Origin of the sequence: Micromonospora sp. SL4-19 (genome assembly GCF_047921475.1) — a bacterium.
Classification (GTDB): domain Bacteria; phylum Actinomycetota; class Actinomycetes; order Mycobacteriales; family Micromonosporaceae; genus Micromonospora.
The window spans coordinates 1-55,964 of the sequence record NZ_JBLROB010000012.1; the positions used below are offsets into that span (position 1 = coordinate 1).

At 72.9% G+C, this 55,964-nt stretch carries 49 protein-coding genes and 3 pseudogenes (1 of these 52 running past the window's edge); 34 read left to right on the forward strand and 18 right to left on the reverse strand.

Going from position 1 to position 55,964, the window contains the following annotated elements:
- The 5 genes and pseudogenes from ACNAVT_RS16875 to ACNAVT_RS16895 form a co-directional block, all read left to right on the forward strand.
- A pseudogene (locus ACNAVT_RS16875) lies at positions 1-289 on the forward strand (plasmid replication initiator protein); the annotation flags it as partial.
- A gap of 33 nt (positions 290-322) precedes the next feature.
- Positions 323-511 carry a helix-turn-helix domain-containing protein gene (locus ACNAVT_RS16880; protein WP_416297335.1) on the forward strand — a complete coding sequence of 63 codons (189 nt, stop codon included), beginning with the start codon at positions 323-325 and terminating at the stop codon, positions 509-511.
- Between the two features lies 1 nt (position 512).
- Positions 513-1,751 (forward strand): tyrosine-type recombinase/integrase, encoded by a 1,239-nt coding sequence (locus tag ACNAVT_RS16885; RefSeq protein ID WP_416297337.1) that lies wholly within the window; start codon positions 513-515, stop codon positions 1,749-1,751.
- Positions 1,752-1,841: 90 nt separating this feature from the next.
- A complete protein-coding gene (locus ACNAVT_RS16890; RefSeq protein WP_416297338.1) occupies positions 1,842-2,984 on the forward strand; it encodes a CapA family protein in 1,143 nt (380 codons plus the stop codon).
- A gap of 258 nt (positions 2,985-3,242) precedes the next feature.
- Positions 3,243-5,249: a SpoIIE family protein phosphatase gene (locus tag ACNAVT_RS16895; protein WP_416297548.1), complete on the forward strand. Its 2,007-nt coding sequence runs from the start codon at positions 3,243-3,245 to the stop codon at positions 5,247-5,249.
- Here the strand turns inward: ACNAVT_RS16895 and ACNAVT_RS16900 are convergent.
- From ACNAVT_RS16900 to ACNAVT_RS16910, 3 genes and pseudogenes are all read right to left on the reverse strand, one after another.
- Positions 5,229-6,116: pseudogene (locus ACNAVT_RS16900) on the reverse strand (acyltransferase family protein); the annotation flags it as partial. The gene ACNAVT_RS16895 and the pseudogene ACNAVT_RS16900 overlap by 21 nt on opposite strands.
- A 117-nt stretch (positions 6,117-6,233) precedes the next feature.
- Positions 6,234-6,836: a dihydrofolate reductase family protein gene (locus ACNAVT_RS16905; protein ID WP_416297340.1), complete on the reverse strand. Its 603-nt coding sequence runs from the start codon at positions 6,834-6,836 to the stop codon at positions 6,234-6,236.
- Positions 6,837-6,962: 126 nt separating this feature from the next.
- Positions 6,963-9,353 (reverse strand): M28 family peptidase, encoded by a 2,391-nt coding sequence (locus ACNAVT_RS16910; RefSeq protein ID WP_416297342.1) that lies wholly within the window; start codon positions 9,351-9,353, stop codon positions 6,963-6,965.
- A gap of 233 nt (positions 9,354-9,586) precedes the next feature.
- Between ACNAVT_RS16910 and ACNAVT_RS16915 the strand changes: the two genes are divergently transcribed.
- The 6 genes from ACNAVT_RS16915 to ACNAVT_RS16940 all read left to right on the forward strand — a co-directional run bounded on the left by ACNAVT_RS16915 (position 9,587) and on the right by ACNAVT_RS16940 (position 16,749).
- On the forward strand, positions 9,587-10,792 hold the full coding sequence (locus tag ACNAVT_RS16915; RefSeq protein ID WP_416297344.1) for a PP2C family protein-serine/threonine phosphatase: 1,206 nt from the start codon (positions 9,587-9,589) through the stop codon (positions 10,790-10,792).
- Complete coding sequence (locus tag ACNAVT_RS16920) at positions 10,789-12,501, forward strand: sensor histidine kinase (RefSeq protein WP_416297346.1); 1,713 nt, start codon at positions 10,789-10,791, stop codon at positions 12,499-12,501. Before ACNAVT_RS16915 ends, ACNAVT_RS16920 begins: the two co-directional genes overlap by 4 nt.
- A complete protein-coding gene (locus ACNAVT_RS16925; protein WP_416297347.1) occupies positions 12,498-12,950 on the forward strand; it encodes a response regulator in 453 nt (150 codons plus the stop codon). The genes ACNAVT_RS16920 and ACNAVT_RS16925 overlap by 4 nt, the downstream gene beginning before the upstream one ends.
- The gene (locus tag ACNAVT_RS16930) at positions 12,943-13,752 is read left to right on the forward strand and encodes an inositol monophosphatase family protein (RefSeq protein WP_416297349.1); all 810 of its coding nucleotides are present in this window, start codon (positions 12,943-12,945) and stop codon (positions 13,750-13,752) included. Before ACNAVT_RS16925 ends, ACNAVT_RS16930 begins: the two co-directional genes overlap by 8 nt.
- Positions 13,753-13,971: 219 nt before the next feature.
- Entirely contained in the window at positions 13,972-15,006 is a 1,035-nt protein-coding gene (locus ACNAVT_RS16935) for a coiled-coil domain-containing protein (RefSeq protein WP_416297351.1), read from the forward strand.
- Between the two features lie 117 nt (positions 15,007-15,123).
- Positions 15,124-16,749 (forward strand): protein kinase domain-containing protein, encoded by a 1,626-nt coding sequence (locus ACNAVT_RS16940; RefSeq protein WP_416297352.1) that lies wholly within the window; start codon positions 15,124-15,126, stop codon positions 16,747-16,749.
- 3 nt (positions 16,750-16,752) lie between these two features.
- Here the strand turns inward: ACNAVT_RS16940 and ACNAVT_RS16945 are convergent, their stop codons facing one another.
- Positions 16,753-17,421, reverse strand: coding sequence for a potassium channel family protein (locus ACNAVT_RS16945; protein WP_416297353.1), 669 nt, complete (start codon positions 17,419-17,421; stop codon positions 16,753-16,755).
- Positions 17,411-18,745: a TrkH family potassium uptake protein gene (locus ACNAVT_RS16950; protein ID WP_416297354.1), complete on the reverse strand. Its 1,335-nt coding sequence runs from the start codon at positions 18,743-18,745 to the stop codon at positions 17,411-17,413. The genes ACNAVT_RS16945 and ACNAVT_RS16950 overlap by 11 nt, the downstream gene beginning before the upstream one ends.
- A 106-nt stretch (positions 18,746-18,851) precedes the next feature.
- On the opposite strand from ACNAVT_RS16950, the gene ACNAVT_RS16955 reads away from it, so the two are divergent.
- From ACNAVT_RS16955 to ACNAVT_RS16985, 7 genes are all read left to right on the forward strand, one after another.
- Positions 18,852-19,973 (forward strand): glycerophosphodiester phosphodiesterase, encoded by a 1,122-nt coding sequence (locus ACNAVT_RS16955; RefSeq protein WP_416297355.1) that lies wholly within the window; start codon positions 18,852-18,854, stop codon positions 19,971-19,973.
- A gap of 469 nt (positions 19,974-20,442) precedes the next feature.
- Positions 20,443-21,645, forward strand: a complete 1,203-nt coding sequence (locus ACNAVT_RS16960; protein ID WP_416297357.1) for a substrate-binding domain-containing protein — start codon at positions 20,443-20,445, stop codon at positions 21,643-21,645.
- A gap of 3 nt (positions 21,646-21,648) precedes the next feature.
- Positions 21,649-22,392: an ABC transporter ATP-binding protein gene (locus ACNAVT_RS16965; protein ID WP_416297358.1), complete on the forward strand. Its 744-nt coding sequence runs from the start codon at positions 21,649-21,651 to the stop codon at positions 22,390-22,392.
- Complete coding sequence (locus ACNAVT_RS16970; RefSeq protein WP_416297360.1) at positions 22,389-23,117, forward strand: ABC transporter ATP-binding protein; 729 nt, start codon at positions 22,389-22,391, stop codon at positions 23,115-23,117. Before ACNAVT_RS16965 ends, ACNAVT_RS16970 begins: the two co-directional genes overlap by 4 nt.
- The gene (locus ACNAVT_RS16975; protein ID WP_416297362.1) at positions 23,114-24,004 is read left to right on the forward strand and encodes a branched-chain amino acid ABC transporter permease; all 891 of its coding nucleotides are present in this window, start codon (positions 23,114-23,116) and stop codon (positions 24,002-24,004) included. The genes ACNAVT_RS16970 and ACNAVT_RS16975 overlap by 4 nt, the downstream gene beginning before the upstream one ends.
- Positions 24,001-25,116, forward strand: coding sequence for a branched-chain amino acid ABC transporter permease (locus ACNAVT_RS16980; RefSeq protein WP_416297364.1), 1,116 nt, complete (start codon positions 24,001-24,003; stop codon positions 25,114-25,116). The genes ACNAVT_RS16975 and ACNAVT_RS16980 overlap by 4 nt, the downstream gene beginning before the upstream one ends.
- Positions 25,117-25,207: 91 nt before the next feature.
- Complete coding sequence (locus ACNAVT_RS16985) at positions 25,208-25,954, forward strand: SDR family NAD(P)-dependent oxidoreductase (RefSeq protein ID WP_416297366.1); 747 nt, start codon at positions 25,208-25,210, stop codon at positions 25,952-25,954.
- Positions 25,955-26,058: 104 nt separating this feature from the next.
- Here the strand turns inward: ACNAVT_RS16985 and ACNAVT_RS16990 are convergent, their stop codons facing one another.
- Positions 26,059-26,868 carry a hypothetical protein gene (locus ACNAVT_RS16990; protein WP_416297368.1) on the reverse strand — a complete coding sequence of 270 codons (810 nt, stop codon included), beginning with the start codon at positions 26,866-26,868 and terminating at the stop codon, positions 26,059-26,061.
- A gap of 141 nt (positions 26,869-27,009) precedes the next feature.
- On the opposite strand from ACNAVT_RS16990, the gene ACNAVT_RS16995 reads away from it, so the two are divergent.
- The 4 genes from ACNAVT_RS16995 to ACNAVT_RS17010 all read left to right on the forward strand — a co-directional run bounded on the left by ACNAVT_RS16995 (position 27,010) and on the right by ACNAVT_RS17010 (position 32,420).
- Entirely contained in the window at positions 27,010-28,794 is a 1,785-nt protein-coding gene (locus ACNAVT_RS16995) for a BTAD domain-containing putative transcriptional regulator (RefSeq protein ID WP_416297369.1), read from the forward strand.
- 114 nt (positions 28,795-28,908) lie between these two features.
- On the forward strand, positions 28,909-31,029 hold the full coding sequence (locus ACNAVT_RS17000) for a DEAD/DEAH box helicase (RefSeq protein ID WP_416297371.1): 2,121 nt from the start codon (positions 28,909-28,911) through the stop codon (positions 31,027-31,029).
- 109 nt (positions 31,030-31,138) lie between these two features.
- Positions 31,139-31,369 (forward strand): heavy-metal-associated domain-containing protein, encoded by a 231-nt coding sequence (locus ACNAVT_RS17005; protein WP_416297373.1) that lies wholly within the window; start codon positions 31,139-31,141, stop codon positions 31,367-31,369.
- A complete protein-coding gene (locus ACNAVT_RS17010; RefSeq protein ID WP_416297376.1) occupies positions 31,362-32,420 on the forward strand; it encodes a hypothetical protein in 1,059 nt (352 codons plus the stop codon). Before ACNAVT_RS17005 ends, ACNAVT_RS17010 begins: the two co-directional genes overlap by 8 nt.
- Here ACNAVT_RS17010 and ACNAVT_RS17015 read toward each other — a convergent pair.
- The 3 genes from ACNAVT_RS17015 to ACNAVT_RS17025 form a co-directional block, all read right to left on the reverse strand.
- Entirely contained in the window at positions 32,401-32,841 is a 441-nt protein-coding gene (locus ACNAVT_RS17015; RefSeq protein WP_416297378.1) for a helix-turn-helix domain-containing protein, read from the reverse strand. The two genes, ACNAVT_RS17010 and ACNAVT_RS17015, sit on opposite strands and share 20 nt — an antisense overlap.
- 120 nt (positions 32,842-32,961) lie before the next feature.
- Entirely contained in the window at positions 32,962-34,113 is a 1,152-nt protein-coding gene (locus ACNAVT_RS17020) for a class I SAM-dependent methyltransferase (RefSeq protein WP_416297380.1), read from the reverse strand.
- Between the two features lie 188 nt (positions 34,114-34,301).
- Complete coding sequence (locus ACNAVT_RS17025; RefSeq protein WP_416297381.1) at positions 34,302-35,960, reverse strand: DEAD/DEAH box helicase; 1,659 nt, start codon at positions 35,958-35,960, stop codon at positions 34,302-34,304.
- Between the two features lie 319 nt (positions 35,961-36,279).
- Here ACNAVT_RS17025 and ACNAVT_RS17030 point away from each other — a divergent pair, with 319 nt between their 5' ends.
- Positions 36,280-36,471, forward strand: coding sequence for a ferritin-like fold-containing protein (locus ACNAVT_RS17030; RefSeq protein WP_416297383.1), 192 nt, complete (start codon positions 36,280-36,282; stop codon positions 36,469-36,471).
- Positions 36,472-36,564: 93 nt separating this feature from the next.
- Here ACNAVT_RS17030 and ACNAVT_RS17035 read toward each other — a convergent pair whose 3' ends face one another.
- A complete protein-coding gene (locus ACNAVT_RS17035; RefSeq protein WP_265008317.1) occupies positions 36,565-36,792 on the reverse strand; it encodes a DUF3107 domain-containing protein in 228 nt (75 codons plus the stop codon).
- A 65-nt stretch (positions 36,793-36,857) separates the two neighbouring features.
- On the reverse strand, positions 36,858-37,496 hold the full coding sequence (locus ACNAVT_RS17040) for a TetR/AcrR family transcriptional regulator (RefSeq protein ID WP_416297385.1): 639 nt from the start codon (positions 37,494-37,496) through the stop codon (positions 36,858-36,860).
- A gap of 149 nt (positions 37,497-37,645) precedes the next feature.
- Here ACNAVT_RS17040 and ACNAVT_RS17045 point away from each other — a divergent pair, with 149 nt between their 5' ends.
- From ACNAVT_RS17045 to ACNAVT_RS17070, 6 genes and pseudogenes are all read left to right on the forward strand, one after another.
- Entirely contained in the window at positions 37,646-40,411 is a 2,766-nt protein-coding gene (locus ACNAVT_RS17045; RefSeq protein WP_416297387.1) for a hypothetical protein, read from the forward strand.
- Positions 40,412-40,456: 45 nt separating this feature from the next.
- Positions 40,457-41,482: an alpha/beta fold hydrolase gene (locus ACNAVT_RS17050; RefSeq protein ID WP_416297389.1), complete on the forward strand. Its 1,026-nt coding sequence runs from the start codon at positions 40,457-40,459 to the stop codon at positions 41,480-41,482.
- 5 nt (positions 41,483-41,487) lie between these two features.
- Entirely contained in the window at positions 41,488-42,399 is a 912-nt protein-coding gene (locus tag ACNAVT_RS17055; RefSeq protein WP_416297391.1) for a DUF3152 domain-containing protein, read from the forward strand.
- A gap of 86 nt (positions 42,400-42,485) precedes the next feature.
- The gene (locus ACNAVT_RS17060; RefSeq protein ID WP_416297393.1) at positions 42,486-43,376 is read left to right on the forward strand and encodes a DUF3152 domain-containing protein; all 891 of its coding nucleotides are present in this window, start codon (positions 42,486-42,488) and stop codon (positions 43,374-43,376) included.
- A 41-nt stretch (positions 43,377-43,417) separates the two neighbouring features.
- On the forward strand, positions 43,418-44,665 hold the full coding sequence (gene moeZ, locus ACNAVT_RS17065; RefSeq protein ID WP_416297395.1) for an adenylyltransferase/sulfurtransferase MoeZ: 1,248 nt from the start codon (positions 43,418-43,420) through the stop codon (positions 44,663-44,665).
- A gap of 48 nt (positions 44,666-44,713) precedes the next feature.
- Positions 44,714-45,607 (forward strand): annotated as a pseudogene (locus ACNAVT_RS17070) (hypothetical protein); the annotation flags it as partial.
- Positions 45,608-45,883: 276 nt separating this feature from the next.
- Here the strand turns inward: ACNAVT_RS17070 and ACNAVT_RS17075 are convergent.
- Positions 45,884-47,125 carry a glutamate-5-semialdehyde dehydrogenase gene (locus tag ACNAVT_RS17075; protein ID WP_416297397.1) on the reverse strand — a complete coding sequence of 414 codons (1,242 nt, stop codon included), beginning with the start codon at positions 47,123-47,125 and terminating at the stop codon, positions 45,884-45,886.
- A gap of 60 nt (positions 47,126-47,185) precedes the next feature.
- Entirely contained in the window at positions 47,186-48,343 is a 1,158-nt protein-coding gene (gene proB / locus ACNAVT_RS17080) for a glutamate 5-kinase (protein WP_416297399.1), read from the reverse strand.
- 13 nt (positions 48,344-48,356) lie between these two features.
- Between proB and ACNAVT_RS17085 the strand changes: the two genes are divergently transcribed.
- Positions 48,357-48,668 carry an MGMT family protein gene (locus ACNAVT_RS17085; protein ID WP_416297401.1) on the forward strand — a complete coding sequence of 104 codons (312 nt, stop codon included), beginning with the start codon at positions 48,357-48,359 and terminating at the stop codon, positions 48,666-48,668.
- Positions 48,669-48,778: 110 nt separating this feature from the next.
- On the opposite strand, the gene ACNAVT_RS17090 is transcribed toward ACNAVT_RS17085, so the two are convergent.
- A complete protein-coding gene (locus tag ACNAVT_RS17090) occupies positions 48,779-49,984 on the reverse strand; it encodes a hypothetical protein (protein ID WP_416297403.1) in 1,206 nt (401 codons plus the stop codon).
- A complete protein-coding gene (locus ACNAVT_RS17095; protein ID WP_416297405.1) occupies positions 49,977-50,546 on the reverse strand; it encodes a SigE family RNA polymerase sigma factor in 570 nt (189 codons plus the stop codon). The genes ACNAVT_RS17090 and ACNAVT_RS17095 overlap by 8 nt, the downstream gene beginning before the upstream one ends.
- Positions 50,547-50,684: 138 nt before the next feature.
- Between ACNAVT_RS17095 and ACNAVT_RS17100 the strand changes: the two genes are divergently transcribed.
- Positions 50,685-51,260 carry an NADH-quinone oxidoreductase subunit B gene (locus ACNAVT_RS17100; protein WP_416297408.1) on the forward strand — a complete coding sequence of 192 codons (576 nt, stop codon included), beginning with the start codon at positions 50,685-50,687 and terminating at the stop codon, positions 51,258-51,260.
- Positions 51,261-51,281: 21 nt separating this feature from the next.
- On the opposite strand, the gene ACNAVT_RS17105 is transcribed toward ACNAVT_RS17100, so the two are convergent.
- Positions 51,282-52,328 (reverse strand): glucose 1-dehydrogenase, encoded by a 1,047-nt coding sequence (locus ACNAVT_RS17105; RefSeq protein WP_416297409.1) that lies wholly within the window; start codon positions 52,326-52,328, stop codon positions 51,282-51,284.
- Positions 52,329-52,441: 113 nt separating this feature from the next.
- Here ACNAVT_RS17105 and ACNAVT_RS17110 point away from each other — a divergent pair, with 113 nt between their 5' ends.
- Together ACNAVT_RS17110 and nuoH are read left to right on the forward strand one after the other, a co-directional pair.
- Positions 52,442-53,233 carry an NADH-quinone oxidoreductase subunit C gene (locus ACNAVT_RS17110; protein WP_416297411.1) on the forward strand — a complete coding sequence of 264 codons (792 nt, stop codon included), beginning with the start codon at positions 52,442-52,444 and terminating at the stop codon, positions 53,231-53,233.
- On the forward strand, positions 53,233-54,195 hold the full coding sequence (nuoH, locus tag ACNAVT_RS17115) for an NADH-quinone oxidoreductase subunit NuoH (RefSeq protein WP_416297413.1): 963 nt from the start codon (positions 53,233-53,235) through the stop codon (positions 54,193-54,195). The genes ACNAVT_RS17110 and nuoH overlap by 1 nt, the downstream gene beginning before the upstream one ends.
- Positions 54,196-54,208: 13 nt before the next feature.
- Here nuoH and ACNAVT_RS17120 read toward each other — a convergent pair whose 3' ends face one another.
- Positions 54,209-55,276, reverse strand: a complete 1,068-nt coding sequence (locus ACNAVT_RS17120) for a glutathione S-transferase family protein (protein WP_416297415.1) — start codon at positions 55,274-55,276, stop codon at positions 54,209-54,211.
- A 93-nt stretch (positions 55,277-55,369) separates the two neighbouring features.
- On the opposite strand from ACNAVT_RS17120, the gene ACNAVT_RS17125 reads away from it, so the two are divergent.
- Entirely contained in the window at positions 55,370-55,801 is a 432-nt protein-coding gene (locus ACNAVT_RS17125) for an ester cyclase (RefSeq protein ID WP_416297416.1), read from the forward strand.
- On the opposite strand, the gene ACNAVT_RS17130 is transcribed toward ACNAVT_RS17125, so the two are convergent.
- Positions 55,782-55,964, reverse strand: partial view of a hypothetical protein gene (locus tag ACNAVT_RS17130; protein WP_416297418.1) — the 3' portion only. It continues 81 nt past the right edge of the window; only the last 183 of its 264 coding nucleotides appear in the window; the start codon falls outside the window, past its right edge; it ends in the stop codon at positions 55,782-55,784. The genes ACNAVT_RS17125 and ACNAVT_RS17130 overlap by 20 nt on opposite strands.

Below are 55,964 nucleotides of genomic sequence, written 5' to 3' on the forward strand. Positions count from 1 at the left end.
GGTCACCTTCCAACTCCTGCGCGACACCCGCATCGCGTACCGGCGGCACGAGGACCAGGCCCACGAACACCCCGCCGCCGGCGGACCACCCACCGACCGGGTCAACGACGACACGACCCTGATCGTCGGCACCCTCACCTTCGCCGGAGTCGGCTGGCACACCACCGGAGACGCCCTCCTCGCCAACACCGCCGCCGCCATGGCCAAAGAGCGACGAACCACCGGCCGCGAGGAACTCGCCCACGAAACCGGATCCACCCCCGCTGGCAGAACGCCGGCAGCCGCATAACAACTCAGACGATCAGTGAGGAGTACAAGATCAATGGCTAGGCGCGCAATCGAACCGCTATGGACCGTTGAGGAGGTATCGACCTACCTTGGCGTGCCCGTCGCCACGCTGTATCAATGGCGCCACCGTCGCGTCGGCCCGCGCGCATCTCGCGTGGGTCGGCATCTGCGCTACGACCCGGCCGACGTACGGACCTGGCTCCTCGAGAGGCAGGCGGCCTGAAATGCCCGTCGATGATCTGTGGTATCTGGGCAAGCGGGGTTCGGACGGCAAGCGGCTACCCTCCAAGCGGCACGGCCGGGGGAAGCGCTGGCGGGTCCGATACGTCGACGACACCGGCCAGCCCAAGCAGAAGCTGTTCGAGCGCAGGGCCGACGCGGACCGGTTCGACGTGAACACGCGGGCCGATGTCTCCAGGGGCCAGTACGTCGACCCGGCCGCCGGCAAGGTCACCGTGACGGCCTATGGCGAGCAGTGGCGCAAGCACCAGTTGCACCGCGATGCGACTGCGGCGCGCATCGAGATGACGCTGCGCGTGCACGTTGAGCCGATCCTTGGCCGGATGCAGCTCGCGCAAGTACGCCCGTCGCACATTCAGGCGTGGGTGAAGGACCGGGCAAAGGTGCTCGCGCCGTCCTCGCTGCGAGTCGTGTACCACGTGCTGCTCGGCATGTTCGACGCGGCGACACGTGACCGGGTAATCGGGCGTAGCCCGTGCATCGGCATTCGGCTCCCCGAGATCGAGCGGGCAGAGAGGTTCATTCCCACGCCCGACCAGGTACATGCACTCGCCGACGCATTCAACGTCAAGCCTGAACCGGGCAAGCCGAGCCGGGAGCGGTACCGAGCGCTGGTGTACCTGGCTGCCGGAGCCGGCTTGCGCCAGGGCGAAGCTTGGGGCCTGGAGCTGGAGCACGTCGACTTCCTGCGCCGAGAGATCCGCATTGTTCAGCAGGTGGTCACCCCGCCGGGCAAGTCGCCACGGCTCGCGCCACCGAAGACTGCGACCAGTCGGCGAACTGTGGAGATGGGCCAGGTGGTCGCCGATGCGCTCGCCCGGCACATCCAAATCTTCCCGCCGGTCGACGTGGAGATTCTCGATGAGACGAACCCCCGCAAGCCGATGATTCGCAAGGCGAAGTTGCTGTTCACGAGCGGCCGGGGCAACCCGATCCAGCGAACCGGGTGGGCGTACCCATGGAAGAAAGCCGTGGAAGCGGTCGACGGGGTTCCGGAGGGGTTCGGCTACCACGGGCTGCGCCACTACTTCGCGACGCTGTTGATCCACGGCGGGGCGAGCGTGAAGACGGTTCAGATGGCGCTGGGGCATGCGACGCCGATCATCACCCTGAACACGTACGCGGGGGAGTGGCCAGAGGCGATCGACCGGACGCGGAACCTGGTCGATGCGGCCCTATGCCAGCAATCGGGCGCTCGGCTGGTGACCTTAGGCCTGCCGTGACCCGACGGATTGTCATCCGAGAGGTTGCAGAGCTTCCGATTTCTCGCCCAGGCCTCGGGCAAGAACGCGAAGATGGTTCATATGAGGAGAATGTCGTCTGGCCTGCTTCTGTCGGTCGTGCTCGTGGCCGGCTGTAGCAGCCCACTCGTCCGTGGGGACACCAAGCGGCCCGGGCGAGCTTCGACCGCTAGCCAGTCGCCTGCGCCGAAATCCCAGCTCACCGTCGTCGCCGCCGGTGACCTCTTGGTGCATCCCGAGTTGACGGCGCAGGCCGCGACCGACGCCCGCGCCGCCGGACGCGACGGCCACGATTTCACCCAGGTCCTGGCCGCGGTGCGGCCGGTGGTCAGCCGGGCCGACCTGGCGATCTGCCACATGGAGACCCCGCTGGCGGAGCCGTCCGGCCCGTTCACCGGTTACCCGGTCTTCAGCGTGCCCCCGGAACTGGCCGATGCCGCGGCATGGGCTGGGTTCGACACATGCTCGACAGCCTCCAACCATTCCCTCGACACAGGTGTACCGGGCATCCGCCGCACCCTCGACAAGTTGGACCAGGTCGGATTACGCCATGCCGGGACCGCGCGGAGCCCACAGGAGGCAGCGCGGCCCAACATTCTCGACGTGGCCGGGGTGAAGGTGGCCCAGTTGTCGTACACCTTCGGTTTCAATGGCATCCCTCGGCCTACCGGCCAGGACTGGGTCGCGAACCTCGCCGACCGCAACGCCGTCCTGGCCGAGGCGCGGCGGGCCCGCGACCTGGGTGCGGAGATTGTCATCCTGTCGATGCACTGGGGCACGGAGTACCAGAACAAGCCGAACGACGAGCAGCTCCAGCTCGCCCGGGATCTCCTCGCCTCACCCGACATCGACCTCATCGTGGGCCACCACGTACACGTGGTACAGCCGTTCGAGAAGATCGGCACGAAGTGGGTGGCGTACGGGCTCGGCAACCTGACCACGTACGGCTCTGAGGAGAGCACCCAGCAGGCGGTGGTGCCAGAGTTCACCTTCACCCGGAAGGCGTCCGGCCGATGGGAGGTGAGCGGCGTCGAGGTGCACGCAACCTGGATGCAGTACCAGCCGGCGGCCCGGGTGGTCGACCTGGCCAGCGCTGTAGCCGACGTCGGAGCGCCGGAGGAGCGCCGGGCCGACCTGGCCCGCGTCCAGCAGCAGATCACCCAGTACGTCGACATGCGGGGAGCTCTGTCCGCCGGGCTAAGAATGCGGCGCTGACCCTCGCCTGGTGACCCGGTCATGAGCCGAGCTGTGCCCGATCTGTTCCCGGAATCTTGAGTCGGCGTTGCGTTGCAGGTCAACGTCGTGGTCTGCTCTGGTTCGTCCACTTCCGCTGGAAGTAAGAGCCCCGGCCGCCCGACCTCCCGGACAGCCGCGTGTGATGGCTCTGAGGCTTGGGTAGGACGGTGAGCCTCCGGTAGGTTGGCCGCCGCCGATCCCGATCGGGCGGCCTATTTCAGGTGGGCTGGTAGCAGAGTGTTGGAAGATGGGGCCCGGCTGACCTCGGTACGCGCGACTGCCCTGGCTGCAGTACCCGACGAGGCGCTGGATCGCTTTGCACGCATGGTCGCCAAGATCATTCGCGTTCCGGTGGCGCTGGTGTCGCTGGTCGACGATGCCCGCCAGTACTTCCCCGGCGCGACCGGGCTGGGCCAGCCGTGGGCCGCCACCCGGCAGACCCCGCTGACCCACTCCTTCTGCCAGCCGGACGTGATGTCGGCCAAGCCTCTCGTGATGTCGGCCAAGCCTCTCGTGATCACCGACGCTCGCGGCGATGATCGCGTGTGCAACAACCCGGCTGTTGAGGATTTAGGGGTCGTAGCGTATGCCGGGATGCCGCTGCTCGACGAGCAGGGCAACATCCTCGGCTCCCTGTGCGCGATCGACACCGCGCCCCGGATCTGGACCGACGCCGAGCTTGATCTGCTGGCTGATCTGGCCGCCGCCTGTTCGGCGAAGCTGCGGCTGCGCATCACTGCCACCCGAGCCGAGCGTGAGGCGAAGGCAAGGGTTGCCGCCCAGACCGTGGCCGAGCAGCTGTCCGCCCGGTTGGCCCTCGCCTTCGACCGTAGCCAGGCCCTGCTCGCCGGAAGCACCGCACTGGCCAACACGCAGACCCTTGACGGCGTCGTCGCGGCCATCGGCAACCTCCTCGGCGGCACTCTCGGCGGCCCCCTCGACCCGTCCTACGTCGGGCTGCTCATTCGCGACAACGAGGACTCCATCAATCTGATCGGTCCCTCCCAGTTGCCGCCGCGGATTGCCGAGCGGCTACCCGTTTCGCTCAGGGACCCGCTGCCGGCGGTCGACGCCGTCCGTACCGGCACGCCCGTCTTCCTCGAGGACAGACCGTCGATTTTCGCCCGCTACCCGCACCTGGCCGAAGAGATCGAAGCGGTGGGCTGGCACGCCATCGCCGCCGCTCCGCTGCCAGGCCCCGGTCAGGCCACGGGTGCCCTGTTCTTCGCCTGGCCGGAGCCCCATCCCCTTGAGGTCGACGAACAGGCTGTCATCACCTCACTTGCCGGCTACGTCGCCCACGCGCTACAACGGGCCAGCCACCTTCAGGACCGCGTCGTCGCAGCTGAAACCTTGCAACGGGCCATGCTCAGCCAACTTCCCCCGTTGGACCATCTGGAGCTGGCCGCTCGCTACCAGCCGGCACACCACCGCGACCAGGTCGGCGGTGACTGGTACGACGCGGTAAAGATCGACAAGGACAGTCTCGCCGTCGTCATCGGGGACGTCGCCGGACACGACATCAACGCCGCGGCGCGGATGGGGCAGCTGCGTTCCATCCTGCGCGGCTACCTCGTCGACCGGCACGAACCACCGTCGGCCCTGCTGCGGCGACTCGACAACGCCAACCACCTTCTCGGCAACCACTCGATCGCCTCAGTGTGTCTGGCATACGTCGAAGCCACGCCGGACGGCTCCCACCTGCTGCGGTGGTCCAACGCCGGCCACCCGCCGCCCGTACTCGTCGGCCCCGACGGCAGCGTACGGGCACTGTCCGGCCGCGATCTCCTGCTCGGCGCGAGCCGCCTCATCGGCCGCACCAACCACCAGCAGCCGCTGCCCCCTGGCTCGACGCTGCTCCTCTACACCGATGGGCTGATGGAACGCCGTTCCGAGACGTTGGAAGAAGGCATCGCGCGACTGGATTCATGCCTCGCCGCCCACGCACACCTTCCCCTCGACGAACTGGTCGACGCGGTCATCGCAGCCGTCCCCGATCCAGCTCATGAAGACGACATCGCCGTCCTCGCGCTCCGCATACCCAGGCACCCGCCATCCCCGTCCGAGGCGGACAGGCTCGCAACTTCACCGCCCTTCCCTGAGCAGCCAGCCGACCGGAGGGCTTACCAGCGGGCGCAACGCCCACACCACGGGCCGGCTGGCGGTGATCCAGACCAGCGCGACGGACGCGGCGATGAGCACCAGCAAGGCTGGGATGTTGTCGACCTGGTTGACGAGGGGTGACCAGGCGAAGGCCATGACGACGAACACGTGCAGCAGATACGGGTACATGGAGTTGGCTCCCCAGCCCGTGAGGAACGTCTGGCGGCGCGGCGCGAGCATCATGATCGCCCAGGTCATCGCCACCCCGACGGCCATCAGTCCAAGCCGGATCAGGACGCCTTCGGTCACCTCCACCCCGAGTTGCTGGTAAGCGCGGTTCCAGTACACCCAGAGGCCCGACAGGCGCGAGCCGACCAGGTAGGCGATCGGCGCGGCAGCGATGAGCACGGCGATCGCGGCCAGCCGCACAAGCCGAGATGGGCGGTACGCGAGCCTGCCGCGACCGAGCCAGACGCCGAGGACGAAGAAGGGCAGCATTCCTGCCACCCGGTCCAGTGCCAGGGCGCGGCCGAGCACCGTGGCGGCTCCTGCGGAGAGGGACACCACGATCGCGATGACAACCGCTCCGCGAAGGTGGGCGAAGAGCGGAGCGAGCATCCGCCAGATGAACAGCGCGGGCAGGAACCACAGGTGATAGATCGGGGAGAGGAACCCGTTGACCGTCCAGTGCATCGGCTGGTCCAGCACCGTGTAGAAGGTCATGTAGAGCAGCTGGAACACCACGTACGGCGCGAGCAGATCCCGGATCAGTGACGCCGCACGACGGCCGGTGAGTTCGGTTGCCGAGAGCATCCCCGAAAGCATGACGAAGGCCGGCATGTGGCACAGGTAGATGAACGTGTAGATCGTTCTGCCAGCCGGAGAGGAGTCGACCGTCTGACCCACCAGGTGGCCGAGCACGACCAGGACGATCAGCAGCCCTTTGATGTTGTCGATGTACGGGTCGCGCCTGGCGGGCGCGACAGCGACGGCAGGGCGCTCGGGCATCACCGCGGTTGACACCCGGCCAGGCTGCCGGTCGGCCGGTATCCGATCTAGCTGAAGTGAGCATGCTCACCAGAAGCCCAGGCCATCGGCTCATCACCGATGACCTGGGCTTTGTCGTCAGGCTGCCGTGCGTACCTGGTAGGCGAGGTGGGTGACCCCGTTGCCCTGGACGACCTTCGTGGGCCCCTCCAGCTGGACGGGCGCGATCTTCAGGCTGGCGAAAAGCGGGATGCCGTCGCCGAGCAGGACCGGGACGAGATCGACGTGGACCTCGTCGAGCAGGCCGGCCTCGATGACCTGCGTCGCGATGGTGCCGCCGTTGACGCCGACCTGCTTGTCGCCGGCTAGGGCCTTCGCCCGGTCGATCGCGCTCTCGATGCCGTCCGTGACGAACACGAACGAGTCGCCCTCGCGGTTCCAACCCTCCGGCACGCGGTGCGTGACGACGACCACGGGCACGTTCATCGGGTGCCGGCCGCCCCAGCCGTTGGTCATGTCGAACAGCCGCCGGCCGACGACGAGGGCTCCGGTCCGCTCGTTCAGCTCGCGCAGGTGTTCCGCGCTCGCCGCCGAGGTGCGCATCGTCAGGTCGGGGTTGGCCGTCGGCGTCTCGACGTCGCCGTTGTCGTACCACTGGAAGAGGTACTCGAACCCACCGTGCGACGCGTCCGCGATGTAGCCGTCCAACGACATGGTCGCTCCGGTCGTAACCTTCGTCATCGATCTGCTCCTTGGGTTCGTGGCCTGTCCTTCACCCATAGGTAGAAGCTGCCGCTCACCCTTCGACATCTGTCCCCAGGTTTTCTTGGGCCCGACCTCCGTTCCCGCGATCTTGCAGTGGTGGGGTCAGAAGGAGTAGGTGTTGGCGACCGCCAGCATCTCCGAGGAGTGGGAGCCGACGACGCCGACGTCGGGCGGGCGGGGGCGGAAACCGGGAATGCCGGCCAGACCGTCGCTGGCGTCCATCACCCGGAGCGCCTGCCGGTCACCCTTCCCCATCACCAGGGTGATCTCCACGCCCTCGGGTGGCGGCGCGTGGAAGACGATGCCGAAGCCCCACGGCCGGCCGTCGGTGACCCGACCGCCGCCGAGCTCAAGCCCGCCCACACTGGTCGACGTGACGATGGTCGAGCCGTCCACGTGCAGCGAGAGCAGCCGAACCGGGCGCTGGGGGACGACCCGGACCCGGAGGGTGCGCAGCTGGCCGGCCTCGGGGGTGCCCGAGGTGGAGTCGGAGAGGATCTCCAGCTTGGGTGCCGGCAGGTCGGCCGGCTGCGCCGGACCGCTGCGCAGCTCGGCGTCGCCCAGCCCCGGGAAGTCCTCGACCTTCGTCCAGCCGTCCACGTAACCGTCGGTCCAGGGCTGCGGCTCGTCCTCGTGGCTGAGCCACTGCGCATTCCCGGTGCCGGCGTCGAGGGCGTACATCAGATGGGTGGGCACGGGGTGGGCGGCGTCGAAGCGGTCCACGGCCAGCCCGACCCCGGCGAGCACCGCGGCCGTGAGCGCGGTGGCGGCGGCCGGCAGCGCGCCCAGCCGGCGGGCGCGGAGCGCCGTCAGGCCCCGCTGGCCGCCGGCCTGCGGGTGCAGCAGGTCGATCACCGGCAGCGCGGCCAGCCCGAGCAGCACCGCGAAGAGCGCGGCCACCCCGCCCATCGCCATGCCCAGCGCCGGGAAGAGCAGCACCACGGTGGGCAGCAGGATCACCACGGCCACCGCGCCGGCCAGGGTCACCGCGACCACCGGCCCCGGGCCGTCCAGCCGAGTGGCCAGCGCCACCAGGCCGGCGAGCGCGCCGGCCAGCGCCGGCAGGGTGGCCAGGTACGCCCCACCGGGCACGAGCACGGCGAGCAGCACCCCGAACAGGGCCAGCCAGACCAGCCCGCCGAAGGCGAGGGCGGCCGGACCGGCCCAGCGGCGGGTCAGCGCGTACCAGGTGAGGAGGACCGCGGCGGCGAGCGCCACCACGGCGAGCCGGTACCAGACCGGCCGGTACGGGTCGAGCAGTTCGGCGTACCCGGGGCGGATCGTGGTGATCGCCGTCCAGAGCAGCCACGCGCCCAGTGGAGCGGCGACGATCGGCGCCAGGGCCAGCCCGACGCCGGCCGCGAGCCGGGCGGCGGTGGCCCGGCCGCGCCGGCGCAGCCGCCAGCCGAGCAGGCCGACCGCGACCAGGGCGGCCAGCGCCAGCGGCAGGCTGAGCCAGCCGGGGTAGCGGACCAGGCCGCCCGGCACCGGGAAGTAGGTGGCGTCGTGGTCGGAACCCAGCTTCGTCAGGTCGGTCCGGCCGAACTCCCGGGCCAGCCCGAGCGCGTTGTCACCGTGCTGCTGGAGGCTGCCCCGGTCCATCGCCGCCGGAACGTCCAGCGGCGTGTGGTAGACCGCGCCGCCGTCGATGTACGCCGAGTTCAGCCCGGCGAAGTCGTGGTCCAGGAAGGCGGTGAAGTCGGTGTCGTTCGGCAGCGCCCGATAGATCTCCACCGCGAACGACGTGCCCACCGGGTGCGGGGCGGCCCGGCCGAAGACGTCGACGAGCTTCGCGTTGTTCCGGGACGTCTCGAACATGATCACCGGGCCGGTGCTGCCGCGCGCCTCCAGGTTGAGCACCACCCCGCCGCCGGCGGCCAGCGGGTGGCTGGCGGCGAACGCGGAGGCGCCGCAGAGGCACGCCTCCTCCGCGTCGGTGAGCACGAAGACGATGTCGTTTCGCGGACGCGGGCCCGCGGCCAGCGCCCGGGCCACCTCCAGGACGCTGGAGGTGCCGGCGGCGTCGTCGTTGCCGCCCGGCCCCGTCTGCACCGAGTCGTAGTGGGCCACCAGGAAGACCCGTCCGGTCGACCCGGTGCCGGGCAGCCGGGCCACCACGTTGCGGACCCGGGCCACGGTCGCCCCGCCGGCCGCCCCGCTGAGCTGCCCGGCCTCCGGGGCGACGGTGTCCTGCACCTCGGTCTCCAGGCCGAGCCCCCGCAGCACGCCCACGACGTGCTCGCGGACCTGGTCGTTGGCGGCGCTGCCGGCCACGTGCGGCCGGGCCGCGATGACCTTGACATTCTCGTACGCCCGCTCGGCGCTGAACTGGTCCGCCGGCGCGTCCGACGGGCGCGGCGCCGGGGTGGCCAGGTCGACCAGGACACCCGCGCCGACGGCGAGCAGCGCGGCTAGCGCGGCGACCGCGGCGGGCAGCCGGCGGCGCGGCCGGGCCAGCGCCCGGTCGGCGGGGCGGGTGAGGGGTACGCCCACTCAGAACTCCTCGGGGTGGTCGGGGGTGGCATCATCCTGCACCTCCGCCGGCCCGTGGTGAACCTCCCACGGCGCGCCCCGCCCACACCGCCGCCGGTCGTGTTGTGTGCGACCGTTGTCTGATACAGGATCAGCAGGGCACTCGGAAGGAGTCCGACATCACCAGCGAACTCCCGCGTCTCGCCCCGGTGACCCGGCCGCACCGGAGGCCCGGCGTAGCCGGTCCCTCCGTCGTGCCCCGAGGGATCGCCCAGGGCGGCTTCGGGCACTCGGCCAACCTGCCGCCCGGCGAGCGGCTGCGGGTGTTGCTGGTCGAGGACGACGAGGGTGACGCCTTCTTGGTCCGCGAACTGCTCGCCGAGACCAACTCCATGATCGATCTGCTGGTCGCGACCAGTCTCAGCGAGGCTCGGCGGCGGGTGACGGGGGTCGACTGCGTCCTGCTCGACCTGGGCCTGCCCGACGCGCAGGGCCTGGACGGGCTGCGCCAGGTGCTGGAGATGGCCAGCGGAGCCGCGGTCTGCGTGCTCACCGGCCGCTCCGACGAGCACCTGGGCATCGTCGCGGTCGCCGAGGGCGCCCAGGACTATCTGGTCAAGGGGCAGGTCGACGGCGTCCTGCTGGCCCGCGCGCTGCGCTACGCCGTCGAGCGCAAGCGGGCCGACGAGAACGCCCGCCGGCTGCGCGAGGTGGAGCTGCGCCAGGCCGAGTCGGCCCGGCTGGAGCGCGGCCTGCTGCCGCAGCCGCTGATGACCACCGACCAGGTGTCGGTGCACACCTTCTACCGGCCCGGCCGGCACGCCGCGCTGATCGGTGGCGACTTCTACGACGTGGTGCAGACCCGGCCGGACCGGATCGACCTGATCGTCGGCGACGTCTGCGGGCACGGCGTGGACGAGGCGGCCCTGGGCGTCGAACTGCGGGTCGCCTGGCGGGCGCTGATCCTGGCCGGGGTGCCGGACGACGAGGTGCTGCCCGCCCTGGAGCAGGTGCTGATGAGCGAGCGCCGGCTCCAGGAGATCTTCGCCACGGTCGCGACCACCCGCCTCGATCTGGCGGCCGACCGTGCCACCGTGCGGCTCGCCGGCCATCCGCCGCCGCTGCTGCTGAGCGGAGGTAAGGTCGCCCCGGTACCCGCCAGGGGCGGCCTGCTGCTCGGCGTACGACCGCGCCGGCCGGTCGCCTTCGACCTGGAGTTCGACGCTGATGACTGGTCGCTGCTGATGTACACCGACGGCCTGATCGAGGGTCGGGTGGGCACCGGTGACGACCGGCTCGACGTGCCCGGGCTCACCGAACTGCTCGCCGATCCCACCAGCCAGGCGGTGCCGCTGGCCGAGCTGCCGGCGTGGCTGGTCGGCCGGGCCGAGCAGATGAACGGCGGCCCGCTCGCCGACGACGTCGCCATGCTGCTGGTCAGCCGGGGTGGTGGCCGGTGAACGCGTACCGACAGGGCTGGACCCTGCGGCGTCGGATGGTCGCGCTGCTCACCGTCGTTCTGGTGCTGCTGCTCGGGCTGGCCGCCGCCGAGGCGGTGGTCGCGGAGAAGAACCGGCAGAACATCGACGCGGTGCTGGTCAAGACCGGTCCGCTCCGAGTCCAGGCGCAGGAGCTGATGAGCGCCCTGCTGGACCAGGAGACGGCCGTCCGCGGGTACGCGGTGAACGGCGACCGCAAGGACCTCGCCCCGTATGCGGCGGGCCTGGAGCGGGAACGCGACCTCGTCGCCTCGATGGAGCAGCTGGCCGCCGACTATCCGGACGTGCGGCGCGAGCTGGCGGTGGTGGAGCAGCGGGCGACCGGCTGGCGGGCAGCGGTCGCCGAGCCGGTGATCACCACGATCGAGCGCAGTGGCCCGACCGCCGGGCAGGCGCTGATCACCGACCAGACCCGGCAGGAGTTCGACGGCGTCCGGGCCTCGGTCGACCAGCTCCAGGACGAGATCCTGGTCATCCGGCAGCAGGCCGCCGACCGGGTCAGTTCCACCAGCAACGTGCTGGTGGTGCTGCTGATCGGCGCCGCCCTGGTGGTGGCGGTGGCCGGCGCCGTCATGCTGCTCTCCCTGGACCGCATCCTGATCCGGCCGTTGGCCGCGCTGGTGGGCCAGGTGCGGGAGGTCGCCGCCGGTGACTACCAGCATCACATCGAGGGGTCCGGGCCGCCGGAGTTCCGCCGGCTCGCCGACGACATCGACGCCATGCGGCAGAAGATCGCTCAGGAGCTGGACGAGGTCCGCCAGGCCCGGGAGCGCATCGAGTGGGTCAACAGCCAGCTGCAGAAGCAGGCCGAGGAGCTCACCCGGTCCAACCGCGACCTGGAGCAGTTCGCGTACGTCGCGTCGCACGACCTCCAGGAGCCGCTGCGCAAGGTGGCCAGCTTCTGCCAGCTCCTCCAGCGGCGCTACGCGGGCCAGCTCGACGAGCGCGCCGACCAGTACATCGCGTTCGCCGTCGACGGTGCGCAGCGGATGCAGCGGCTGATCAACGACCTGCTCGCGTTCTCCCGGATCGGCCGTCTCACCACCGGCTTCGCCGAGGTCGACCTGAACAAGGTGATGGGCGACGTGGCCGCCCAGACCGAGGCCGCCCGGCAGTACGCCGACGCGGAACTGACCTGGGACGAGCTGCCGGTGATCTGCGGCGAGGAGCCGCTGCTGACCAACCTGCTGGCCAACCTGGTCAGCAACTCGATCAAGTTCCGCCGGCCGGACCTGCCGCCCAGGGTGCACATGTCGGCCCGGCGGGTCGGCGACGAGTGGGAGATCAGCTGCCAGGACAACGGCATCGGGATCGAGCCGGAGTTCGCCGACAAGATCTTCGTCATCTTCCAGCGGCTGCACTCCAAGGACGCGTACCCGGGGACCGGCATCGGCCTGGCCATCGTGAAGAAGATCGTGGAGTATCACGGCGGCCAGGTCTGGGTCGACACCGACGCCGAGGAGGGCACCGTGATCCGGTTCACGCTCCCGGCGCTTCCCGCGGAGGGCGAGGAGTCGACCGGGGACGAGGGGGTGCCCGAGGAGGGGACGGCGACCACGCCCGAGGGGGCACCGGTCGGCCGACAGCCGGACGGCACGGTACGGGGGGAGACGCCCGACGGGGCGGCCCGAGACGGTACAACGGGTGGCATGAGGGAGACGGTGGGATGACCGCGCCGGCAGACGGCAAGAGCCCGATCGAGGTCCTGCTGGTCGAGGACGACCCGGGTGACGTGCTGATGACGCAGGAGGCGTTCGCGGAGCACAAGCTGCGTAACCGGCTCACGGTCGTCTCGGACGGCGCCGAGGCGCTGGCCTACCTGCGCCGCGAGGGCCAGTACGCGGATGCGGTGACCCCGGACCTGATCCTGCTCGACCTGAACCTGCCCCGGCGGGACGGCCGGGAGGTGCTGGAGGAGATCAAGAAGGACGAGCAGCTCTGCCGCATCCCGGTCGTGGTGCTCACCACCTCGCAGGCCGACGAGGACATCCTGCGCAGCTACCAGTTGCACGCCAACGCCTACGTGACCAAGCCCGTGGACTTCGAGCGCTTCATCTCGGTGGTCCGCCAGATCGACGAGTTCTTCGTCAGCGTGGTCAAGCTGCCGCCGCGTGGCTGACCAGCTGCTGGAGGACGTCGGCGTGCTGCTGCGGGAGGCCGCGGCGGACGTCGTGGTGCCGATGTTCCGGCGGCTCGACGACGGCGACATCGCCGAGAAGGCACCCGGCGAGCTGGTCACCGTCGCCGACCGGCGGGCGGAGGAGCTGATCTCCGCCCGGCTGCGGCGGATACGCCCCGGTTCCGTGGTGGTCGGCGAGGAGGCGGTCGCCGACGACCCGGACCTGCTGCGGCACCTGCGCGGCACCGGTGACGTCTGGTTGGTCGACCCGGTCGACGGCACCGCCAACTTCGCCGCCGGCAAGCGCCCGTTCGCCCTGATGGTGGCGCTGCTGACCGATGGCGTGCCGGCGGCCTCCTGGGTGTACGACCCGCTGGACGGGACCATGGCCGCGTGCCGCGCGGGCGCGGGCACCTGGCTGGACGGGACGCCGGTACGCACCACCGGGCCGGTGGTGGAGGTCGGGGCGCTGCGCGGCACCGCCATGACCCGGTTCCTGCCGGCGGAGGCCCGGCGGAGCGTGGAGGCGGGCGGCCGGCGGATCGGTGAACTGCTGCCCGGCCAGCACTGCGCCGGCCGGGAGTACCTGGACGTGCTCACCGGCGCGCAGCAGTTCGTCCTCTTCTGGCGCACCCTGCCCTGGGACCATGCGCCCGGCACCCTCCTCGTGCGGGAGGCGGGCGGGGTGGCCCGCCGCTTCGACGGGACCGGCTACCACCCGGCCGACGACGGCCGGGGCCTGCTGGTCGCGGCCAGCGCGGAGATCTGGGACCAGGTGCGGTCGGCGCTGCTCGACGGCTGACCGTCTCCGAGCGGCGCATCCATGATCGTCACGGCTCCGCGACGTCGTCGGCACGCTGCGTCGATGATTGGTGTCGTCCGAGGTCGGAGGTCTGGCGCGGAGCCCGTTGTCCGGTATCGTGACCGGCGGTCTCCGCCAGCAGGCCGCCGTCCGGGGCCGGTGGAGCCGCCGCCGCGCGCAGTCAACCGGGGGTCGGCGGTCGACGGAAGGGACGCGTTCGTGCCCAGGACCAGGCTCATCCGGCGGCGCGTCCGCCGGCCGTTGCTCGCCCTGTTCGCCGCGGCGGCCCTGCTGCTCGGTGCCGGCCTCGTCCCGGCCGGGGCCGCCTTCGCGGCGCCCCCGAGCGCACCCGACGAGGGCGGCAGCAAGGAGCTGCGGGCGGCCCTCGAGGCGGCGGCGAAGGGCCACATCGAGGCCAAGGCCCGGCTCGACAACTCCAAACGCCGGCAGGCCGAGCTGACCGCGCAGTTCAAGCAGCTCGAAGTGCGCCTGGTCGAGCTGAACGCGCAGGTGGGCGAGGTGGCCGCGCATTCGTACCGGCTGGGCCGGCTGACCGCGGTGTCGGCGCTGCTGGCCAGCTCCGACCCGAACTCGTTCGTCCAGCGCGCCGCCGAGCTGGACGTGATGGCCCAGCGGGACAGCAGGCGGCTGCGGGACCTGCACGAGGCGAAGGCCGAGGCCGCCCGGGCCAAGCTGGCCATCGACACCGAGATCCGCGAGCAGCAGAAGCAGCTCGCCATCCTGGCGAAGAAGAAGCGGGACGCCGAGGTGGCGCTGGCCAAGGTGAGCTCGGGCAGCAGCTCCGGCTTCAGCGGCGGCTCCGGGTCCGCCAAACCGGCCCCGCGCAACTCCGACGGTTCGTGGCCGTCGGAGTCCTGCTCGGTGAACGACCCCACCACCTCGGGCTGCATCACCCCGCGGACGTTGCACATGATGCAGCAGGCCAAGGCGGCCGGCTACAAGCGCTACGTCTCCTGCCACCGCAGCGGTGGTGGCGGCGAGCACCCGAAGGGGCGGGCCTGCGACTTCGCCGCCGCGACCGGCGGCTTCGAGAACGTCTCGGCCACCGGCGGCGACAAGGCGTACGGGGACAGCCTCGCCAGCTACCTCAAGAACAACGCGAGCAAGCTCGGCGTCATGTACGTGATCTGGTACCGGCAGATCTGGATGCCGAACACCGGCTGGCGGTCGTACAGCGGTGGTGGCAGTCCGGCCGCCGACCACACCAACCATGTCCATGTCTCGATGTATTGATCCTGGCCGCCTGCGCCCCGGTGGACCAGCTCCTCGCGCTCGCCTGAACGGGTGACTTTCTGACCGATTCCGACTCGCCAGGTGTACGACGGCCCGCCACGGGCAACAGGACCGACCATGGGTGCAGCGGTCAGGAGCGGCGCACAGTTGCTGGGTGAGCGGTACCGGCTGATCGAGCAGCTCGGCGCGGGCGGCATGTCGGTGGTCTGGCGCGGCTACGACGAGGTGCTCGGCCGCCAGGTGGCGGTCAAGGTGCTCGCCTCCCGGCTCGCCAGCGACAAGGCGTTCCGACACCGGATCCGGATCGAGGCGCAGGCCGCCGCGCGGCTGTGCCACCCCAACATCACCAACGTCTACGACTACGGCGAGTCGGTGCAGGTCGGGCTGACCGTGCCGTACGTGGTGATGGAGCTGGTCGACGGCGGCCCGCTGAGCAGCCGACTCGGCCAGGGCGGGCAGTTGCCCTGGCGGGAGGCGGTGATCATCGGCGCGGAGGTGGCCTCGGCACTGGCCGCCGCGCATGCCCGGGGGGTGGTCCACCGGGACGTGACCCCCGGCAACATCATGCTCACGCCCACCGGGGTGAAGGTGGTCGACTTCGGCATCTCGGCGCTGGTGGGGGAGAGCGACAAGGGCCCGGACGGCGCCCTGCTCGGCACCCCCGCGTACCTGGCTCCGGAGCGATTGGACAACGGCCAGGTCTCCCCGGCCACCGACGTGTACGCGGTCGGCCTGCTGCTGTACCGGATGCTCACCGGACGGCTGCCCTGGCAGGCCAGCACCACCACCCAGATGCTCCAGGCTCACATGTACCGCGACCCGGAGCCGATGCCCCCGGTCGTCGGGCTGCCCGACGAGGTCGAGGAACTGGTCCGGCGCTGCCTCGCGAAGCGGCCCGAGGATCGCCCCGCCACCGCCGAGATGGCCCGTACGCTCGCCGACGCGGCGGGGATCGCGGCGATCGTGCCGGTCTCCCCGGCGCTCGGCCGGTTCGACCAGACCCTGGTGGAGAACGCCGGGACCACCATCCTGCCCTGGTCGTCGGAGACCGACGCGATGCCCTTCTCCGCCCTGCGTACCCGGGTCCGGAAGGCCGCCGCGCGGCGGCGCAGGGTGGAGGCCGGGGTTGCCGCCGCCGGCCTGGTCGCGGTCACCGCCACGGTCTGGGGGGTGACCTCGAGGAGCCCGGCGAGCGGCGGCGTCGAGCCGACCGCGGCCCGAATGGGGCTGCCGCAGCCGATCGCCTGCGCGGTGGACTACGTGCTGCGCCGCGACTCCGGCAAGGACTTCGTCGCCGACCTGACCCTGACCAACACCAGCGGCCAGGAGTTGCGCGACTGGACGATGAGCTTCACCTTTCCGGGCCGGCAGACGGTCACCAAGGCCCAGCCCGGGGTACGCCAGCAGGGGCGGACCGTGCTGCTCCAGGCGTCCGCCGCCGATGCCGCGCTGACCCCCGGAGCGTCGAAGAAGGTAGCGCTGACCGGCCGCTACACCGGCGGCAACCCGCTGCCGGTCGAGTTCAAGATCGGCGACAGCACCTGTGGCGTGCAGGTGTCCGGGGTGGCCGGCTCGGCCCCGACCACCAAGGCACCCACGAAGGCGCCCGCCAAGGCCGGCACGAAGACCGGCACGAAGACCGGCACGGCGAAGGGCGGTGGCTCGGCTTCCGGTGCTGGCAAGCCCGGCAAGCCTGGCAAGCCCGGCAAGGGCAAGGGCAGGGGCCAGGGCGACGAGAACTGACGCTCAGCCCAGCGAGGCGAACCGCTGCACCTGGGCAACGCTGCCTTCCACGATGAGCACGCTCTCGCGTTGCAGCACCGTGTCCGGGCCGGCGTAGCGGAACCGTTCGCCGGGGAGCTTCGCGCCGACCACCATCACCCCGTACCGGTCCGTCGGGCTCACCTCGCGCAGCCGCCGCCCCGCCAGCGCCTCTGGTACGCGTACCGTGGCGATCGCGAAGTCGTCGCCGAACTCGATGAAGTCCAGCATCCTGCTGACGATCAGGTGCGCGACCCGCTCGCCGGTCTCCGCCTCGGGGAAGATCACGTGGTGCGCGCCCACCGAGTCGAGGATCTTCGCGTGCTTCTCCGAGGTGGCCCGAGCCCAGATTTGCGGGATACCCAGCTCGGTGAGGGCCAGCACGGTCAGCACGCTCGCCTCCACCGAGGCGCCGATAGCCACCACCGCCCGCCGAAAGTCCGCCACGCCGAGCTGGCGCAGCACGGTTTCCTCGGTGGAGTCCGCCTGGACCACCCGGTCCAGCTGCGTCGACCAGTGCTGGACCCGTTCCAGACTACGGTCGAGGGCCAGTACGTCCTGATTGAGGTGAGCCAGCGAGCCGGCCAGACGCGAGCCGAAGCGGCCCAGGCCGATCACCGCGATGCCGCTGTCGTCCGTCTTCCTAGCCGACAATGGGTTGCTCCTCCGGATAGCGGTACAAGCGGCGTCGGGTGTTCAGCGCGATCGCGGATCCGAGGGTGAGCGGGCCGATCCGGCCGATGTACATGAGCGCGGTCAGCAGGTACTGGCCGGGCGGCTTCAGCCCCGCGGCGACTCCGGTGGTCAGGCCGGTGGTGCTGAACGCGGACGTGACGTCGAAGAGCGCGGCGTAGAAGCGGACGTTCGAGGTCAGCGCGATCACCACGACCGTGCCGGCGACGACCACCGCCACGCTGAGCAACGCTACGGTCAACGCCTGCCGCTGGCTGGCGGTGGCGACCCGCCGCCCGCCCACCGTCACGTCCGGTTCGCCGCGCAGCTCGGCCCAGATGACGAAGGCGAGCAGGAAGAAGGTGGAGACCTTGATCCCGCCGGCGGTGCTCGCACTGCCGCCGCCGATGAACATCAGCACGATGAACAGGGGGAAGCTCTCGTCGTGGAGGTCGGCGACGTGGATCACGTCGAAGCCGCCGGTGCGGCTCAGCGCGATCTGTGTGAACGAGGCCAGGAACTTGCCTGGCACGCCGAAGGTGCCGATGGTGTGCGGATTGCGCCACTCGCTGATCAGCAGGGCGACGAAGCCCAGCACGATGATCGTGAGGCTGCCCCAGATGGTCAGCTTGGTGGCGATCGCCCAGTGACCTGGCCGGCGCCGCTCCCGCAGCGCCTCGAACAGCGCCGGGAAACCCAGCCCGCCGATGATCGCGCCCAGGGCCAACGGCAACGCCACCCAGGGGTCCCGCGAGAAGCCGACCAGGCCGTCGGAGTAGAGGGCGAACCCGGCGTTGTTGAACGCCTGGATCGAGTGGAACGTGGCGAACCACAGGGCCCGACCCGGGGGATAGCCGTAGGCCAGCCCCAACCGGACGGCGATCACCGCCGTCATCACCGCCTCGGTGGCGAAGACCGTCGCCGCGATCCGGGCCAGCAGCCAGCGGACGTCGCCGACGCCGTACTCGGCCGTCTCGGCCTGCACCAGCAGCCGGTTGCGAAGGCCGAGCTGCCGGGAGACCACCAGGATGACCAGCGCCGCGCCGGTCAGGATGCCGAGGCCACCGAGCTGGGTGAGCACGGTGATCATCGCCAGGCCGAAGTCGTTCCAGTAGTTCGGGGTGTCGTTGACCGCCATGCCGGTGACTGAGACGGCCGAGGTGGCGGTGAAGAGCGCCGTGACGAACGGGGTGTACCGGTGGTGGCTGGTCGCCCAGGGCAGCATCAGCAGGCCGGTGCCGAACAGGATCGCCGCCAGGAACCCGAACGGGACCAGCCGCACGGGTCGACGGAGCAAACGGCGCACCACGTCATCTTCCGTCCGGAGATTCACCGGCAGGACAGGAACCGACCAACTGGTGGCCAACCAGGACCGGTCTGCTGGGCGTATCCATCGACGACAGGAGACGGCGTTGCGACGTACCCTTTCCACCCTCGGCGTGGCCGGCGCGCTGCTCGCGGCGGCCGTGGTGGTGCCGGCCGTGGCCGCCCAGGCCGACTCGGAGCCCCGCGCCGAGCAGTCCCGTGCGGCCAAGCAGCCCATTGTGATCGGCCACCGGGGCGCCAGCGGCTACCGCCCGGAGCACACGCTGGAGGCCTACCGGCTGGCGATCAGGATGGGCGCCGACTACATCGAGCCGGATCTGGTCTCGACGAAGGACGGCGTGCTGGTCGCCCGGCACGAGAACGAGATCTCCGGTACGACCGACGTGGCCGACCACCCCGAGTTCACCGCGCGCAAGGCGACGAAGACCATCGACGGGGTGAAGGCCACCGGCTGGTTCACCGAGGACTTCACCCTGGCCGAGCTCAAGACGCTGCGGGCCAAGGAGCGGCTGCCCCAGGTGCGGGTGGCCAACACCGCGTTCGACGGCACGTTCGAGGTGCCGACCTTCCAGGAGGTCATCGACCTGGCCCGGGCCGAGTCCAAGGCCCGAGGCCGGACGATCGGCGTCTACCCGGAGACCAAGCACCCCAGCTACTTCGCCTCGCCGGAGGTCGGCCTGCCGCTGGAGGAGCCGCTGGTCAAGGTGCTCAAGGCCAACAAGCTGACCCACCGCAACGATCCGGTGTTCATTCAGAGCTTCGAGACGGCCAACCTGCGCAAGCTCGACCGCATGATCGACGTACGGCTGATCCAGCTGATGGATTCCGCCGGCCGCCCGTACGACTTCACCGCCGCCGGTGACCCGCGCACCTACGCCGACCTGGCCTCGGCGCAGGGTCTCGCCTGGGTGGCGGGGTACGCCGACGGCGTCGGCCTGAACAAGAACCTGATCGTGCCCCGGGACGCGGCCGGCAGGCTGCTCCCGCCGACCACGGTGATCCAGGACGCGCACCGGGTGAAGCTGCTCGTGCACGCCTGGACGTTCCGCGCCGAGAACCAGTTCCTGCCGGTGGACTACCGGATCGGCACCGACCCGAACGCCCGCGGCGACATCACGGCCGAGTACGAACTCTTCTTCGGCCTCGGCCTGGACGGCGCCTTCGCCGACCAGCCGGACACGGCCGTGGCGGCCCGCGCGGGCCTCTGATCGGCGTCCGCGCCGGGATACTCGGGAGTCCCGGCGCGGCGCTTTCCGTGACGTGGGGTGTCCGGCTCGATCCGGGCACCCCACGTGCTGTTCGCGCCTGGTCGCCGGGCTCCACTCCGTCGTTCGGGCGTGAATCGCTTACGTCATCAGGTCCATTGGGAGCGAGGACACTACTGCCCGGAGCGCTCGGCGACGTAGGTGCCCCGGCCGGCTGGCCGGTGATCAGCTCACGGTCGTGCAGCAACGACAAGGCCCGCGAGGCGGTGGCGGGGGGCGACACACCGCCTGGCCTGCCGATGGCGACCCGGGCCACCAGGATTCTTCCGGGCCACACGGCGGCGGGCGACAGTTGTTAGGCATGGCCACCCCACCACGCATACTTGTGTGTTTCGGCCACATAGCTCGTGGGTGACGTCACTTCTAGCGTGAGCCGACAAATGAGTTCCCCCTGTCCTCACCTGGAGTCGTAATGACGATCCGGCACACGCGACGGGTGTTCCTTTCCGCCGCCACGATGATGGCGGCCGCGATGGCCGCCACGGCCTGTGGCAGCCCGCAGGACACCGCCTCCGGCGGCGGCGACGCCGCACCGGTCAAGGTCGGGCTGGTGTATTCCCAGTCCGGGCCGCTGGCCAGCTACGGCAAGCAGTACATCGAGGGCTTCAAGGCCGGCCTCGACTACGCCACCAAGGGCACCGGCAAGGTCGGTGACCGGAAGATCGAGCTCACCGAGACCGACGACGCGGGGGACCCGGCGAAGGCGGTCTCCGCGGCCAAGGACCTGATCGGCAAGGGTACGAAGATCATCGCCGGCTCCACCGCCTCCGGCGTGGCCCTCCAGGTCGCCCCGATCGCCGCGCAGAACAAGGTCCTGTTCATCTCCGGGCCGGCCGCCACCGACGCGGTGACCGGCGCGAACAAGTACACGTTCCGCTCGGGCCGGCAGTCCTACCAGGACGTGGTGACCGCCAAGTCCTTCATCGGCGACGCCACCGGCAAGAAGGTGGTCGTCTTCGCTCAGGACGGGGCGTTCGGTGACGCGAACGAGGCCGCCGTCAAGGCGGTGATCGGCGGTGCGGGCGCGACCGTGAGTAGCGTCCGGGCCCCGGCGAGCGCCACCGAGTTCACCCCGTTCGCCAGCCAGATCAAGGCCGCCAAGCCGGATCTGCTCTTCGTCGCGTGGGCCGGCACCACCGCCCCGGCCATGTGGCAGACCCTCGACCAGCAGGGCGTGCTCGCCTCCACGACGGTCGTCACCGGCCTCGACATCCGCGCCTCCTGGCCGACCTTCGGCGCCGCCGGCAGCAAGATCTCCTTCCTGTCGCACTACTTCGACGGGGCCAGCGACACCGAGGCGGCCAAGGCGGCCAAGGCCAAGATCCCGGGCGGCACGCTCGACCTGTTCCACCCGGACGGCTTCACCGCCGCCCAGATGGTCGTCCGCGCCGTGCAGGAGGGCGGCGACGACGTCGACAAGATGATCAAGGCGCTGGAGGGCTGGCAGTTCGACAGCATCAAGGGCCAGATGACCATCCGGGCCGAGGACCACGCGCTGCTCCAGCCGATGTACCAGGCCAAGCTCTCCGGCAGCGGCACCGAGTACACGGCGACCGCGCAGAAGACCCTGACCGGTGACGAGACCGCGCCTCCGGTCACCCAGATGAAGGGCTGACCCGTGCTCGCCACCCGCGGTCTGACCTGGCGGATCGGTGAGGTCGCCATTGTCGACAGCGTCCACCTCGACCTCGCGCCCGGCGAGTTCCTCGGCGTGATCGGGCCGAACGGTGCCGGCAAGACCTCCCTGTTCAACCTGATCACCGGCCTGCGCCGGCCCACCGAGGGGCGGATCCTGCTGGACGGGGAGGACGTCACCGGCCTCCCGTCGCACCGGCGGGCCCGCCTCGGGCTGGGCCGTACCTTCCAGGCGTCCTCGGTCTTCGGTTCGTTGACGGTGCGGGAGAACGTCCGGCTGGCCGTACAGGCGCACCGGGGTGGCTCGATGAAGCTGTGGCGGCGAGCGGCGGCCGACCGGGAGGTGGCCGCCGCCGCCGACGCGGCGCTCGACCGGGTCGGCCTCGCCGACCGGGGTACGGCGCTCGCCGGCACCCTGGCCCACGGCGAGAAGCGCAAGCTGGAGATCGCCCTGCTGCTCGCCGGGGAGCCCCGGGTGATGCTGCTGGACGAGCCGATGGCCGGGGTCAGCGCCGAGGACGTGCCCGAGCTGGTCAGCGTGATCAAGTCGCTGACCGGCGACAGCGGGCGGTCGGTGCTCATGGTGGAGCACCACATGGACGTGATCCTGGAACTGGCCGACCGGATCGCCGTGATGCACCACGGGGCGCTGCTGGCCTGCGACACCCCGGACACGGTGATGGCCAACGCCACCGTGCAGGAGGCGTACCTGGGGGAGGCGCTATGAGTGAACCAGTCCTCAGCGTCGAGAACCTGTCGGTGCGGATCGCCGGGCTGCACATCCTCCAGGGGGTGTCGTTCGAGGTCGCGCCGACCGGGGTGACTGTGCTGCTCGGCCGCAACGGCGTGGGCAAGACCACCACGTTGCGGGCCGTCGTCGGGCTGACCCCCCGCAACGGCGAGGTGCGCGGCACCGCCCGGATGGGCGCGAGCAGCCTGCTCGCCCGCCCCATCCACCGGCTGGTCCGCGACGGCCTCGGCTACGTGCCGGAGGACCGGTGCGTCTTCGCCGGCCTCACCGTCGCGGAGAACCTGCGGCTCGCCGAGCGGCGGGGCACCACCCCGGCGTACGACAAGGTCTATTCGCTCTTTCCCGAGCTGGACCGGCGCGGACGCCAACGGGCCGGTTCGCTCTCCGGCGGGCAGCAGCAGATGCTCTCGATCGGTCGGGTGCTGCTCAACGACAACCGGCTGTTGCTGATCGACGAGCCGACCAAGGGGTTGGCGCCGAAGGTGGTGACCGAGGTGGCCGAGGTGCTGGAACGGGTGGCCGAATCCGTGCCGGTGCTGCTGGTGGAGCAGAACCTGGCGGTGGTCCGCCGGCTGGCGAAGGACGCGGTGGTGCTCTCCGCCGGAAAGGTGGCCTGGACCGGCGACGCCCAGGAACTGCTGCGGGAGGCCGCGTTGACCAGGTCGCTGCTGGGTGTCGGTTCGGGCGAGGTGCACGCATGAGCACGGTGATTCTGTTGGCGCTGACCGGGCTCGGTCTGGCGGCGCTCTACTTCCTGGTCGCTTCCGGCCTGTCCCTGGTCTTCGGCCTGGCCGACGTGCTCAACTTCGCGCACGGCCTCTTCCTGGGCGTCGGGGCGTACGCGACCTGGTGGGCGGCCGGCAACCTGCCCGGCGCCGGCTCCGACGGCCTCGGGTTCGTGCTGGCGGTCGCCTTCGGCGTGCTCGCCGGCGCGCTGGTGGCGGTACTGGTCGAGCTGGTGCTGATCCGGCCGCTCTACTCCCGCACCATCGAGCAGGTGCTGGTCACCGTCGGCCTGTCCCTGGCCGGGGTGGCGCTGCTCCAGGCGACCTGGGGTGCCGACCCGCGACCGTTCCCGCGGCCCGAGTGGACCCGGGCCGTCACCTCCGTGCTCGGCGCCCAGGTCCCGAACGCCGGGCTGCTGCTGATCGTCGCCGCGGCGGTGGTGCTCGGCGCGCTGCTCGCCTTCCTCCGCTTCACCCGGTACGGCCTGATCATCCGGGCCGGGGTGGAGAACCGGGAAATGGTGACCGCGCTCGGCATCGACGTCCGCAAGGCGTTCACCCTGGTCTTCGCGATCGGCGGGGCGGCTGCCGCGCTGGCCGGCGCGCTCGGCGGGGTCTACTTCGGCACCGTCTCGCCCGGACAGGGCGGCTCGCTGCTGATCTTCGCGTTCATCGTGGTGGTGATCGGCGGGATGGGCTCGGTGGTCGGGTCCGCCTACGCGGCGGTCGCGGTGGGGCTGCTGCAACAGTTCGTCAACTACTACGGCACGTCCGGGCTGGGCGACCTCTGCGTGGTCGGCCTGCTCGCCGTGGTGCTGCTGCTGCGTCCGCAGGGCCTGGCCGGAAAGGTGGCAACGGCATGACCGAGGTCAAGAGCCCCGAGGTTGCGGCGCCGCCCGCGGCGGTGCCCGACGAGCTGACACCGGGGCACTCCCGCTGGCACGGGCTGCGCCCGTACGCGCCGCTGGCCGCCCTGGTGGTGGCGGCGATCGTGCCGTACTCGACGCTGAACCTGCCGGGAGTCTTCGAGGGGCCGTTGAACTCGCCGGGCACCCTGCAACTGCTCGCCATCTGCCTGGTCTTCGGCGGCCTGGCGGCCGGCTACGACCTGCTCTTCGGGCGGACCGGGATGCTCTCCTTCGGGCACGCCCTCTACTTCGCCGCTGGCGTCTACGGCACCGACGTCCTGGTCACCCGGGCCGGGTTGCCGCTGTGGCAGGCGGCGGTGCTCACGGTGACCGGCGGGACCGTCCTCGCCGCGCTGCTCGGCGCGGTGGCGCTGCGTACGGTCGGCATCGCGTTCGCCATGGTGACGCTGGCCTTCGCCCAGGTCGGGGCGATCCTGGTGGCCCGGGACTTCGGCGGGCTCACGGGCGGCGAGGAGGGGCTGCCCCTGGACGTCTCGGGGCTCCCGTCGGCGCTGGTCGGGGTGGCCAACACGGTGAACCTGTACTGGCTGGCGCTGGCGTACCTGGCCCTGGTGGTCTTCGTGGTGCATCGGGTGAGCGGCTCGCCGACCGGGCGGGTGCTGGCCGGGCTGCGCGACGACGAGCGGCGGATCGGGGTGCTCGGGCTCGACCCGTACCGGTTCAAGCTGGTCGCGTTCACCCTGGCCGGTGGGCTGGCGACCGCCGGCGGCGCGGTCTACTGCCTGATCGTGGGTGGTGCGAGCCCGCACGTCACGTCGTCGGAGCTGACCCTGTCGCTGCTGGTCATGGTGGTGCTCGGCGGTCCGGGGACCCGTTGGGGGCCGGTGCTCGGCGGCGTGCTCTACATGTACCTGGACCACCGGCTGACCGTCTTCGGTGCGAGCGACGCGGTCGACAGCCTCCCGGCGTTCCTCAGCCACCCGCTGTCCCAGCCGCTCTTCGTCCTCGGCACGGTCTTCATCCTGGCCGTCTACTTCTTCCCCGGTGGCCTGGCCAGCCTCAGATCCCGCCTGACCTTCCTCCGGGCGGCCCTCCGCCGCCCCTGACCTGCTTTCCACCGAGTTGATCAAGGGGTTTGCCGGGACCCGGGCGTAGGATGACGCAAACCTCTTGATCAATAAGGAAAGGGTCGGGGAGTTGGGGGAGCGGTTCGCGGTTGTCAGCGGGGGCGGGACCGGAATCGGGGCGGCCGTCGCACGGGGCCTTGTCGCCGACGGGTATGACGTGCTGATCGTTGGGCGGCGGGAGGACGTGTTGCGGGCCGCCGCGGAACGGATCGGAGCGGAGTGCGGGCGCCCGGACGCGGTCCGCGCGGCGACCGCCGACCTGACCGACCCGGCGCAGCTCGCCGAGGTCGTCTCCGCCGTGGGGGACCGGACCGTCGACGCGGTGGTCAACAACGCCGGCGGCTACCTGGGCGGGCCGACCGGCACCCTCGACGAGGTCGCCGCCTGGTGGCGGGTCAACCTGGACGCCAACGTGCTCACCGCCGTCCTGCTCACCGAGGCGCTGCGGCCCGCCCTGCGCCGCCCCGGCGGCCGGGTGGTCCTGCTCAGCTCGATCGCCGCACAGCGCGGCGGGGCCGGGCCGTACTCGGCGGCGAAGGCGGCGCTGCACGGCTGGGCGTACGACCTGGCCGCCCAGCTCGGCCCGGAGCAGATCACGGTCAACGTGGTCAGCCCCGGGTACGTCGCGGAGACCGAGTTCTTCGGCGACCGGATGACCCCGGAGGGGCACGCCAAGCGGGTCGGCGCCACCCTGGTCGGCCGCGCCGGCCTGCCGGACGACATCGCGGCGGCCGTCCGCTACCTGGTCAGCCCCGCCGCCGGCTACGTCACCGGTCAGGTCCTCGGCGTCAACGGCGGCTCGGTCCTCGGCCGCTGAGGCGAAAGGAAGGGTCCCCGGTCAACGCCGGGCGTTGACCGGGGACCCTGCTCGCACGGCAAGGGCGACGACCCCCCGTGTGGCCGCCGCCCTTCCGTCGTTGCTCAGCTGTTCAGCAGCTCGTACACCTTCGCCGGCGCCTTCGTCGCCGCGCTGCCGACCGGCGCGGTGATCTTCGGAGTGCCGTCGAACTCGGTGTACGTGACGACGTACTGGTACGCCTTCTGCTTGCCGGCCGCGGGAATCTCCAGCACCAGCGAGGACAGGTGCCCGTCCGGCCCGACCAGCGCGGTGAACGGCACGCGCTTGCCGGCCTCACCGAGCGCCTCCGCCTCACCGTCGTCCAGCGCCTTGGCCGCGCTTCCGCTGATTACGTCGATGAACCCGGTGTACTTCCCGGGGCCCTGCTGCTCGACCGAGGTGGCCGCCTCGATCAGTGGGCCGGCATTGCCCTGGTCCGCGCCGTCGTAGTTCGGCACGCTGCCGCCGTCGGTCAGCTTCGACCGGTCCAGCGTCATCCACTTGTCGGGGAACTTCGGCAGGCCCGGCTGTCCGCTGAACTTCGCCTTCATCCAGAGCTTGTCCTCGATGATCAGGAAGGACATCTTCACGGTGATGCCGTCCTTGTCCGGGGCCATCGCCATGTTGATCTCGACGGCCTTGGACGACGGGTCGATCCGACCGCTCACATCGCTGGACGCGTCCTTGCCGGCGAACCGGAAGGCGCCGGTCTTCTCGTCCGGGACGGCACCGAGGAGTTCCTCCTTGGGGTTGGTGGTCGAGCGGGTCCCCGGCGCGGCGGCCGGGTCGCTCTTCAGCCCGCAACCCGCGAGCAGGGCCGTGGCGGCCAGCGTGGCGGCGACCGTGCCCACCGTCCGTCGGATGGTCCCGGCGCTGCCCGTTGCCTGTGTCATTGCGTTTCTCTTTCTCGCTGCGTGGCGTCTGCCGATGACGATGGTGGCGACCGCCACGGCGGTTCCGCTGCCGATATGCTGCCGTCCGGCTGCCGGCACCGTCGTCCGGCGACCTCGGAGGTGTCAGGAGCGGATACTCGCATGTCAGGGATGCTGCGCTTCGAGATCCTCGGTCCTCAGCGGGCGTGGTACGCCGACCGCCCGGTCGATCTCGGCCCCGGCAAGCAGCGCGCCGTGCTCGCCGTGCTGCTGCTCTCCGCCGGCCGCCCGGTGCCCACCGGGCAGATCATCGAGGCGGTCTGGCCGGAGGAGCCCCCCGCCAACGGCCCCAACGTCGTGCAGAAGTACGTGGCCGGATTGCGCCGGGTGCTGGAACCGGACCGGTCCCCGCGCGCGCCGGGCCAGGTGTTGGCCCTCACCGACGCCGGGTACCTGCTGCGGATCCCGCCGGAGACGGTCGACGCGGTCTGCTTCGAGCGCGGCGTACACCGGGCGCGGCAGCGACACGCGGAGGGCCGTACCGAGGAGGCGCTGGCCGAGTTGGCGGCGGCTCTGGAGCTCTGGCAGGGCGAGCCGTTCACCGGGTTCGCCGGGCTGTACTTCGAGACCGCTCGGCACCGGTTGGTCGAGCTGCGGGCCGTGGCCCTGGAGAGCCGCGCCGAGCTGGGCCTGGAGATCGGGCGGCACCGCGAGCTGGTCGGCGAGCTGGTCGAGCTGGTGGCCGAGTTCCCGGTCCGGGAGCGGCTGCGGCACCAGTTGATGCTGGCGCTGCACCGCAGTGGACGGCAGGCGGAGGCGCTTGCCGCGTACCGGGAGTTTGCCGACCTGCTTCGCGAGGAGTACGGCATCGAGCCGGGCGAGGTGCTGCAGGAGCTGCACCGACGCATCCTGCGTTCCGACCCGGCGCTGCTGTCCACCCCGCCGCCGGTCGCCGTCCCGCCGCCGGTCGCCGTGCCGCCGCCGGTCGCCGTGCCGCCGCCGGTCGCCGTGCCGCCGCCGGTCGCCGTCCCGCCGCCCGCGCCGTTGTCGGCCAGTCTCGCTTCGCCCGCTGTCCTGCCGCCCGATCCGGCGCCGCTTCTTCCGCTGCCGCCCGCCGCCGCGCCGTTCGCGATGGACCACGCCGAGGGCGGGTGGCCGGTGCCGGCGCAGCGGGGCAGCGAGGCAGGAGCTGGAGACGCCGACCCGCCGGCCTCGCCCGCGGCCGTGTTCCCTCCGCCGCCCGCTTTCGTTCCTGAGCAGCAGCGGCGCGCCGAGTCACCGATCTGGGTCAGTCACCTTGGTACGGCCCTCTCCGTGATCGCCGTACTGCTCTCGTTCGGCCTGCTGACCTGGCTGGTGATGCTCTTCTACGCCATCCGCCGCCGGAGCGGCCCGCTCGCCCTCGCGACCATCGCCTACCTCGCCGGCGCGGTCTTCTTCCCGATCGCCATGGAGCTGAGCGATCCCGACGCGCCCCCGAATCTCCTGGACGGCATCGCGATCATCGGGCTCGGTGCCGCCTGGGTCGGCGGCATCGGGCATCTGATCCTGCTCAACCGGAAAATCAGCGGGGCGCTGCGCGGCCGGGCCGCCGTCCCGGCGCCGCCGGACGGCGAGGAGCGCCGGGTCCGCCGCGAGCAGGCCCGGTACCTGCTGCACCACTACCCCGCCGCCCGACGGGATCTGCACATCGGGCGACCGGACCTGCCCCGCACGTTCGACGACGGCGGGCTGGTCGACATCAACGCGGTGAACGACCAGGTCATCGCCCAGCTCCCCGGGATCACCGCCGCGCAGAGCCAGCAGGTGGTGATGGACCGGTGGCTGCGGGGTCCCTTCGGCTCGATGGAGGACCTGGCGGCCCGCTGCCTGCTCCCTCCGGCGCTCACCGATTCGCTCCGCAACATCCTCGTCTTCCTCCCCCCGCTCCCGCCCACGCAGGGTTGACCAGGAGGTTGACGCCTTCCCCTGCCTCGGATCGTGACGCATCCCTCTTGATCAACTGGAGTGGGCGTGGGCGCGCGACGGCCGGAGTGAGGCGGACGCTGGTAGAAATGCCGGATGAGCCAGGATCGGGTGGCCGTACGGGAGCGGGCCGAGGCGGTGCTGCGGCGGCTGGCGGGTGAGCACGCCCGGCTCCGCGAGGACCAGTGGCGGGCCGTCGAGGCACTGGTGGTGGACCGGCGGCGGGTGCTCTGCGTGCAGCGCACCGGCTGGGGCAAGTCGGCGGTCTACTTCGTGGCCACCGCCCTGCTCCGGGAGAGCGGGGACCACGGCCCGACGGTGATCGTGTCGCCGCTGCTGGCGCTGATGCGCAACCAGGTCGAGTCGGCGGCCCGCGCCGGCATCCGGGCCCGGACCATCAACTCGGCCAACCTCGACGAGTGGGACGAGATCACCGCCGAGATCCACGCCGGAGCGGTGGACGTGCTGCTTATCAGCCCGGAGCGCCTCAACAACCCGGACTTCCGCGACGGCGTGCTGCCGAAGCTGGCTGCCACCACCGGCCTGCTGGTGGTGGACGAGGCGCACTGCGTCTCCGACTGGGGGCACGACTTCCGGCCGGACTACCGCCGGTTGCGTACGTTCCTCGCCGACCTGCCCGAGCGGACCCCGGTGCTCGCCACCACGGCCACCGCCAACGCTCGGGTCACCCAGGACGTCGCCGAGCAGCTGGGCGACGCCCTGGTGCTGCGCGGCACCCTCGACCGGGAGTCGCTGCGGCTGGGCGTGCTCGACCTGCCGAGCCCGGCCCACCGGCTGGCCTGGCTCGCCGACCACCTCGACGGGCTTCCCGGCTCCGGGATCATCTACACGCTGACCGTGGCGGCGGCCGGCGAGACGGCGGAGTTCCTGCGCGCGCGGGGCTGGACGGTGGCCGCGTACACCGGGCAGGCCGAGGACGCCGACCGGCGCGCCGCCGAGCAGGACCTGCTGGACAACAAGATCAAGGCGTTGGTCGCCACCAGCGCGCTCGGGATGGGCTTCGACAAGCCCGACCTCGGCTTCGTGGTGCACCTGGGCGCGCCGCCCTCACCGATCGCGTACTACCAGCAGGTCGGCCGGGCCGGCCGGGCCGTCGAGCACGCCGAGGTGCTGCTCCTGCCCGGCGTCGAGGACGCGGCGATCTGGCGCTACTTCGCCTCGCTCGCCTTCCCGCCGGAGGAGCAGGTCCGAGCGGTGCTCGCCGCGTTGCACACCGACCGGCCGATGTCCACCCAGGCCCTCGAACCGATCGTCGACCTGCGCCGGGCCCGGCTGGAGCTGATGCTCAAGGTGCTCGACGTGGACGGCGCGGTCCGCCGGGTGCGCGGCGGCTGGCTCGCCACCGGCGAGCCGTGGGTCTACGACGAGGCCCGGCTGCGCCGCGTCGCCCAGGCGCGCACCGCCGAGCAGCAGGCCATGCGCGAGTACGCGGGCACGCCCGGCTGCCGGATGCGCTACCTGCGCGAGTGCCTGGACGACGCCGGCGCGGCCGACTGCGGACGCTGCGACAACTGCGCCCGGCCGCTGTTCACCGCCGAGGTCTCCGACGCCGCGCTCACCGCCGCGCAGACCTTCCTCGGCCGCCCCGGCGTGGCGATCGCGCCCAAGAAGCTCTGGCCGACCGGCCTGGAGTCGGTCGGCGTACCCCTCAAGGGCCGCATCGCCCCGGCGGAGCAGGCGCTGCCCGGGCGGGCCGTGGGTCGCCTCTCCGACCTGGGCTGGGGCGGGCGGCTGCGCGGCCTGCTCGGCCCGGACGCGGCGGACGGCCCGTTCCCCGACGACGTGGCGGCGGCGGTGGTCGAGGTGCTGAAGGCCTGGGCGCACGGCGACGACCCCTGGCCCCGCCGCCCGGTCGGCGTCGTCGCCGTCGCCTCCCGCACCCACCCGGCGCTGGTCGGCTCGCTCGCCGAGCGGATCGCCACCGTGGGCCGCCTCCCGCTGCTCGGCCGCGTCGTCCCGACCGGCCCGCCCGGGGCCGCCGGCCCGCGCGGCAACAGCGCCCAGCGGGTACGCGCGTTGCACGACGCCTTCGCCGTGCCGGCCGAGCTGGCCGAGGCCCTGGCCGGTCTGGACGGGCCGGTGCTGCTGGTCGACGACCTGGTCGACTCCGGCTGGACCATGACGATGGTGGCCCGGCTGCTGCGCCGAGCCGGCGCCCCGGACGTGCTCCCGCTGGCCCTCGCGGTCGCTGGGTGAACCGTCGGTCCCGGTCGGGGAAAAGTTCCCGGGCCGGCCGGACTGCGAGCGTCGCCACCGTCGCCGACCGTTGCCGCGCCGGCGGGGTGGCCGGCGGTACCGTGGGCGCATGACCGAGCAGCGACCTGTCACCCAGACGTACGCCGTCACCGGGATGACCTGCGAGCACTGCGTGCGGGCGGTCACCGAGGAACTCTTCGCCCTGCCCGGCGTCGAGGAGGTCCGGGTCGACCTGGCCGCCGGCACGGCCACGCTCACCAGCGCCGAGCCATTGCCGGTCGAATCCGTGCGGGCCGCCGTCGACGAGGCGGGTTACGAACTGGCCGGCGGCGTTGCCTGAATCGCCGCCCGCCGGCGCCCCGCCGGCGGCCGATCCCGATCCGGCGACCACGGTCCCGGCCGGCCCGCGACCACCGGCCGCGGGCGACCTCGACCTGCCCGGGATCGGCCGGATCGACCCCGGTGCGGCCGGGGCGGGGCCGGTCGGGGTGGACGGGAGCACGCTCCGGCTCGCCCTGGTGGTGGGCGGGCTGGTGCTCGCCGTGCTGCTCGGCTTCGGTCTCGGCCGGCTGAACCCGCCGCCCGCCACCCCGTCCGGCGCCGCCCCGGCGACCGCGACGCACACCCATGCGCCGGGCACCGGCACGCACTCGCACGACGGGGCCACCGCCGCCCAGGCCGGCGGCGCGGACGCCGGCGGGTTGTCGATCAGCTCGGCCGGCTACACGCTCGCCCCGTCGACCGTGGCGTTCCCGGCCGGCCGGGCCGATGTTCTGCGGTTCCAGATCCGTGACGAGCGGCGACGCCCGGTCACCCGCTTCGCCGTCGTGCACGACAAGCCGATGCACCTCATCGTGGTGCGCCGTGACCTCACCGGCTATCAGCACCTGCACCCGACGATGGCGGCCGACGGCACCTGGTCGGTGCCGCTCACCCTGCCCGAGCCGGGGGTCTGGCGGGCCTACGCCGACTTCACCGCGGTCGCCGACGACGGCCGGCAGACCGCGGTCACGCTCGGCGTCGACCTGGCCGCGCCCGGCGGGTACGCGCCCCGACCGCTGCCGGCGCCGGCCACCTCGACCACGGTCGACGGGTTCACCGTCGGCTACGAGGGCACGCCGAAGGCGGGGGAGACGCTTCCGGTGCGTTTCTCGATCCGGACCGGCAATGCCGCCGCGCCGCTGGAGCGCTACCTCGGCGCGTACGGCCACCTGGTCGCGCTGCGCGAGGGGGACCTCGGCTACCTGCACGTGCACCCCGACCCGCAGGACGAACCGGGCACCGTGACGTTCTGGATGACCGCGCCCGGGCCCGGGCGCTACCGGATGTTCCTCGATTTCCAGGTGGCCGGCGTGGTGCGTACCGCCGCGTTCACGGTGACGGTGGCCTGAGCGGGTCAGCCGGCCCGCGGATCGGCCGGCGGGCCAGATAGCGGAGCAGATCCCGGATATGGTGCTTCTCCTCGGCGGGGACGCCGGGGTCGGCCAACCGTTCGAGGATCACCCGGATGTCCGCCTCCACCGGGGCGTCCGCGGCGCGGCGGCGGGGGACCGGGCTGGCACCGGGCAGGCCGAGCGCGCGGAAGGCGGCGGCCACCGGCAGGTCGAGCGCGGCGCAGAACCCGCGCACCTTGGCCAGCTCGGGGTAGTCCTGCCAGTCGCCGGCCAGCCAGCGGAACACTGTGGACCGACCCACGCCGGTGTGGGTGGCCAGATCGGTCACCGTCCAGCCGCGCTCCGCGCGGGCGTCATCGATGGCGCGCCGCACGAAGCGCGCGAACGCCATCTGCGGCGAATCCTCTGCGGAACCCATCCTCCGGGGTCTTTCCTTTCCGCCGGGAGCACCGGACGGTGCGGCTCCGAGCGTAGTACGACCGCCTGCCGAGACAACTGACTGATCGGCCGGAAGGCCCCGGGTGCCGGACCGCCGCCGTCAGGCCGGCGACCCGGGCAGCAGTGCCTCCAGCCGGGGCGTGACGCCCCACTGGTCGATCAGCTCCCGGTACTCCGCCCGCTGCTCCTCCGTCGGCGTGTTCCCGGTCCGCCGGGCCCGGATCAGCAGGTTGCGCGGGGTGTGCCGGGAGTCGACGAACTCCACCACCTCGGCGCGGTAGCCGTGCAGCCGGAGCAGGCCGGCGCGCAGCGCGTCGGTCAGCACGTCCGCGAACCGCTCGCGCAGGATGCCCTGCCGGGTGAGCAGCTCGTACGGCCCGGGCGCCGGCCGGGACCGCAGCTGGGCCGCCACGTCGTGGTGGCAGCAGGGGGCGGCGAGCACCCAGCGGGCACCCCACCGGACGGCCCGGGCCAGCGCCTCGTCGGTGGCGGTGTCGCAGGCGTGCAGCGCCAGCACCAGGTCGGGGGCCGGCTCGACCGCCGCGTCGGCGATGGTGCCGGCCACGAAGGCCACCTCGTCGGCCCAGCCCAGCCGCTCGGCCAGCTCGGTGTTGCGTCGGCGCTGGTCCTCGCGGACGTCCACCCCGACCAGCGTCACGTCCAGCCCCCGCTGCGTCAGGTAGCGGTACGCGGCGAAGGTCAGGTACGCGTTTCCGCAGCCCAGGTCGACCACCCGCAGCGGCCCGGTCAGGTCGTCCGGAAGGGTGGCCGCCAGCGCTCGCAGGAACGCGTCCACCTGGCGGCGCTTCGCCGCCGAGCCGCCGATCTCGGCGAAGATCGGGTCGCCCGGGTCGAGCAGGTAGTCCTTGGCCCGGTCGTGGCCGCCCGGCTCGGGTGCCGGGCGGCTCGCCGCCGCCCGGTGCACCTGTGCCTCACCCGACTTGGTCACCCGCAGCTGGAGCGTCGTGTCGGCCGTCTCCACGTGCCAGTTGCCGAACGGCTCGGCGAGCAGCGCGTCGACCGCCGCGCCGGCCTCCGCGCCCGGCGACACGTTCCGGGTGTACGGCCGGGCGCCGTCGGAGGTGGAGATCTGCAGCCGGGGGCCGGCCTTGAGGGTGACCGGGCGCAGCTCGGCGCGGACCACCGCGGGGCGCTGCCCGCGGCGCCGTCCGGCGGCGACCGCCCGGGTCAGGGTGGGGTCGAGCAGCAGCGCCCGCACCTCGGTGAGGGCGGCGTCCAGCGGTTCCGGCATGACTCCATCTTCCTTCCCGGTCCCGGCCCCCCGGGGGCCGGCCGGCCGTGAGTGTCCTGCGTCCCGTCGGCGCCCCGCCCCGCGGCCGCCGGGCGTGCGCCGGTCCGGTCCGGCGGTGCGATCGAGCAGAGACGGGACATCCCCCGCGCCGGGAAGCCGGCGCGGGGGATGTCAGGGTCGTGCGGCGATCAGTCGGCGGTCGCCTCCGCCGGCGTGCCGGCGCCCGATCCGCCACCGCCACCACGACGGCGCCGGCGGCGGCGCGGCCGGGGTGCCGCCTCGCTCTCGGCGGCGGCCGACGCGACCGGCTCGGGCCCGCCCTCGGCGGCGATCACCGTGGTGGGCTCCCCGGCGACCGCCTCGCCGTCCCGGCGGCGACGCCGGCGGCGCGGGGTGCGCGTGCCCTCCTCGGCGGACGCCTCGGTGGCCTCGGCCTCGGGCGTCGCGCCGGTGTCGCCCCCGCGACCACGGCGGCGCTCCCGGCCCCGGCCGTCACCGCGCCGCGAGCCGCGCTCGCCGCGCTCGCCGCGCCGCGAGCGGCCGCCGCCGAGGTCCTCCTCGGCCTCCGCCGACAGCCCGGCGCGGGTGCGCTCGGCGGTCGGCAGGGTGCCGGTGACGTCCCGGGAGATGTCCAGGTCGGTGTAGAGGTGCGCGGAGGTGTGGTAGGTCTCCGGCGGCTCGGGCATGTCGAGCCCGAGGGTCTTGTCGATGATCCGCCAGCGCGGCACGTCGTCCCAGTCGACGAAGGTCACCGCGACGCCGGTCGCCCCGGCCCGGCCGGTACGACCGATCCGGTGGGTGTAGGTGTCCTGGTCCTCGGGGCAGTCGTAGTTGATCACGTGGGTGACGCCGGTGACGTCGATGCCCCGGGCGGCCACGTCGGTGGCGACCAGAGTGTCGATCTTGCCGGCGCGGAACGCCCGCAGTGCCCGCTCCCGGGCGCCCTGACCCAGGTCGCCGTGGACGGCGGCGACCGCGAAACCGCGGAAGTCGAGGTCCTCGGCGAGCCGGTCGGCGGCCCGCTTGGTGCGGGTGAAGACCATCGTCAGGCCGCGCCCCTCCGCCTGGAGGATCCGCGCCACGATCTCGGTCTTGTTGAGCGAGTGCGTGCGGTAGGCCAGCTGCTTGGTCTGCGGGCTCGGGCCGGTCTCGGCGGTGTGCCCGGCGTGGATGGTGATCGGGTGGCGCAGGAAGCGCCGGGACAGCGCCACGATCGGGTCCGGCATGGTCGCCGAGAAAAGCATGGTCTGCCGGTCCTCCGGCAGCATCGCCAGGATCTTCTCGACGTCGTCCAGGAAGCCCAGGTCGAGCATCCGGTCGGCCTCGTCGAGCACCAGTGCGTGCACCCGGTCGAGCCGCAGGTGCTTCTGCTTGGCCAGGTCCAGCAGCCGGCCCGGGGTGCCGACCAGGATCTCGACGCCCTTGCGCAGCGTCTCGATCTGCGGCTCGTACGCCACCCCGCCGTAGATCGGCAGCACTCGGACGCCCCGGGTGCGGCCGGCGGCGTCCAGGTCCTTGGCGACCTGGAGGCCCAGCTCGCGGGTGGGGACGACGACCAGCGCCTGCGGCACGCCGTCGCCCCCCTCGGACGGGGCGAACACCCGCTCCAGCAGCGGGATGCCGAAGCCGAGGGTCTTGCCGGTGCCGGTGGGCGCCTGGCCGATCAGGTCGACGCCGCGCAGCGCGATCGGCAGCGCGTATTCCTGGATGGCGAACGCGCGGGTGATGCCGGCGGAGGCGAGGGCCTCGACGGTCTCCTGACGGGCGCCGAGCGCGGCGAAGGTGGGAGCCTCCGGACGGACCGGAGCGGTGGGGGCCAGCGGCTGGCCTTGAGTCTGCTCACTCATATGGATTTGGGGGTGCCCTCTCGTGGTGCGCCCCTCATGTCCTCAGGGCGCGGTCGGTATGGCGCGGGCCACACGGTCGGGGGCGGTACGCCGAGCCGGACCGGGCCGCACGCGCGCCGGGGACCGGGCGGTGATCAGCTCGGCTGACTTGTCCGGCGCTGATCGGGTCGGTGCCCACGGCAACTGTTCCATACTACCTGAACCGCTCCTGGGTCGTCCTGATTCCGCTGCTGGGCCGGCATTCGGGCCAGGTTGGTGTGACCTGGGTCACAGGCTTTCGGGACGCCCCGGGGCGACGGCCGGGCGGTAGCCTGCGCTCGTGTCCGCCCCCGACCCCGCCCTGGTCGACCGGCTCTACGGGTGGGCGCGGCGGCTCGTCGGGGAGGCGTTCTCCCAGGACGACCGGGTCGCCACCGCGGACCGGGGCGACCTCACCGCGTTGATCGCCCACCGCATTGATCGCCCACCGCGACGGCGTGGACGTGCCGGCGCTGTTCCGGCGGTCGGCTGACGCGCACACTCTGCGGGTGACCGCCGCCGGGTTGAACAACTGAGACCCGGCGCCGCCGTGGCGGGCACCCCGCCACGGCGAACCGGCAGGGATTCAGCGGACGGTGAACCCGACCGCGCGGGGCGAGGCCTCCGCGATCTCGACGTAGGCGACCTTGCCGACCGGCACGATGACCCGCCGGCCCTTCTCGTCGGTCAGGGAGAGGGTGCCCTCCCCCTTGGCGACGGCGTCGGTCACGATCTGCTCGATCTCGGCCGGCGACTGCGCGCTCTCCAGGACCAGCTCGCGCGGCGCGTACTGCACGCCGATCTTGACCTCCACAGTGCCTCCTCAACTGGGGCGAAAGAGCCGCCGTGAGAAGGTTATCCGATCTGCCGGGCCGATGTTCAGGCTGACTCGTCTTGCAGCGGGAAGCTCGCGATGCCCCGCCAGGACAGGGCGGCGACCAGCGCCTCGGCCTCCGCCTTGGGCACCTGCCGGCCGCCGGCCAGCCAGAACTGGGCGGCCGTCTCCGCCGCGCCGACCAGGCCGGAGGCGAGCAGCTCGGCGTGCGCCCGGCTCACGCCGGTGTCCGAGATGATGGTGTCGGTGATCGCGGCGATGGCGCCCTGCTCGACCCGCTCCACCCGCTGCCGGACGGCCGGGTCGTTGCGCAGGTCCGACTCGAAGACCAGCCGGAACGCCTCGCTCTCGTGGTCGACGAAGTCGAAGTACGCGCGCACCGAGGCGCTGACCCGCTCCTTGTTGTCGTTGGTGCCGCGCATCGCGTCGTGCACCTTCGCCACGATCGCGTCGCAGTGCGTGTCCAGCAGTGCCAGGTAGAGCTCCATCTTGCCGGGGAAGTGCTGGTAGAGCACGGGCTTGGAGACTCCCGCCCGCTCGGCGATGTCGTCCATCGCGGCGGCGTGGTAGCCCTGCGCGACGAACACCTCCTGGGCGGCGGCGAGCAGCTGCTTGCGCCGCGCCGAGCGGGGCAGGCGGGTGGGCCGGCCGGCGGTCTGCGCACCGTTCCCCACAGCGGTCATGGGAACCTCCGAGTTTCATCGTACGAGCCGGCACTTATCACCCGAACCGTTCGGGGTTCGGGAACCCGTCCCGGAATTGGCCCGCCGCTGTAACTTATCGCCACTGTCACCACACGGTAGCCTCAGCGGGGGCGACCAAGGAGCGCACGGTGAGTGATTCAGGGCAACCCGGAGCCGCCGCCCCGGGAGAGAACGGCGACGGGACGGGTCATCAGGACGACCCAGCCCGCACCGGCAGCGGGTGGGCGCCCCCGGCGACCGGCTGGGCCCGGAGCGGGGAGGGCCTCGGCGCCTGGCCTCGATCCGGCCTCGCCGGCGGGTGGGCCGCGTCGTCGCCCCACCATGGCGATCTCCCGGCCCCCCTGCCGGGACCAGCCGCCGAGGAGCCGCCGGCCAGGGTCAACGGGCGCCACGTCAACGGCGTGCCGCACGCCGAGGAGTCGCCCGTGACCCGCCAGACGCCGGTGAGTGCCCCGCCCGTCGACGAGCCGCACCGCGAGACCGACGGCGACCGGCTGGTCGTACCGGCCCAGCGGCCGGCGCCGGCGGTGGAGCAGCCCTCCGCCGAGGCGGAGGCCACGCAGGCCCGGCACTCCTCGGACGACCCGCTGCCCGGCCGGGCCTCCCACTGGACGGAGCGGGCTGCCCCGTCGTCGGCGCCGCCGGCCCTCCAGGTGCCCCCGGTCGGCGCCGCCGCCTCCGGTTTCGAGATGCCGCCCGGCTTCCACGCCCCGACCGCCGAACGGCCCGCCGCCGAGCCGCCGCCGTCGTTGTCCCGCGGCTGGGCCGACCCTGTGCCGCCGGAGCCGCGGGCCGATCGGCCGACGCTCTCCCGGGTCTGGGCCGACCGACCCGCGTCGTCGCCGCCCGCCGGGCCGGTCCGCGAGCGGGACGCGGGTCCCGCGGGTCCGGTGGCGGAGCGCCACGTCCCCGCCGAGGAGCCACGCGCCGCGTCGGCCGACGACTGGCGCGCCGAGCCGGCGGGCGAACCCGCACCGTCGCCGATCGATGGCCAGCGCGCGGGGCCGGCGGGCGACCGCGGGCCATCGCCGGCCGAGGAGCCGGACTGGTCCGGCTCGAACTGGGATCGCCAGAGCCGGGGTGGTGGCTGGGCGCCCCCGTGGGCCCACGAGGACGAATCCGCCGGGCGCCGCGCCGTCGAGGACGAGCCCGTCGGGCGGCGGGCGCGCGAGGAGGAGCCGGCGGGCCGCCGCGCCCGCGACGAGCGCGCCGCCGAGTGGGCGCCGGAACCGGTGCCGCCGTACGACGTGCCCCGGGCCGACGCCGAGCCCCGCCCGGCGTACGAGCCGGCCGCGCGGGAGACGACCGAGCGACCCTCCTGGGCTGGGCCGGCAGTGCCGGTGCCCCCGTTCAGCGTGCCGCCGCACGCGGCCCCGGTCAGCACCCCGCCGGTTCCCCGTGAGGCACCCGGCGGTGTGCAGCCGGCCGGGCCGTCCACCGGCTACGCCCGGTCGGCTGGCGCCGGGCCGGCCGGGGAGCGCGACGGCGGGCCGTCCCGGCCGCGGCCCGCGGCCGACGAGCCACCCGCCGGGACGCCCGGTCCACCGTCGATCCCCGCCGGTCCCGCCACCGCCACGAGCGGCGGGGCGGGCGCGGACCGCACCCCCGCGTCCGCCCCGGCGAGCGCACCTGCCTACGCGGCCCGCCGCGCCGCACCCGAACCGCTGCCGGCAGCCGAGCCGGTCGCCGACACCCGGCCGGCGGAGCCCGCGCCGGCTCTGCTGCCGCAGCGCGTCCCCGCCGAACCGGACGTGCCGGTCGTGCCGGAGCCGCCCGCCGTGGAGCCGCCCGCCGAGACCCCGGAACTCGCCCGGATCGCCACCCATCTGCGCCGCGACGACGAGCCCGCGCCGCTCCGCGAGCGGCCCGAGGGTTTCGACGTCAACGCCATCCTCGACGCCGTCCGCGAGGTGGCCGGTGTCCGGGACGCCGCGCTGCGCCGTACCCCGGCCGGGGCGCACAGCCTCCGGCTCGACCTCGCCGACGGTGCCGATCCCGCCGAGGTGAGCCGGGTGGTGGCCCGGCTGCTCCAGGAGCGGATGGGGCTGGCCGCAGCCCCGCAGAACCTGCCCGGCGGCCCGGCCGTTCCACCGCCCCCGGTCCGCCGCCGGTCGACCCAGCCGCGCGCCGAGCGCGCCGTCGGCGAGCCGCGCCCGGTGGAGGACCGACCGGGCCCGACGCGGTCGGCCCCGGGCCGGGCCGCGGAGAACCGGGCCGGGGAGAGCCGCTTCAGCCCGCCGGAGACGCGCGGCGGCCGGACCGCCGAGGCGCCCGCCGAGGGGACGGACCCGGGCGGCGAGCCGCCGCGCCGGCGCCGGCAGGCCGCGATTCACCGGGGCCGGGCGACCGTGGAGGAGTCCTCGCTGGCCGCCGCCCCGCCCGGCACGGCCACCGGCAGCCCGGCCACCCTCGGCACGTCGTACTCCGGTGGTCAGCTGACGACGACGGAGACCGCGCCCTCCCGGCCGCTGGACACCGGCGGCGCGCCGGGGCCCCGGGTGGTCCTCGACCACGTCCAGGTGAGCACCTTCGGACTCGACGCCACCGTGGAAGTACGCCTGATCGTCGGCGACCGGACGGCGGAGGGCCACTCCACCGGGCCGGCCGTCGACGGGTACGTGCTGCGGCTCTGCGCGGTGGCCGCCGCGGCGGCGCTGGACGAGCTGCTCGGCCGCGCGGCCCCGACCGTGGAGCGGGGGCGGTGCTTCGTCGAGCACGCCGCGGTGGTGCCGTTCGGCAACTGCGAGGTGGCCACCGTGGTGGCGCTGCTGGTGTGCGACGGCTGGGTCGAGCAACTGGCCGGCTCGGCCCTGGTTGCCGGGGATCCCCGGCAGGCGGTGGTCCGGGCGACCCTGGCCGCGGTGAACCGTCGGCTGGAGGCGCTGCTCGCCTGAGCGGATGTCGGTGTCGGACGGCCGTGGCGCGGGAAGACTGGGGCCATGAAGCGCGCCGCTCTCTGGCCGGACCACCTCCTGCCCGCGCCCGGATGCCCCCCGCCGTGGCCCGGCCGGCAGGTACTCCTCGACGGCACGGTGACGTACGTGCGGGACACCCCCGCCACCGTCCCCGACGCCGAGCCGGCGCTCTACGTGCACGGCCTCGGCGGCTCCTCGCAGAACTGGACGGACCTGGCCGGCCTGCTCGCCGACCGGCTCGACGGCCAGGCGATCGACCTGCCCGGCTTCGGCCGTAGCGAGCCCGGCCGGCGGTACACCGTCCGGGCCTTCGCCGATCGGGTCATCCGCTTCATCGAGCACGGCGACCGGGGACCGGTGCACCTGTTCGGCAATTCACTGGGCGGGGCGATCTCGGTACGTGTGGCGGCGGTGCGGCCGGACCTGGTTCGGACGTTGACCCTGATCTCCCCGGCGCTGCCGTTCCTGGACTTCCGCCGTTCGTTGCAGGGGCGGATGCTGCCGCTGCTGGCGATTCCCCTGGGCGAGCGGCTGGCCGCCCGGCAGCTGGCCCAGCTCGCCCCGGAGGTGACCGCGCAGCAGGTGATGGAGGCGTGCGTCGCCGACCTGACCCGGATCAGCGAGCAGCGCCGGCGCGAGGCGATCGAGGAGATCCGGGTTCGCTACGAGGCTGCCCACTACGCCGCCGCGTACGTCCGGACCTTCCGCGGGCTGGTCTCCAGCTTCCTGCGGTCGTACCTGCCGGGCTCGGGTTCGCTGTGGCGGCTGGCGGCAGGGGTGCGCGTGCCCACGCTGGTGGTGGGGGGACGGCAGGACCGGCTGGTCGACGTCCGGGTGGCGCCGCAGGCGGCCCGGGTGATCGCGGACAGCCGCCTGCTGATGCTCGACGGGGTGGGTCATGTGGCCCAGCTGGAGGTGCCGCGTACCGTGGCGCGGGCGGTGCTGGCGTTGCTCGCCGAGGCGCGGGACGAGGGGCCGCCCGCGGACGTGCCACAGATCTCGCTCGCCGGAACGGAGGAGAGCGCGCTCAGCCCTGACATGGCAGGCTGAGCCGGATGCCCGTCTCCACCCGCCCGCGCGCCGGCGCCGCCCCGCCCGCCCCAGTCCGCTCCGCCCCCGCCCGGAACCGCCGATCGGCCGCCCGCCGCTGGAAGCGTGTGATCGTGGTGTTCGCGTTCCTGGTCGCCACCGGGATCGCCGTCCCGGTGGTGGTGCAGCGGCCGTCGGTCCTCGCCGACGCGCTGCTCGACGACGCGCCGTCGACCCGCCCGCCCGCGCCGCCGAGCGCGCCCCCGACGCCGTCCGCTTCGGCGTCTTCCTCGCCGCCGCCGGCGCCGAGCCCGACCAGGCCCGCGCCGGTCCTGAGTCTGCCCGGCCCGGTGCCGGCTCACGGCCGGGGCAGCTTCGCGTACGACGACCGGCCGGGCGAGGTGCTGGGCCGGGCGGGGGTGGTGCGGCGCTTCCGGGTGGCGGTGGAGGACGGCTCCGGTGAGGAGGTCACCGTCTTCGGCGACGCCGTGCAGCGGGCGCTGGCCGGGCCGGGGAGCTGGGTGGACAGCGGTGCGCTGCGGTTGCAGCGGGTCGTCCCGGGCACCCGGTACGACTTCACGATCTACCTGGCGACCCGGGACACCGCCGGACGGCTGTGCCTCAACGGCGGGATCAACATTCGCAAGGGCGGGGTGCCGTACACCTCCTGCCGGGTGTCCGGCAAGGTGGTGATCAACCTGGACCGGTGGCGGACCTCGGCGCCGCACCTGGTCAAGGCGAGGATGCCGCTGGACACCTACCGGCTCTACGTGGTCAACCACGAGGTCGGCCACCAGTTGGGGCACCACCACGAGGGGTGTCCCGGAGCGGGGAAGCCGGCGCCGGTGATGCAGCAGCAGACCCTCTTCCTCGACGGCTGCCGGCCGAACCCGTGGCCGTACGTCGACGGCCGGCGGTACACCGGCCCTTCGAGGTGAAAGACCTGATCGTGGCGATGAGCAGTATTTCGCGGGAGAAGCGGTAAAAGCAGCTAAATGACCGAATTGCATGGCACGCTGGTGTCATGACGTCGTCGTCCCCTTCCGGCACGCCTGCCGAGCCCGGCCTCGGGTCGACCCGCGGCGGTCGTCCAGCCCGGCTCGACTTCGACCGCCCTCCGGCCAACCCCGGGGCCGCCCCGCCGGTCCGCCCCGGGCTGCGCCGGATGCGCCGCCGCCGTCGTCGTGGCGTGCTGCTCCTGGTCGCCCTGCTGGCTGCGGGTGGTGCCGGGGCCGGCCTGGTCGACCTGGTCCACCGGCCCGCCGACCCGCCGGTGGCGGCCGGCGGTGCGCGACCGGCCCACGGTGGCGGCGCCGGGGCACGGGTGGAGCCCAGCGCCTACCCGACCGAGGGCTCCGGGCACTTCGCGGCGGCCGACGGCCGATCGCCGATACACGGGTACGGCGGACCGTTGCACCGGTACCGAATCGCGGTCGAGGGGGACACCGGCCAGGACGCGGACGAGTTCGCCGCCACGGTGGACGCGGTGCTCGCCGACCAGCGGAGCTGGATCGCCTCCGGCGAGCTGCGGGTGCAGCGGGTGGCCGAGGCGGCCGCCGCGGACTTCACCATCTACCTGGCCACCCCGGCCACCTCGGAGCGGATGTGCGCCGAGGGGGGCATGACCACCGAGCGGTACACCTCCTGCCGCCTGCCCGGCCGGGTGATCATCAATCTGGCCCGGTGGATGGACTCGGTGCCGGACTACGGTGCCCCGCTGGACGTGTACCGGACGTACGTGATCAACCACGAGGTCGGGCACGAGTTCGGCGAGTTGCACCAGGCCTGCCCGGGGCGGGGCGAGCCCGCCCCGGTGATGCAGCAGCAGACGTACGGGCTGGACGGCTGCGTCGCGAACGCCTGGCCGTATCTCGACGGCGCCCGCTACGACGGGGAGCCGACCGAGGGCGTCTGAGTTATTCCCGCTCCCGCATGTCGGGCGGCGTGGTCCTCATCATGGCCGATTCCGGGCGGGGCGAGCGACAATGGCGCGGTCCCACCGCCGATCCCGGGGAGTCCACCGTGTCGTTGCCCCCGCTCGTCGAGCCCGCCGCCGAGCTGACCGTAGACGAGATCCGCCGATACTCGCGCCACCTGATCATCCCGGACGTCGGGGTGGCGGGGCAGAAGCGGCTGAAGAACGCCCGGGTGCTCTGCGTCGGTGCCGGCGGTCTCGGCTCGCCGGCCCTGTTGTACCTCGCCGCCGCCGGCGTCGGCACCCTCGGCATCATCGACTTCGACACCGTCGACGAGTCGAACCTGCAGCGGCAGGTCATCCACGGCGTCTCCGACGTGGGCCGCTCCAAGGCCGAGTCGGCCGCCGCGTCGGTCCGCGAGATCAACCCGCTGGTCCATGTGGAGATCCACAACACCGCGCTGGACCGGGACAACGTCCGGGACATCTTCGCCCAGTACGACCTGATCGTCGACGGCACGGACAACTTCGCCACCCGCTACATGGTCAACGACGCGGCGGTGCTGCTCGGCAAGCCGTACGTCTGGGGCTCGATCTACCGCTTCGACGGCCAGGCGTCGGTGTTCTGGGCCGAGCACGGCCCCTGCTACCGCTGCCTCTACCCGGAGCCGCCGCCGCCCGGCATGGTGCCGTCGTGCGCCGAGGGCGGCGTGCTGGGCGTGCTCTGCGCGTCCATCGGGTCGATCCAGGTCAACGAGGCGATCAAGCTGCTGACCGGCATCGGTGAGCCGCTGGTCGGCCGGCTGATGGTCTACGACGCCCTGGAGATGAGCTACCGCAAGATCAAGGTTCGCAAGGACCCGAACTGCGCGCTCTGCGGCGAGAACCCCACGGTCACCGACCTGCTGGAGGACTACGAGGACTTCTGCGGCGCGGTCTCCGTCGAGGCGCAGGAGGCGGTGGTCGACTCGACCATCACCGCGCTGGAGCTGAAGGAGTGGCAGGACGCCGGCAAGGACATCTTCCTGGTCGACGTCCGGGAGCCGGCCGAGTACGAGATCGTCCGGATCCCCGGCGCGACCCTGATCCCCAAGGGCGACATCATCTCCGGCGAGGCGCTCGCGAAGCTTCCGCAGGACCGGCAGGTCGTGCTGCACTGCAAGTCCGGCGTCCGGTCCGCCGAGGCGCTCGCCGCGCTGAAGGCCGCCGGCTTCAGGGACGCGGTGCACGTGCAGGGCGGCGTGCTCTCCTGGATCAAGCAGATCGACCCGTCGCTGCCCGCGTACTGAGTCGGCCCTCGCCAGGGCCCTTCCGCCGCCGGAAGGGCCCTGGCGCGTATTCACCGGTGGGCCGGGCCACCCCTGACCGAGCTACCGAGGCGGGACCGCGTTCGCGCAGGTAGCGTCTCCGCCGTGGTGGACTTGGACGCTGCGATCGGCTTCGTCGTGGCTCATGGGGACGCGGTGGACCGCGCCCGTCTCTCCCGGCTGCGCACCGGCGCCCCGGCGCCGGCCGACTTGCTCGACGCGGCCGAGGCCGGGCAGGCGCCCGGCGGCGGCTGGCCCGCGCTGCTCGACGGCGAGGTGGCCTCGGTCGACGCGACCTGCTTCCGGCTGGCCGAGTTGGACGACCTCGGGGCGCTGAGCCGTCCGGCCGCCCGCCGCGCCCTGGACTGGCTGGCCGCCTCGCAGCTGTCCGACGGTGGCTGGGACGAGGACCCGTCGCTGGCCGGATTCGCCCCCGAGTGGGCCACCCCGGGTGACCCCGAGGCCCGGCTCTACCTGACCGCCAACGCCGGGTTCTGGCTGACCGTGGCCGGGCTGGACGCCCGCGCCGCCGGCCCGCTCGACCACCGGGTCGGCGGAGCGTACGCCGGGGTGGTGCAGGCGGCGGCGCAGGCACTCGCCGGGCAGCTCGCCCCGGACGGGAGCTGGCCGTCCTTCCTGCCTGCCGGCTGGCTGGCCGCGGCCGTGCTGCACCGCCAGCAGATGTACTACGAGTCGGCCCGGATCCAGGCGGTGCTGGCCGAGCGGATCCCGCAGATGTCCCCGGCCGACGTGGCCTGGCTCGCCGCCACGCTGCGCCGGGTCGAGGTGGGCGAGGAGCAGTGGCTGCTGGTCTCCGCGCGCCGCCGGCTCGCCGAGACTCAGCGCAGCGACGGCGGCTGGGACAGCGACGACGGCCACCAGTTCGACGTGCACACGACCCTGCGCGCGATCCGCGCCTGCCGCCCGACGGCACCCGAGGCCCCGGTGTCCGGCACGCCATTCGTGCTGCCGCAGCCGGCGGCGCTGCTGTCGCCGCCTGCGGTTCCGGCGCAGCGCCCGGCGCCGTCGCTCCCGCCGCTGCCGTCGCCCGTCGTGCCGCCACAACCCGGGCTGCCGGAGGCTGCCGCACTCATCGCCCTGCCGTTGGCCGAGCCGGTGCAGCCCGGGCCGGCGGAGCCCGCCGCACCCGCCGTCTGAGCCGGGCCCGCCATCCGGGGCGAGGCCGGTCGACCGGCGCGGTCAGCGCAGGTGGCCGTCCCCGGTGACCACGTACTTGGTGCTGGTCAGCTCGGGCAGCCCCATCGGACCGCGGGCGTGCAGCTTCTGGGTGGAGATGCCGATCTCCGCGCCGAAGCCGAACTCGCCACCGTCGGTGAACCGGGTGGAGGCGTTCACCATCACGGCCGCGGCGTCCACCCGGGCCACGAACTCCCGGGCCGCCGACTGGGAGTCGGTGACGATCGCCTCGGTGTGGCCGGTGCCGTACCGCCGGATGTGCGCGACCGCCGCGTCGAGCGAGCCGACCACGGCGACCGAGATGTCGGCCGAGAGGTATTCGGTGGCGAAGTCCTCCTCGGTGGCCGGGACGACCGCGGCCGAGTACGCGGCCACCCGGCCGTCGCCGTGCACGGTGACCCCGGCGTCGGCGAAGGCGGCCAGCATCGCCGGCAGGAAGGTGTCCGCGACGTCCGCGTGGACCAGCAGCGACTCGGCGGTGTTGCAGGTGGAGAGGCGCTGGGTCTTGGCGTTCAGGGTGATCGCCACGGCCTTCGCGACGTCGGCGGCGGCGTCCACGTAGACGTGGCAGTTGCCCACCCCGGTCTCGATCACCGGCACCGTCGACTCCTCGACCACGGTCCGGATCAGCGACGCACCGCCGCGCGGGATCAGCACGTCGACCAGGCCCCGGGCGCGCATCAGTTCCTTGACGGAGTCGCGGGAGCTGGCGTCGAGCAGCTGCACCGCGTCCGCCGGAAGGCCGGCCCCGGCGATGGCGTCGCGGAGCACGGCGACCAGGGCGGCGTTGGAGTGGGCGGCCGAGGAGGAGCCGCGCAGCAGCGCCGCGTTGCCGGACTTCAGGCAGATCCCCGCGGCGTCGACCGTCACGTTCGGCCGGGCCTCGTAGATGATGCCCACCACCCCGAACGGCACCCGGACCTGGCGCAGCTCCAGGCCGTTCGGCAGGGTCGAGCCGCGGACCACCTCGCCGACCGGGTCGGGCAGCGCGGCCATCTGGCGCAGCGCGTCCGCGATGCCGGCCACCCGGCCCGCGTCGAGTGCCAGCCGGTCCAGGACGGCCCCGGTCAGCCCGGCCTCGCGCCCGGCCGCCAGGTCCGTGGCGTTCGCGGTCAGGATCTCCGGGGTGCGCGTCACCAGCGCGTCGGCCATCGCATGCAGCGCGGCGTCCTTGACCGTACGGGTGGCGACCGCGAGGGCCTCCGCCGCGCCCCGGGCCCGCCGGGCCTGCTCGACCACGCTCATCCTGCACTCCTCAGGTGTTGGGAGGGGCCCCTGGACAAGAACACCAGGAAGGGTCCCTGCTTACAGCAGTACGAGGTCGTCGCGGTGGACGACCTCCCGTTCGTAGGCCGGGCCCAGGGCTGCGGCGAGTTCCGAGGTGGAGCGGCCGAGCAGCCCCGGCAGTTCCACCGCGTCGTAGTTCACCAGCCCTCGGGCGACCGGCGCGCCCTCGGCGTCGACCAGGTCCACCGGGTCGCCTGCGGTGAACGCGCCGTCCACCGCGGTGATCCCGGCCGGGAGCAGCGACTTGCGTCGGCCCACCACCGCCTGCACGGCACCCGGGTCGAGGTGCAGCCGGCCCCGGGGCGCGGTGGCGTGCGCGAGCCAGAACAGCCGGGCGGCCGGGCGACGGCTGCTCGGGTGGAAGAAGGTGCCGACCGGCTCGCCGCCCAGCGCCCCGGCGGCCAGTGGCGCGGCGGTCAGCACCACCGGGATGCCGAAGCCGGTGGCGATCCGGGCCGCCTCGACCTTGGTGACCATGCCCCCGGTGCCCACCCCGGCCCGGCCCGCGCCGCCGATGTCGACGCCGGCCAGGTCGCCGTCGCCGTGGATCTCGGTGATCCGGATGCTGCCCGGGCGGGCCGGGTCGCCGGTCCAGAGCGCGTCCACGTCCGACAGCAGCACCAGCAGGTCGGCGTCGACCAGCGCGGCGACCAGCGCGGCCAGCCGGTCGTTGTCGCCGAACCGGATCTCCTCGGTGGCCACCGTGTCGTTCTCGTTGACGATCGGCACCGCCCGCAGGTCGAGCAGCTTGCGCAGGGTCCGGTACGCGTTGCGGTAGTGCGCCCGCCGGGTCACGTCGTCGACGGTGAGCAGCACCTGCCCGACGGTCAGCCCGTGCCGGGCGAAGCTCGTCGCGTACCGGCCGATGAGCAGGCCCTGCCCGACGCTGGCCGCCGCCTGCTGGGTGGCCAGGTCGCGCGGGCGTCGGGCCAGCCGGAGCGGGGCGAGGCCGGCGGCGATCGCGCCGGAGGAGACCAGCACCACCTCGCGCCCGTCGGCGGCCAGCGCGCCGAGCGTGTCGACCAGTGCGTCGACCCGGGCATTGTCCAGGCCACCCGCCGACGTGGTCAGCGAGGACGAACCGATCTTGACGACGATCCGGCGGGCCGAGGTGACTGCTTCGCGCACCCGACCATTCTGCGCGCCGCGGTCGGCCGGACCCGGATGCGTTCCCATATCGTGGCAGCTCGTGACACCTGACGAGTACGTCGAGGCGGTGCTCGATCTGGTCGAGCGGATCCCGCCGGGCCGGGTGATGTCCTACGGCGCGGTCGCCGACGCGCTCGCCGAGCGTTCGGGGCGGGCCTCGGCCCGGCTGGTCGGCTCGATCATGGCCCGGTACGGGGGCGCCGTGCCCTGGCACCGGGTGGTGAATTCGGCCGGGCGGCTGCCACCCGGGCACGAGGTCGAGGCGCGGGCCCGGCTGCGGGCCGAGGGCTGCCCGCTGCGCCCGTCCGGGGTGGACATGGCGGCGGCCTGGTCGCCGGAGGAAGCGATGTGAGCCGCATCACAATCTGAGTGGCATTCGGCCACCTGGCCGGGACCGGGCCCGCGACAAGGGGGCACGGAACCCGCCTGGTTCCGTGCCCCCGGGTCCACGGGCGATCGCGCTCAGCCCGCCGTGCGCAGCCTGACGCTGTTGTCCTTCGGCTTCAGGTCGCCCCAGTGCCGGCCCTGCGTGTCGAAGTGGACGACCAGCAGACTTGGCGGGTAGGACGTTCCGTCCGGGCCGATCCGGAACCGGAAGGTGTACGTGCGCCGGCCGCCGGCCGGGAGGGCGTCCAGCAGGCAACTGTCGATCCCGGACATCGTTCCCCACCGGCAGCGCGACAGGTCACCGTCGGCTGCCTCGCCGATCGTGAAGAAGTTGGTGAACCCGACCCGCGGCACGTCCACCGGTCCCTTGTTCACGACGGTGACGGTCACCGAGCCGATCCGCTCGCCGTTGGCGTCGGCCTTGTCCAGGACGAGGTCCCCGGCGGTCAGGGTGAGATCGGTCAACCGGGGGTCCGTTCCGAACTTCGTCCGTCCGGCCGTCTGGCTGAAGCGCGTGCCCGCCCAGGCGTACGTCCGCCACTGCTGCTGCGGCCACCAGCTCGGTGTGTCGCAGCAGGGCTGGATGTCCGCCACCTGGACCCGGACGCGCCCGTCCGCCTCGACCGTGAAGTCGGTGATGTCAGCCATTCCCTCGCGGGTGCCGGCGATCCGACCCATGGTGACGATCCGGCCGGCGGCGTCCCGGTCGAAGGCCAGCACCTGCTTCGCGAGGGCCTCGCCGTACCGGCAGGCGACCAGGGCGACCGTCTCGGTGGCACCGTCGCCGTCCAGGTCGCCGTACTCGAGGTCCCCCAGGACTTCCGGCACGTATCCGGTCTGTGAGCTGGGCCGGAGCCGGACGTTGTCGGTGGTGCAGGTCGTCGGGGCGTACGGCGGCCAGCCGGGCAGGTCGACGCGGGCGGCGAGCAGCTGGGCGCGGCTGATCCGGCCGTCCGGCGCGGCGGCCTGGGTGGGGCCGGCTGTGCTCGGCGTCGGGGACGAGGTCGGCGAGGGCGTTGTCGCCGACGGGGACGGGGTCGGGGTGCCGGTCTCGGCCGGTGCGGGTGGCGGACCGGACCGCTGGTGCAGGGCAGCGTTGGCACCCACCGGGATGGCCACGGCGAGCACCACGGCCGCCGCGGCGGCGACTGCGGTGCGCCGGCGACGGCGACGGACGGTGGTTCGTACGGCGGCCGGGCCGGCCGCGTGCACCGCCGGGGCGTACGCCTCGCGGAACGCGGCGAACTCGCCGCTGATCATGGTGTCGTCGATCTCAGGCATGGTCGTTCACCTCGTTAGTGGTGGCCAGCTGCGCCGCGAGCGCCACCCGGCCCCGGTGCAGCCAGGACTTGACCGTGCCCTCCGGTACGCCCTCCTGCACGGCGATCTGGGTGACGGAGAGATCCGCCAGGTAGTGCAGCACCACCGCGCGGCGCTGGTTGGTCGGCAGATGCGCCAGTGCGGCGGTCAACGCCACCCGGTCCGGCCCCGGCCCCGGCACGTGCTCCTCCCGCTGACGCCGTAGCCAGGACTGGGCGGTCCGCAGCCGCCGCCAGCGACTGACGGCCAGGTTCCAGGCGACCCGGCGCACCCAGGCGACCGGGTCGTCGTAGCGGGACACCCGCGACCAGCGGGCGAACGCCCGGCAGAAGGCCTCCTGGGCCAGATCCTGCGCCAGCGGCAGGTCACCGCAGTACGCGGCGAGCTGGAGCGTCAGCGACCGGAAGTGCGCATGGTAGAACCCGTCGAAGTCGATCCCCTCGGGCCGCTCCGGCCGGTCCGGCCGGTCCGCGGCCAGCTCTGGTGGCGGCTCGCCGAGCCGTGGCTCCCTCGTCATCGTCATCTGATCCTCCCCGTGCAGCGGCACCGCCGTCGCGGTCCACGCCGGTCACACGCGTCGATACCGGCAGCGGTTGCGCCGGTCGTCGGTCCCGGCGCTGTGGTTGACTGTCGTATCGGGGACACGCAAGGGAGGCCCGAGGTGCAGTTGCCGGCGGTGCTCGGCGAGCCGATCCGGTTCGTGCTGAACTGGGGCCGTCGCTACTCGCTCTGGGTGTTCAACTTCGGCCTGGCCTGCTGCGCCATCGAGTTCATCGCCACCAGCATGGGCCGGCACGACTTCATGCGGCTCGGGGTCATCCCGTTCGCCCACGGCCCCCGGCAGGCCGACCTGATGGTGGTCTCCGGCACGGTCACCGACAAGATGGCCCCGGCGATCAAGCGGCTCTACGACCAGATGCCCGAGCCGAAGTACGTCATCTCCTTCGGCGCCTGCTCCAACTGCGGCGGCCCGTACTGGGACTCGTACTCGGTGACTAAGGGCGTTGACCAGCTCATCCCGGTCGACGTGTACGTGCCCGGCTGTCCGCCCCGCCCGGAGGCGCTGCTGCACGGCATCCTCCGCCTCCAGGAGAAGATCGCCGCCGAGGAGTCCGGGGTCGGTGGCGTACGCCGTCCCGACCGGCTCGCCCCGCCGGTCGACCCGCGGCCCGCGGAGAGCACGCCGCGCCCGGTGGAGTCCCTCACCGCGCCACCGGTACGCCCGCCCGCCGGCTGAGGCGCCGGCGCGAGCCGGTCGTCACCGCTCGAAGTCCAGCACCACCTTGATGTCCTCAGCGGTGGAGGTGTACGCCTCGGCGCACGACGAGACCGGCACCCGGCGGGTGATCAGCGAGTTCAGCCAGGACTCATCGGCGCGGGCGAGCGCCTCGGCGCCCAGCTCCCAGTGCCGCCGGTTGGCGTTCACCGAGCCGAAGACCACGTTGTTCTCCAGTACCAGCTCCCGGTTGAGCGCGCCCGCGTCGAAGTCGATGGTCCGGCCGCCGCTGGACACCCCGGTCAGGCAGATGATGCCGGTCGGTCCGGCCTTGCACATGGTGTCCAGCACGACCGAGGGCGCGCCGGTGCACTCCACCACCACGTCCGGCGCGAAGTCCAGCTCGCTCACCGGCGAGGTGTGGTACGTCGCGCCGAGCGCCCGGACCAGTTCCGGTTTGGGCCCGGTCGTGGCCCGGTCCAGCACGTGCACGGACAGCTGGCGCTGGGTGCCCAGCAGCGCGGCCAGCAGGCCGATCGGGCCGGCCCCGGTGACCAGCACGCTCTGGGGCTTCCACTCGGCCCGGGCGCCGATCCGCTCGATGTGGTCCCACGCCTTCGCCACCACGCTGGTCGGCTCCAGCAGCATCCCGACGGGGGCGAGCATCGGGTCCAGGCCGACGGCGAACTTCGGCTGCACCCGCCAGCGGTCCCGGGCGAAGCCGGGCAACGCCTTGATGCCGTGCTCGGTGTACCGGCCGTTGCGGCACATGTCCCACTCGTCGACCGCGCAGTTCGGACAGGGCACCGGGTCGGGGTGCCGGACGATGCCGGCCACCAGGTCGCCGGGCTGCAGGGTTCCGGTCGGATCCTCCAGCACCCGGCCCAGCGACTCGTGCCCGAGCACGAGCCGTTCCTGGCCGGGCGGTGCCTCTCCGTAGGCACCCGTGACGATCTCGTGGTCGGTCCCGCAGATGCCCACAGCGAGCGCCTGGACCAGGACAGCGCCCTCCTCCGCGGCCGGCTCGGGCCAGTCCTCGGTCAACCGCAGCGAGTCGGGGACTCCGGGAGTCACAGTCACAGCGCGCACGGTGTTCATCTTTCCCCGCCGGACGGCCGCCTGCCCGCCAAAGCGGCGGATCCCGGTCGGGGGGCGCGGGCGGCCCGACACGGGTCGGGGGCGGCGGCCATAGGATCAGCGGCATGACTCCGCAAGAGGTCGGCCAGCGGGTGGTCGCGCTGCTCGCGCCCGTCGAGGCCACCGCGTCGGTCTCCGGCGGTCAGGGGTACGCCCGCTCGACGGTCGACGTACCCCCGGCGAGCTGGCGGGACGCGGTGCGCGCGGTCCGCGACGATGCCGAGCTGCGCCTTGACTACTTCGACTGGCTGTCGGCGGTCGACGAGCTGGCCGAGGGCTTCGACGTGGTGGTCCACCTCTGGTCGACGCGGCACCGGCACGGGCTGCTGCTGCGGACCCGGGTGCCCCGGGAGGCGCCGGTGGTGGCATCCGTGGTCGACCTCTTCCCCGGCGCGGCCTGGCACGAGCGGGAGACGTACGAAATGTTCGGCGTCGCGTTCGACGGGCACGGCGAGCTGCGCCCGCTGTTGCTGCCCCCGGAGTTCGAGGGGCACCCGCTACGCAAGGAGTTCGTGCTCGCCTCCCGGGTGGCAAAGCCCTGGCCGGGTGCGAAGGAGCCGGGCGAGTCGGAGGCCGGCGGCGGTCGCCGACCGATGCGCCCGCCGGGCGTACCGGCGCCGGGGGAGTGGGGGACCACGCCCACGCCCGCCGGCGCGGCCGGGGTGGGGGAGGGCCCGCGTGGGGGTACGCCCGCCCGGCCGGCCCGGGAACGCCCGGCCCGCCCCGCCCCGGGCGAGCGCCCGGCCCGGCCGGCACCCGGGGAGAGCGCGGCCCGGCCGGCACCGGGTGAACGGCCGACGGGACCGCCCCGGCAGGAGCCGGCCGCCGGGACCGGGGCCGAGGAGGGGAACGCCTGATGCCGGTGTGGTTGGAGCTGGTCCTGCGGGTGGCGGCCGTGCTGGTCGCGTTCCTCGTCCTGCCGCTGGTCGTCGGGCAGGCCGAGCACAAGGTCATGGCCCACATGCAGGGCCGGCTCGGCCCGATGTACGCGGGCGGCTTCCACGGCTGGGCGCAGCTCGTCGCCGACGGCGTCAAGTTCGTGCAGAAGGAGGACGTCACCCCGCGCGACGCGGACCGACCGGTGTTCCGGCTTGCGCCCGCGGTGGCCCTGGTGCCCTACCTGCTCGCCCTGCTGGTGATTCCGCTCGGCCCGGGCGACCTGGTCGGGCAGCCGCTGGACATCGGGCTGTTCTTCGTGCTGGCGGTGGTCGGCGTCGGGGTGCTGGCGGTGCTCATGTCGGCCTGGGCCTCGGCCAACAAGTACAGCCTCCTGGGCGGGCTGCGCGGCGCCGCCCAGCTGCTCGGCTACGAGCTGCCGCTGGTGCTGGCCGCCGCATCGGTGGCGATGGCGGCGGGGACGCTCAGCCTGCCCGGGATCGTCGAGGCGTGGCGGCCGTGGTGGTTGCTCTGGCAGGCGCCGGCGATGCTCGTCTTCTTCGTCGCCGGCCTGGCCGAGATCCGGCGGCCCCCGTTCGACATGCCGGTGGCCGACTCCGAGCTGGTCTTCGGCTACATGACCGAGTACACGGGTCTGCGCTTCGCGTTCTTCCTGCTCGCCGAGTACGTCGGCATCGTGGTTATCGCCGCGCTGACCACTGTGCTCTTCCTCGGCGGCTGGCAGGGCCCGTTCGCGGACGCCCAGCTCGGCTGGCTGTGGACACTGCTCAAGGTGTTCGCCGTCGCGTTCGTGATCATCTGGCTCCGGGTGTCGTACCCGCGGCTGCGCGAGGACCAGCTCCAGCGTCTGTGCTGGCTGGTGCTGGTCCCCCTTGCCCTGGCCCAGCTCGTCCTCACGGCCGCCGTCCGCCTGGCGATGTGAGGCCGGCCCCTGCTCAACCCCTCCCGTAGAGAAACCCGGAGCGCAGCGGAGTGTGCGCGGGGTCGACGGGTTCGAGCGGGGGCGGGGGCGGGGTGCCGTCGCCGAAGGGACGGCCGCCGAGGGCCTCGCGGCCGTGCGGGGTGAGCCAGTTCGACAGGTCGGGACCGAGCGGCACCACGCCCGTCGGGTTGATGTCCCGGTGCACCTCGTAGTAGTGCCGCTTGATGTGGTCGAAGTCGACCGTGTCGCCGAAGCCGGGGGTCTGGAACAGGTCCCGGGCGTACGCCCAGAGCACCGGCTGCTCGGTCAGCTTCTGCCGGTTGCACTTGAAGTGGCCGTGGTAGACCGGGTCGAACCGGACCAGCGTGGTGAACAGTCGTACGTCCGCCTCGGTGATCGTGTCGCCGACCAGATAGCGCTGCCCGGCCAGCCGCTCGCTGAGCTGGTCCAGCCGGTCGAACAGCCGGTGGTACGCCTTCTCGTACGCCTCCTGGCTGCCGGCGAAGCCGCACCGGTAGACGCCGTTGTTCACGTCCTTGAACACGACCGCGTTGACCTCGTCGATCTCGTCCCGCAGCCGCTCCGGGTAGAGTTCCGGCGCCCCCTCGCGGTGATACGCCGTCCACTCGGTGGCCAGGTCCAGGCCCATCTGCGCGTAGTCGTTGGTGACCACCTGCCCGGTCGGCACGTCCACGATCGCCGGCACGGTGATGCCCCGCTCGTATCCGGGGAAGCGCTTGAAGTACGCCTCGGCCAGCCGCTCGATGCCGAGCACCGGGTCCCGCCCGCCCGGGTCCAGGTCGAAGGTCCAGCTCCGCTTGTCGTGGGTCGGCCCGGCCACCGCCATCGAGATGGCGTCCTGCAGGCCGAGCAGCCGACGGGTGATGATCAGCCGGCTCGCCCACGGGCAGGCCCGGCTCACCGCCAGCCGGTACCGGCCGGGCTCCACCGGCCAGCCGTCCCGCCCGTCCGCGGTGATCCGCGTGGCGATGTAGCGCTGGTCCCGGGTGAACTCGCTGCCCGGCTCGACATACTTGCCGCCGGTCCGGTTCAGGATCTCGTCGCCGCTCGCGCTCACCATGCCTCCGCCTCCCGTCGCCGTCGTCCTGTCCCATCATGGTCGCTGGGGGCCGGTGCGGCAGGCCCGTGCGGCGATCGGGGCTAGGCTGCCGCGGTGACCGATGTGGGAGCCGCGGCCCGACGCTTCATCGCCGACGTGTGGAACGCGACCCGCGAGGAGACCGCGTACGAGCTGGTCGCCGAGGACTGCCCGGGGCTGCGCGGGACCGGGCCGGCGGCCACGCTGGCCTGGCACCGGGACCGGCGGGCGGCCTTCCCGGACCTGCGTTACAAGATCGTGGACGTGGTGGCCGCCGGCGACCGGGTGGCCGTGCACTGGCGTGCCGCCGGCACCCAGGCCGGCCAGTTCGGCCCGGTGCCGCCGACCGGCCGGGTGGTCAGCTACTCCGGGGCGACCTTCCTGCGGTTCGACGACAGTGGCCGGATCGTGGACGTGTGGAGCGTCAACGAGCTGTTCCAGGTCCTCCAACAGCTTGGCGTCGAGATGCTCCCGCCCCCGCCCGGGCTCACCGCGACCGGGGAGTGATCCGGTCGAGCGGGATGTCGATCTCCCAGGGCTCGGGCAGAAGAATGCCGTCGGCCATCCGGGCCTGCTCGACGTAGATCCGCTTCATCGGGTCGAGCTTGTGCGCGTGCACCACGATGCCCGCCTCGGTCTCGATCCGCCAGAAGTAGGGGATGTCCGCCTC

Excerpts from the sequence above, each read along its gene's own strand:
- ACNAVT_RS17055 (WP_416297391.1), top strand. The coding sequence starts at position 41,488 with ATGCCCGTCTCCACCCGCCCGCGCGCCGGCGCCGCCCCGCCCGCCCCA.
- moeZ (WP_416297395.1), top strand. The coding sequence starts at position 43,418 with ATGGCCGATTCCGGGCGGGGCGAGCGACAATGGCGCGGTCCCACCGCC.
- ACNAVT_RS16990 (WP_416297368.1), bottom strand. The coding sequence starts at position 26,868 with ATGACACAGGCAACGGGCAGCGCCGGGACCATCCGACGGACGGTGGGC.
- ACNAVT_RS16890 (WP_416297338.1), top strand. The coding sequence starts at position 1,842 with ATGTCGTCTGGCCTGCTTCTGTCGGTCGTGCTCGTGGCCGGCTGTAGC.
- ACNAVT_RS17005 (WP_416297373.1), top strand. The coding sequence starts at position 31,139 with ATGACCGAGCAGCGACCTGTCACCCAGACGTACGCCGTCACCGGGATG.
- ACNAVT_RS17040 (WP_416297385.1), bottom strand. The coding sequence starts at position 37,496 with ATGACCGCTGTGGGGAACGGTGCGCAGACCGCCGGCCGGCCCACCCGC.
- ACNAVT_RS16880 (WP_416297335.1), top strand. The coding sequence starts at position 323 with ATGGCTAGGCGCGCAATCGAACCGCTATGGACCGTTGAGGAGGTATCG.
- ACNAVT_RS16970 (WP_416297360.1), top strand. The coding sequence starts at position 22,389 with ATGAGTGAACCAGTCCTCAGCGTCGAGAACCTGTCGGTGCGGATCGCC.
- ACNAVT_RS16975 (WP_416297362.1), top strand. The coding sequence starts at position 23,114 with ATGAGCACGGTGATTCTGTTGGCGCTGACCGGGCTCGGTCTGGCGGCG.
- ACNAVT_RS17050 (WP_416297389.1), top strand. The coding sequence starts at position 40,457 with ATGAAGCGCGCCGCTCTCTGGCCGGACCACCTCCTGCCCGCGCCCGGA.
- ACNAVT_RS16995 (WP_416297369.1), top strand. The coding sequence starts at position 27,010 with ATGTCAGGGATGCTGCGCTTCGAGATCCTCGGTCCTCAGCGGGCGTGG.
- nuoH (WP_416297413.1), top strand. The coding sequence starts at position 53,233 with ATGCCGGTGTGGTTGGAGCTGGTCCTGCGGGTGGCGGCCGTGCTGGTC.
- ACNAVT_RS17020 (WP_416297380.1), bottom strand. The coding sequence starts at position 34,113 with ATGCCGGAACCGCTGGACGCCGCCCTCACCGAGGTGCGGGCGCTGCTG.
- ACNAVT_RS17060 (WP_416297393.1), top strand. The coding sequence starts at position 42,486 with ATGACGTCGTCGTCCCCTTCCGGCACGCCTGCCGAGCCCGGCCTCGGG.
- ACNAVT_RS17110 (WP_416297411.1), top strand. The coding sequence starts at position 52,442 with ATGACTCCGCAAGAGGTCGGCCAGCGGGTGGTCGCGCTGCTCGCGCCC.
- ACNAVT_RS16960 (WP_416297357.1), top strand. The coding sequence starts at position 20,443 with ATGACGATCCGGCACACGCGACGGGTGTTCCTTTCCGCCGCCACGATG.
- ACNAVT_RS17090 (WP_416297403.1), bottom strand. The coding sequence starts at position 49,984 with ATGCCTGAGATCGACGACACCATGATCAGCGGCGAGTTCGCCGCGTTC.
- proB (WP_416297399.1), bottom strand. The coding sequence starts at position 48,343 with ATGGGAACGCATCCGGGTCCGGCCGACCGCGGCGCGCAGAATGGTCGG.
- ACNAVT_RS16925 (WP_416297347.1), top strand. The coding sequence starts at position 12,498 with ATGACCGCGCCGGCAGACGGCAAGAGCCCGATCGAGGTCCTGCTGGTC.
- ACNAVT_RS17075 (WP_416297397.1), bottom strand. The coding sequence starts at position 47,125 with ATGAGCGTGGTCGAGCAGGCCCGGCGGGCCCGGGGCGCGGCGGAGGCC.
- ACNAVT_RS16980 (WP_416297364.1), top strand. The coding sequence starts at position 24,001 with ATGACCGAGGTCAAGAGCCCCGAGGTTGCGGCGCCGCCCGCGGCGGTG.
- ACNAVT_RS16905 (WP_416297340.1), bottom strand. The coding sequence starts at position 6,836 with ATGACGAAGGTTACGACCGGAGCGACCATGTCGTTGGACGGCTACATC.
- ACNAVT_RS17000 (WP_416297371.1), top strand. The coding sequence starts at position 28,909 with ATGAGCCAGGATCGGGTGGCCGTACGGGAGCGGGCCGAGGCGGTGCTG.
- ACNAVT_RS17025 (WP_416297381.1), bottom strand. The coding sequence starts at position 35,960 with ATGAGTGAGCAGACTCAAGGCCAGCCGCTGGCCCCCACCGCTCCGGTC.
- ACNAVT_RS16940 (WP_416297352.1), top strand. The coding sequence starts at position 15,124 with ATGGGTGCAGCGGTCAGGAGCGGCGCACAGTTGCTGGGTGAGCGGTAC.
- ACNAVT_RS16885 (WP_416297337.1), top strand. The coding sequence starts at position 513 with ATGCCCGTCGATGATCTGTGGTATCTGGGCAAGCGGGGTTCGGACGGC.
- ACNAVT_RS17095 (WP_416297405.1), bottom strand. The coding sequence starts at position 50,546 with ATGACGATGACGAGGGAGCCACGGCTCGGCGAGCCGCCACCAGAGCTG.
- ACNAVT_RS17015 (WP_416297378.1), bottom strand. The coding sequence starts at position 32,841 with ATGGGTTCCGCAGAGGATTCGCCGCAGATGGCGTTCGCGCGCTTCGTG.
- ACNAVT_RS17120 (WP_416297415.1), bottom strand. The coding sequence starts at position 55,276 with ATGGTGAGCGCGAGCGGCGACGAGATCCTGAACCGGACCGGCGGCAAG.